General features: G+C 58.8%; 48 protein-coding genes and 1 pseudogene (1 of these 49 running past the window's edge). 28 read left to right on the plus strand and 21 right to left on the minus strand.

Translation table 11 applies throughout. From position 1 onward, the window contains the following. Window positions 1-224: 224 nt before the first annotated feature. The 3 genes from KO492_RS01265 to KO492_RS01275 form a co-directional block, all read right to left on the minus strand. Window positions 225-2795, minus strand: coding sequence for a tyrosine-type recombinase/integrase (locus KO492_RS01265; protein WP_216043312.1), 2571 nt, complete (start codon window positions 2793-2795; stop codon window positions 225-227). A 167-nt stretch (window positions 2796-2962) separates the two neighbouring features. Then, on the minus strand, window positions 2963-4696 hold the full coding sequence (locus tag KO492_RS01270; protein ID WP_216043313.1) for a hypothetical protein: 1734 nt from the start codon (window positions 4694-4696) through the stop codon (window positions 2963-2965). A 338-nt stretch (window positions 4697-5034) separates the two neighbouring features. Continuing rightward, the gene (locus KO492_RS01275; protein WP_216043314.1) at window positions 5035-5358 is read right to left on the minus strand and encodes a hypothetical protein; all 324 of its coding nucleotides are present in this window, start codon (window positions 5356-5358) and stop codon (window positions 5035-5037) included. 314 nt (window positions 5359-5672) lie between these two features. Here KO492_RS01275 and KO492_RS01280 point away from each other — a divergent pair, with 314 nt between their 5' ends. The 4 genes and pseudogenes from KO492_RS01280 to KO492_RS18840 all read left to right on the plus strand — a co-directional run bounded on the left by KO492_RS01280 (window position 5673) and on the right by KO492_RS18840 (window position 7499). Continuing rightward, window positions 5673-6104: a hypothetical protein gene (locus KO492_RS01280; protein ID WP_216043315.1), complete on the plus strand. Its 432-nt coding sequence runs from the start codon at window positions 5673-5675 to the stop codon at window positions 6102-6104. Between the two features lie 40 nt (window positions 6105-6144). Then, on the plus strand, window positions 6145-6771 hold the full coding sequence (locus KO492_RS01285; RefSeq protein WP_216043316.1) for an ABC transporter permease: 627 nt from the start codon (window positions 6145-6147) through the stop codon (window positions 6769-6771). A 15-nt stretch (window positions 6772-6786) separates the two neighbouring features. Continuing rightward, window positions 6787-7350: pseudogene (locus KO492_RS01290) on the plus strand (NnrS family protein); the annotation flags it as partial. Continuing rightward, a complete protein-coding gene (locus tag KO492_RS18840; RefSeq protein ID WP_216043318.1) occupies window positions 7284-7499 on the plus strand; it encodes a hypothetical protein in 216 nt (71 codons plus the stop codon). The pseudogene KO492_RS01290 and the gene KO492_RS18840, both read left to right, overlap by 67 nt. Before the next feature lie 420 nt (window positions 7500-7919). On the opposite strand, the gene KO492_RS01300 is transcribed toward KO492_RS18840, so the two are convergent. Together KO492_RS01300 and KO492_RS01305 are read right to left on the minus strand one after the other, a co-directional pair. Next, window positions 7920-8987, minus strand: a complete 1068-nt coding sequence (locus tag KO492_RS01300; RefSeq protein ID WP_216043319.1) for a ParB/RepB/Spo0J family partition protein — start codon at window positions 8985-8987, stop codon at window positions 7920-7922. Then, a complete protein-coding gene (locus tag KO492_RS01305) occupies window positions 8984-10288 on the minus strand; it encodes an AAA family ATPase (protein ID WP_216043320.1) in 1305 nt (434 codons plus the stop codon). Before KO492_RS01305 ends, KO492_RS01300 begins: the two co-directional genes overlap by 4 nt. A 533-nt stretch (window positions 10289-10821) precedes the next feature. On the opposite strand from KO492_RS01305, the gene KO492_RS01310 reads away from it, so the two are divergent. From KO492_RS01310 to KO492_RS01320, 3 genes are all read left to right on the plus strand, one after another. Beyond that, complete coding sequence (locus KO492_RS01310; RefSeq protein ID WP_216043321.1) at window positions 10822-11526, plus strand: hypothetical protein; 705 nt, start codon at window positions 10822-10824, stop codon at window positions 11524-11526. 240 nt (window positions 11527-11766) lie between these two features. After that, the gene (locus KO492_RS01315; RefSeq protein ID WP_216043322.1) at window positions 11767-12876 is read left to right on the plus strand and encodes an LLM class flavin-dependent oxidoreductase; all 1110 of its coding nucleotides are present in this window, start codon (window positions 11767-11769) and stop codon (window positions 12874-12876) included. A 61-nt stretch (window positions 12877-12937) separates the two neighbouring features. After that, window positions 12938-13888, plus strand: coding sequence for a p-hydroxyphenylacetate 3-hydroxylase reductase component (locus KO492_RS01320; protein WP_216043323.1), 951 nt, complete (start codon window positions 12938-12940; stop codon window positions 13886-13888). A 98-nt stretch (window positions 13889-13986) separates the two neighbouring features. On the opposite strand, the gene KO492_RS01325 is transcribed toward KO492_RS01320, so the two are convergent. Continuing rightward, a complete protein-coding gene (locus tag KO492_RS01325; RefSeq protein ID WP_216043324.1) occupies window positions 13987-14766 on the minus strand; it encodes a 3-keto-5-aminohexanoate cleavage protein in 780 nt (259 codons plus the stop codon). A 183-nt stretch (window positions 14767-14949) separates the two neighbouring features. On the opposite strand from KO492_RS01325, the gene KO492_RS01330 reads away from it, so the two are divergent. Together KO492_RS01330 and KO492_RS01335 are read left to right on the plus strand one after the other, a co-directional pair. Then, on the plus strand, window positions 14950-15900 hold the full coding sequence (locus KO492_RS01330; protein WP_066598754.1) for a LysR family transcriptional regulator: 951 nt from the start codon (window positions 14950-14952) through the stop codon (window positions 15898-15900). Between the two features lie 281 nt (window positions 15901-16181). After that, window positions 16182-16961: an alpha/beta fold hydrolase gene (locus KO492_RS01335; RefSeq protein WP_216043325.1), complete on the plus strand. Its 780-nt coding sequence runs from the start codon at window positions 16182-16184 to the stop codon at window positions 16959-16961. Between the two features lie 96 nt (window positions 16962-17057). Here the strand turns inward: KO492_RS01335 and KO492_RS01340 are convergent, their stop codons facing one another. Further along, window positions 17058-18077, minus strand: a complete 1020-nt coding sequence (locus KO492_RS01340) for a Gfo/Idh/MocA family protein (RefSeq protein WP_216043326.1) — start codon at window positions 18075-18077, stop codon at window positions 17058-17060. A gap of 502 nt (window positions 18078-18579) precedes the next feature. Here KO492_RS01340 and KO492_RS01345 point away from each other — a divergent pair. The 5 genes from KO492_RS01345 to KO492_RS01365 all read left to right on the plus strand — a co-directional run bounded on the left by KO492_RS01345 (window position 18580) and on the right by KO492_RS01365 (window position 24208). Next, window positions 18580-19536: an AEC family transporter gene (locus KO492_RS01345; RefSeq protein ID WP_216043327.1), complete on the plus strand. Its 957-nt coding sequence runs from the start codon at window positions 18580-18582 to the stop codon at window positions 19534-19536. A 259-nt stretch (window positions 19537-19795) separates the two neighbouring features. Beyond that, window positions 19796-20305: a tripartite tricarboxylate transporter TctB family protein gene (locus KO492_RS01350; protein WP_216043328.1), complete on the plus strand. Its 510-nt coding sequence runs from the start codon at window positions 19796-19798 to the stop codon at window positions 20303-20305. Between the two features lie 49 nt (window positions 20306-20354). Then, window positions 20355-21860, plus strand: a complete 1506-nt coding sequence (locus KO492_RS01355; protein WP_066598745.1) for a tripartite tricarboxylate transporter permease — start codon at window positions 20355-20357, stop codon at window positions 21858-21860. A 62-nt stretch (window positions 21861-21922) separates the two neighbouring features. Next, window positions 21923-22894: a Bug family tripartite tricarboxylate transporter substrate binding protein gene (locus tag KO492_RS01360; protein ID WP_216043329.1), complete on the plus strand. Its 972-nt coding sequence runs from the start codon at window positions 21923-21925 to the stop codon at window positions 22892-22894. A gap of 228 nt (window positions 22895-23122) precedes the next feature. Beyond that, complete coding sequence (locus tag KO492_RS01365; protein ID WP_216043330.1) at window positions 23123-24208, plus strand: Gfo/Idh/MocA family protein; 1086 nt, start codon at window positions 23123-23125, stop codon at window positions 24206-24208. Between the two features lie 209 nt (window positions 24209-24417). Here the strand turns inward: KO492_RS01365 and repC are convergent, their stop codons facing one another. The 6 genes from repC to KO492_RS01395 form a co-directional block, all read right to left on the minus strand. Continuing rightward, window positions 24418-25632, minus strand: a complete 1215-nt coding sequence (gene repC / locus KO492_RS01370; RefSeq protein ID WP_216043331.1) for a plasmid replication protein RepC — start codon at window positions 25630-25632, stop codon at window positions 24418-24420. 155 nt (window positions 25633-25787) lie between these two features. Continuing rightward, a complete protein-coding gene (gene repB, locus KO492_RS01375; protein WP_066598787.1) occupies window positions 25788-26819 on the minus strand; it encodes a plasmid partitioning protein RepB in 1032 nt (343 codons plus the stop codon). Next, window positions 26816-28003 carry a plasmid partitioning protein RepA gene (gene repA, locus KO492_RS01380; protein ID WP_066598739.1) on the minus strand — a complete coding sequence of 396 codons (1188 nt, stop codon included), beginning with the start codon at window positions 28001-28003 and terminating at the stop codon, window positions 26816-26818. Before repA ends, repB begins: the two co-directional genes overlap by 4 nt. A 407-nt stretch (window positions 28004-28410) precedes the next feature. Next, window positions 28411-29199: a MetQ/NlpA family ABC transporter substrate-binding protein gene (locus KO492_RS01385; protein WP_066598737.1), complete on the minus strand. Its 789-nt coding sequence runs from the start codon at window positions 29197-29199 to the stop codon at window positions 28411-28413. Window positions 29200-29235: 36 nt separating this feature from the next. Beyond that, complete coding sequence (locus tag KO492_RS01390; RefSeq protein WP_066598735.1) at window positions 29236-29910, minus strand: methionine ABC transporter permease; 675 nt, start codon at window positions 29908-29910, stop codon at window positions 29236-29238. Then, complete coding sequence (locus KO492_RS01395; protein WP_066598732.1) at window positions 29900-30961, minus strand: methionine ABC transporter ATP-binding protein; 1062 nt, start codon at window positions 30959-30961, stop codon at window positions 29900-29902. Before KO492_RS01395 ends, KO492_RS01390 begins: the two co-directional genes overlap by 11 nt. A 521-nt stretch (window positions 30962-31482) precedes the next feature. Here KO492_RS01395 and KO492_RS01400 point away from each other — a divergent pair. The 9 genes from KO492_RS01400 (at window position 31483) to KO492_RS01440 (ending at window position 41548) form a co-directional block, all read left to right on the plus strand. Continuing rightward, window positions 31483-32496 carry a TRAP transporter substrate-binding protein gene (locus KO492_RS01400; protein ID WP_216043332.1) on the plus strand — a complete coding sequence of 338 codons (1014 nt, stop codon included), beginning with the start codon at window positions 31483-31485 and terminating at the stop codon, window positions 32494-32496. After that, window positions 32493-33116, plus strand: a complete 624-nt coding sequence (locus tag KO492_RS01405; RefSeq protein WP_231730453.1) for a TRAP transporter small permease — start codon at window positions 32493-32495, stop codon at window positions 33114-33116. Before KO492_RS01400 ends, KO492_RS01405 begins: the two co-directional genes overlap by 4 nt. A gap of 3 nt (window positions 33117-33119) precedes the next feature. Further along, complete coding sequence (locus KO492_RS01410) at window positions 33120-34400, plus strand: TRAP transporter large permease (protein WP_216043333.1); 1281 nt, start codon at window positions 33120-33122, stop codon at window positions 34398-34400. 417 nt (window positions 34401-34817) lie between these two features. Then, window positions 34818-35543, plus strand: a complete 726-nt coding sequence (locus tag KO492_RS01415; protein ID WP_216043334.1) for a ribonuclease activity regulator RraA — start codon at window positions 34818-34820, stop codon at window positions 35541-35543. 3 nt (window positions 35544-35546) lie between these two features. Continuing rightward, window positions 35547-37067: an aldehyde dehydrogenase (NADP(+)) gene (locus KO492_RS01420; protein WP_216043335.1), complete on the plus strand. Its 1521-nt coding sequence runs from the start codon at window positions 35547-35549 to the stop codon at window positions 37065-37067. A 631-nt stretch (window positions 37068-37698) separates the two neighbouring features. After that, entirely contained in the window at window positions 37699-38664 is a 966-nt protein-coding gene (locus tag KO492_RS01425; protein WP_216043336.1) for a Bug family tripartite tricarboxylate transporter substrate binding protein, read from the plus strand. A gap of 139 nt (window positions 38665-38803) precedes the next feature. Further along, on the plus strand, window positions 38804-39253 hold the full coding sequence (locus tag KO492_RS01430; RefSeq protein ID WP_216043337.1) for a tripartite tricarboxylate transporter TctB family protein: 450 nt from the start codon (window positions 38804-38806) through the stop codon (window positions 39251-39253). Between the two features lie 3 nt (window positions 39254-39256). Beyond that, window positions 39257-40777: a tripartite tricarboxylate transporter permease gene (locus KO492_RS01435; protein ID WP_216043338.1), complete on the plus strand. Its 1521-nt coding sequence runs from the start codon at window positions 39257-39259 to the stop codon at window positions 40775-40777. A gap of 69 nt (window positions 40778-40846) precedes the next feature. Then, a complete protein-coding gene (locus tag KO492_RS01440) occupies window positions 40847-41548 on the plus strand; it encodes a FadR/GntR family transcriptional regulator (RefSeq protein WP_066598719.1) in 702 nt (233 codons plus the stop codon). Between the two features lie 36 nt (window positions 41549-41584). On the opposite strand, the gene KO492_RS01445 is transcribed toward KO492_RS01440, so the two are convergent. After that, the gene (locus tag KO492_RS01445; protein WP_216043339.1) at window positions 41585-42271 is read right to left on the minus strand and encodes a fumarylacetoacetate hydrolase family protein; all 687 of its coding nucleotides are present in this window, start codon (window positions 42269-42271) and stop codon (window positions 41585-41587) included. A 348-nt stretch (window positions 42272-42619) separates the two neighbouring features. Between KO492_RS01445 and KO492_RS01450 the strand changes: the two genes are divergently transcribed. The 5 genes from KO492_RS01450 (at window position 42620) to KO492_RS01470 (ending at window position 50060) form a co-directional block, all read left to right on the plus strand. Next, on the plus strand, window positions 42620-44410 hold the full coding sequence (locus tag KO492_RS01450; protein ID WP_216043340.1) for a sensor histidine kinase: 1791 nt from the start codon (window positions 42620-42622) through the stop codon (window positions 44408-44410). After that, complete coding sequence (locus KO492_RS01455; protein WP_216043341.1) at window positions 44400-45017, plus strand: response regulator transcription factor; 618 nt, start codon at window positions 44400-44402, stop codon at window positions 45015-45017. Before KO492_RS01450 ends, KO492_RS01455 begins: the two co-directional genes overlap by 11 nt. A gap of 93 nt (window positions 45018-45110) precedes the next feature. Then, the gene (gene dsrO, locus KO492_RS01460) at window positions 45111-45854 is read left to right on the plus strand and encodes a sulfate reduction electron transfer complex DsrMKJOP subunit DsrO (protein WP_066598708.1); all 744 of its coding nucleotides are present in this window, start codon (window positions 45111-45113) and stop codon (window positions 45852-45854) included. Beyond that, complete coding sequence (gene nrfD / locus KO492_RS01465; protein ID WP_216043342.1) at window positions 45854-46987, plus strand: NrfD/PsrC family molybdoenzyme membrane anchor subunit; 1134 nt, start codon at window positions 45854-45856, stop codon at window positions 46985-46987. Before dsrO ends, nrfD begins: the two co-directional genes overlap by 1 nt. A 1-nt stretch (window position 46988) precedes the next feature. Then, window positions 46989-50060: a molybdopterin dinucleotide binding domain-containing protein gene (locus KO492_RS01470; protein WP_216043343.1), complete on the plus strand. Its 3072-nt coding sequence runs from the start codon at window positions 46989-46991 to the stop codon at window positions 50058-50060. Window positions 50061-50085: 25 nt separating this feature from the next. On the opposite strand, the gene KO492_RS01475 is transcribed toward KO492_RS01470, so the two are convergent. From KO492_RS01475 to KO492_RS01505, 7 genes are all read right to left on the minus strand, one after another. Beyond that, a complete protein-coding gene (locus KO492_RS01475) occupies window positions 50086-51270 on the minus strand; it encodes an iron-containing alcohol dehydrogenase (protein ID WP_216043344.1) in 1185 nt (394 codons plus the stop codon). A 12-nt stretch (window positions 51271-51282) separates the two neighbouring features. Next, window positions 51283-52767 carry a glycerol kinase GlpK gene (gene glpK / locus KO492_RS01480; protein ID WP_216043345.1) on the minus strand — a complete coding sequence of 495 codons (1485 nt, stop codon included), beginning with the start codon at window positions 52765-52767 and terminating at the stop codon, window positions 51283-51285. Between the two features lie 117 nt (window positions 52768-52884). Further along, window positions 52885-54591: an ABC transporter substrate-binding protein gene (locus tag KO492_RS01485; RefSeq protein ID WP_216043346.1), complete on the minus strand. Its 1707-nt coding sequence runs from the start codon at window positions 54589-54591 to the stop codon at window positions 52885-52887. A gap of 73 nt (window positions 54592-54664) precedes the next feature. Continuing rightward, the gene (locus tag KO492_RS01490; RefSeq protein WP_216043347.1) at window positions 54665-54937 is read right to left on the minus strand and encodes a DUF2160 domain-containing protein; all 273 of its coding nucleotides are present in this window, start codon (window positions 54935-54937) and stop codon (window positions 54665-54667) included. Window positions 54938-54955: 18 nt separating this feature from the next. After that, window positions 54956-55807, minus strand: coding sequence for a carbohydrate ABC transporter permease (locus tag KO492_RS01495; RefSeq protein ID WP_066598698.1), 852 nt, complete (start codon window positions 55805-55807; stop codon window positions 54956-54958). 1 nt (window position 55808) lies between these two features. After that, the gene (locus KO492_RS01500) at window positions 55809-56681 is read right to left on the minus strand and encodes a carbohydrate ABC transporter permease (RefSeq protein WP_066598697.1); all 873 of its coding nucleotides are present in this window, start codon (window positions 56679-56681) and stop codon (window positions 55809-55811) included. Beyond that, on the minus strand, window positions 56681-57671 hold the 3' portion of the coding sequence (locus tag KO492_RS01505; RefSeq protein WP_216043348.1) for an ABC transporter ATP-binding protein. The gene runs 95 nt beyond the window's last position; the window shows 991 of its 1086 coding nt (coding positions 96-1086); its start codon lies off the right edge, out of view; the stop codon is at window positions 56681-56683. The genes KO492_RS01500 and KO492_RS01505 overlap by 1 nt, the downstream gene beginning before the upstream one ends.

Raw genomic sequence — 57671 nt, forward strand, 5'->3', positions numbered from 1 at the left:
CAAAATTTTCTCCGTCAGATTACTCGAACTTCCCTCGGTAACCTCAGCTACCCCGTTCCGTCCGCGCCCTCTGGCGTCCCGTCCGCGCTGTCTGCGCCGCCGGTGAAGGGGGTTCTAAGACTACTCATCAAATCCTGCAAGCGATTCTTTGAAGAAATTTCAAAAAAATCCACGGACATCGATTTCGGGCGCTCTCATTATGCATCCACGGTCAAAACACACGCTTATAGAATAGCGCGCAGGGCTCCTGAATTATTCAGGTTAAGTCTCCTCACGTCTCTCTCCACCTCTACCACAATCTCGCGCAGTTTCAGCGTACGCTCGACAATATCCGCCACAAGACGCAAAAACGGCATGGCATTGGTCCCTGCCGGTGTCATGGGGACCAACTCCAAACGTGTACGAGGACCGGATACACGCTCGGCCTTGATCCCCTTCCAAAGCTCTGGATTATCCTTTGAAGCGAGGTAGAGTGTCGCCTCTGTCCTGACACCGCGCCCCATTCCGGACAACCAGCGCTTGGCAGGCCAAGGCGCCGAATAGGTCAGTTTCCTGTGCGGCATGGCGCGTATCTCCGAGACAAAGCCCCTCGGGTCTTCAAGTCCCATAGCTTTGTCAGCCTGGCGGACCACCCAGTGCCTGTCCGTCTTGCGGCGTGGGATGGCCCCGAGAGGGGCACGCGCCTCACACTCCATCAGCCAGTTCACAGCCCGCAGAGGCACCGCATATTTCTCCGCGATCTCCAGTGAGTTCAGGCCGCTTTTCACGGCCAGAGACAGAATAACCACAAAATTCGGAGCTATGTTTGTGACTTTTGGGGTTTTGTCTTGAGGCTCAGGAGTTACAGGAACAGCCTGACTACCCGGCTTGATCTCTGTGACGGGCAGCTTCTTCAAAACCTTCAGGCGCAAATCCTCCAGAACAACCGATCTCTTTCTTCCCACACTGCGCCGGTTCAAACCCGTCATGCTGGCCGCCTCAGCGGCGGGCCTCTCGTCCCTGACAGCGGCAATATGTAAACCAAGCGCGAGATCCGTCAGGTGAATATAGGTGTCAAATGTCGTCTCCGCCTGCCGGTGCCCCGCAAGCCGCGCGATTTGATGGGTACCATTCAGTGGATCCCGTCCGGAATATTCCTCACGCATCCACCTGATACAGTCGGCATTCCAACCTGTGAGGTTACACACGACCTTGTCGGCTTCAGGCGCCAACAGCGCGAGGGCGATATTCGAGAGTGCCCCGTGACGCAGATCATGCGGACGTAATCCGAGCTGTTCCCCCAAAAGCCGGGCAAAGCCTATCCGGTCAAACCGGGGCGCCTCCAGAAGCGATCTGTCTTCCGAGAGAAACGCCACCCTGTGGTTTGAACTGGTCTGCCGACGATGCGCGACAAACCTTTCCCATGACGACAACTCTTGAGGTCTGAGGAACTGCGCCACCGGCACCTGCCGACGCCCCGCTCCGGTTTTGATATCTCCCTCTGTGGTCGGATGCAGCCGAACCACCCCTTTTCTGCTATAATCAACATCACATATCCGCAGCGCTTCCATATCCGAGAGCCGCAGCCCGCCCCGCGCGGCCAATAGAAACGCAACCCTGTGTGGCCCCTCATCTTTCAACCCCTTCAAAGCCTGCCTGATTTGCGGTCCGGTAATAACAGCACGGCGCGGCGGCCCCTTACGAGACATCTGAGGGAACCGCAGATCGGGCTCCGGCCAATAGAGCCTCGGGTCATAAAAGGTAAAACGAAAGAACTGGCAGAGACACGTCCCCGTCATCTTGTCCTGCAACGCGCCCGGGATTTCCAAGACGGCATAAAGACGGGCTTCGATCTCCTCAACGCTCATGCGTGCCGGATCGGCCTCTCCAAATGCCAGCGAGAGGGTCTTGCCGACTGCGGACTCGTAGCGCTGCAGTGTTGAGACTTTGCAACCCTTCTTCAGTAAGGACGAACACCAGAGCGCACGTGCACGAACAATAGGAGGCGGGGCTTGGGCGATCAGTTCCTCCAACCCCGCGCGCACCGGCGCACGCGTTATCTTATGGGCCCCTTTCCGCCTCGTTGTGAGGATCTGGCGGAGCTCCCTGTTGCTCTCTTCCAAAGAAAGCGCTGCCTCCGCGCTCTTTACCGGCTTTCGACGCCGAAGGGCCGCAGGGACATCCAACACCTCCCCGCACAGGCTTCCCTCCCAGTGTTCCGAAGGCACGGATCCCGCCCTGAATGACCCGCGGGCCGCTTCAAACAGCACAGAGGGTATACCCGCGGCATACTGGTCTTCGAGGGGCGCAAAAGCTGCCTCGGCAAACGCATCGGCCTTGGGAAACTCGGGAAGCACGAGTACCTCCTGTATCCTGCGCAAGAGACGGTCCGGACTTGGGAGCCGCGGCAAGGATACCGGAGACCAACGCGCCAAAAGGCCGAGAGTCACAACATCGGGATAAAACCGCACCTCGGTATGCTGATTGATCTTCAGGTCAATCCAGACATGTTTTCCTAGCAGCTTGTGACGTTTGATTTCCGGCTTGCCGTATGACAGCCCCGCCCACAAAGACATCCAGGCCTCAGATCGCAACAAGCCCCCGCGCATGATAGCGCTCAGAACAATCAGAGCCGCAAGCGCCTCCCCTTTATGCCTTCGACTGCGCAACCGGTCTTCCAATTGCCTGTAGATGGCGCAGGCCCGATGCGCAGCAACAGCCCAGTTTGAGCGGCGCAGAGGCGACTTTGGGGGTGGTGGAGTGTATTTGACAGCCAAGCCGAGACGCAAATCATAGGCCCGCTCAATGGCGCGCAACAGGCTGATAACCCTGTCCCGTGCCTTCTCGGTCTCCCTCACCGTGTCACCCGCCTCTGCGGCCAGCGCCAGTGCCTCGCGCACAAAGCGCTCAGCCACAGAAGGCGTGCGAAGCGCCTCAACACCAACCCGTTCAAGCCGGGCTTTCACATGATCTCTCACATGTTTCATCGGCCCAGCCCCGGCAATTCAACCTCCAGGTCACACCAGATCTGCTCAAGCGCGTGTCGCAACCTGTCCTGATCGGCGATGCTTGAAGCACTGGTCGGGGTTAACGGGTCGAACATATGCCCGCCATGACCCATAAAGCCGTCGATGAGCGGTCCGGGAACATCAAGCTCCACCAGTGCAGAACGGACGTAATGTCTGGCCCAATTGGTTGCCTTTGCGGGGCCCCGCTTCGCCGGAGTTCCCGCCCGCCGCCACAACTCCGGAGCGGATAGCGGGGTCGGCTCCTCCATGAGTGTGCTCCATTTCAAAAACGGGACACCCTGCCCTTCTGCGATGGCCGACAAACTGTCGCGCACATGCGGCAACATAAAGAGGCGATGGGACATATCTGCACAAATCTCGCGCCAATGCAGAATAACGGCATGTGCCGTGGGGCACAGCGGCACCCACCTGTCATCATTGACCAACCGCCCGCCTTTCCCGGTCAGGAGAATTCTCGGGCGATGGTCCCCGACGATACGCGCAAACGGCTCGAATGCCGCCCCGTTTGGCCGGCGCGCCGTCAGGAAGTTCAACACAGCACCAAAGAGGTTCGTCAACCCGGCAAAGGTCTGCACATCGTCCTGATCGGGACCTGCCGTCCTCGCGTCATCCACCAATCCCCGAAAATAGCGCCGTACCTGCTGTCGGGACGGGGATTTGAGCGTACCGACCACAGAAGCCGGACTCGTTACCTCCACCGCAATATCAGTCTCAAACCTGTCCTTCAGCGCCTCTCGCCACGCCGAGGCAAGCCTCTTTGTTTTGACCTTCGTGTAATGCATCTGCACCACATCCCCGACCTTGCGGCCGGTGAGCAGCCCTACAATCGCACGGTCCTTATTCGGCATAGCATCGCGCAACGCCCGGATCAGATGGCTCGGCCCGACAGGGCGCTCGAGATTCTGTTTCTTAAGCCAGGCCCGCACATCCTCATGAGCACTGTGCCGATCAGGAAGCTGTTCGAACAAAGCCGCAAGGTCCTTGGGTGGCTGTAGCGTAAAGACAGTGTCCGGAGCCGTCTTTTCCGTCTGATGCGCGACATCAGGTACAAAAGCGATCCCGCCATTGTTCCACCAGCTTTCCCCAATGCGAGGCCTCCGCCCCAAACCGCTGACCTCCCGTCCGAACAGAAGATAGGCCAGAGCCCATACAGCGCCGATATCCGTGTCCTTCTCCGCCCATGCCGCACGCCAGATCGCACAGGTTTCCAGGTTCGAGAGCGAGGCAAAATCGCCGGTCCATCCGAGTTCGGCCTGTTCCTCTTCAAACAGGTTCAATTGTTGTTCTGCGAGGTAAACATCTCTGCGCTCGGGTGCCACCAGATCGGGAAACCGGTAATACAGAAGCTCACGATCTTCGATCAATTCCTCCGATGGGGCCTCCGCATCTTCCCCGACATGTTCGAAAACAACTTCACGCGCTCCATCATCTTCGATCACAAGATCGGGCGTCCGGTCATCATAAGGCCCGCGTTGTGCATCTTTCCGATAAACCGGACCTTGCGGATAGACCGCATTTGTAATCAGACGGGAAAGCTCGACCACTCTCGCATATTCATCAGCGCCGCGCACATGTAGCGTTTTCTCCAGCCCCCTCAACGCAGCAATCAAGCTCTCAAGATCCGGTCCGAAAGGCGGCAACTCCAGCATAAGGTCGAATGAATAACTCTTACCCACAAGGTGACGCACAGCCCTGAGGCCTTGATCGACACGACTGTACGTATCCGTCTGTTTATACGTCTTACAAAATCGCAGCGCCCCAACCAGAGCCCACCCCCGCAGAATATCCAGATCGGTAACCCGAGGTCGTGACGTGTCGGGGCGCGTCATCAGCATCGCAGCAAGAGGATTTTTGCATATGTACAGGCGTTGCTTCTTAACCTCAGGCCCCCTCTCCGGCAGCAACTCTCTACGGGCGGCCTCCGCCTCTCTGACGCCTTTCGTCGTCGACACCAGATTTAACAACCGCACAGCCTCACCCACGACCTGCCTACGCTGTTCACGGGAAAGGCCTGCCAGAAGGTCCATCATCGAGCTTCCCGCAAGCCGTTATAAAGCGTTTGACGCGAGATCCCTGCAAAACGGGCCGCGCCGTATTTGGTGATGCCCCGAGGACCAATCAGCCGGATCGCCTGCTCTTCAGGCAGCAAGTCGGAGAGTGCTCTATACCAGGCCCGGAAGTCCTGAACCCCGTCAGCACAGGCCGCTTCGGACCAAGCTCTGTCGAGATAGTCATTGGGGAGCTGTCGAAAAACACGAACCTCGGCATGACCGCTCCGGAGCGCCCCAAGCCCTGAAAATCCCGCAAACCAAAGATACTGGCGTCCCGATTTGATTGCATGAACCGGCACGACAGGCCTGCGCCGCGGGACACGCAACCAAAGGCGCAAAGGATCATGAATATCAGGATGCGGAGCCAATAAATCCGCGGAAATCATACGCGTGTTCGAGGACATTGGGGTGGTTTAACTGTCTAAAATTTTGGCTATTAAACTATCAACTTTTGGAACCATCTTGTCACCAAATTTTCTCGCACCAAGTAATATCAATAGGTTAATGGAGAAATTAGCAAACTATTGGATGATTTTCTAATACATCGTCAATTCCGCCCCCCCCTATCGAGGCGGTGCAGCTTTTGCTGTCCGGGCGCGCAGAGACGGCAGTCTTGCCCGAGCCCGCTACCACCATGGCGGAGATGCGCGCGCTGCAAGCCGGTCAAAAGGTCTACCGCGCCATCAACATTCAGGACGAATGGGGCAAGATCACAGGTCTTGGCCCCGTTGTGCCGCAGGCCGGTCTGGCCGTGATGCGTGATTTCGACGAGGCCAATCCAGATTTGGTTGTGGCCATTCAAACCGCCATTGAAACGACACGGCCCAAGGTCATGGCCCAACCGATGGAGGCTGCCCAAGCCGCCCCTGACCCGCTTGGCATGCCCGCGCCGGTGCTGGCGAAATCCATCCCGCATTCCGCCCTGTCTGCAGATCGCGCTGCCAGCCTGCGCCCGCAGTTTCAAGCGATGTATATAGCCGTTGCCGATGTCGAGCCTCGCGCCATTGGCGGCAAGCTGCCCGATGAGGGCTTCTACCGCTTATGACCGATGTTCTTGACAGGCTCGGCGCCACGGGGCGGTTTATATGGGGCGGGTGGTCTGGTCTGGCAGCACTCACGCTTTTTGCCGCTCTTTGGCAAGCTGGCATGAGGCCTATGGCGATTTCATTCTTCCCGCGCCTCTGGTGACCATTTCGGGGGCAATCAACATCCTCAGCAGCCCCAAAAATTGGGCCATTTTTATCGCAACCATGCGACGCGCCCTCATCGGGTTTACGCTCTCGGCCTGTATCGGCGGATTTACCGGTTTGATAGCGGGCTATTCTCCGGCGACCATGCGGTTTGCGCGCGCCCTTCTGACCGTCATCCTTGGCGTGCCGCCGATTGCGTGGCTGGTGCTGGCACTGATCTGGTTCGGCGCAACAGATGGCATGGTGATCATCGCCATCCTTGTGGGCGCCGTACCGCTGGTGTTTGGCGCCTCGCGTCTGCGCCGGTTCTGGAGCGTCAGATTTCGTCAAATTCTTGCCCACCTATTTCCAGCCTTGCTCTTGGGGTTGCCCTCATTGAGCAAGGCCGCCGTAATGATCGAAGTCCTCTCCTTTGTGAGCGGGATTGGCAACGAATTGGCCAAAGCACGTCAATATATGGATGAAACACAGGCACTTGCCTGGATGGCAGGACTAGTCCTCTACGGGAGCGCAATCACTTAGCGCAAACGCACAGACCGGCTTTTGGTCTTTCTGCCCTGGCTTGCGGTTTTTTTCATGGCCGAGACCATGACACGCTATTTCATGATCATCGGCGACAGCTATCTGGCAGGCGAGGCGATGAAATACGGTGGCATCGTCTTTTTAGGTATTTTGGGGCTGGCCCACGCACGGATCACTGTGCCCGTGACCAACCTTGTGCTCGACCCCAGCAAGAAGACATCGCCCTACCGTCCAAATCCGTGGCGCAAGAACCTCGCCTCCGAACTTGTCGCGCTTGTGCTTTTGGGGAAACTCTTTGGTCTCAGCGACACGGTTGTGGCTTGGCTGATGATCGCGGCGGGGGCCGGATTCTTCGACCCTGCTGGCGAAGGGTTCCTCGGACGCGAAGCCCTTCGTGCGGAAATCATCATACTCACCCTACCCTGCCTCCTGTCTGGAGCCGGACTGATCTGGCTCGGCGCAGGGGCAAACGGGTCCCTGTATTGCCCGCAGACGGATGGCATCTGGCACTCATGGGCGGGATCGGGACGGCTGTTTTGGCAGTGCTCTCCATCGCGGGGCTGTTGCATGCCGGATTGACACTTCCGGTTGGGTACGAGGTCTATGTGGCAATCTTTTTTCGTCTGATTTCCGTCTTCTTGCGCATATTACCCGAGTTGGCAGAGATCTCAGCCATAGCGAGCCACGTAAGCGCGTCTATATTCTGGGCTGCGGGGTTCGGTCTTTGACTCTGGCGGTACTACCCCAATTTTGACCGACCCCGACACGCTTGATCAGCATGAAGCCTGCTGAGACGGGCATGGGATATCAAAAGCTTGAACCGGACAAGATGCGCAGGCATCTGATAGAAGATGGCGTAAACCAACGCCGCCCCCAATCACACGGTTACATTTTATAGTTCACGCAAATTCAACGAACTATCGCTCACAACGGAATGAAAAATGTTATTTTGTTCTATTGCTGATGGGTTTTGATTTTCCGCCCTGCCCTCTCCATCCTCGTAGCCAGACAGATCGCAAACAGGTGTGAGACAGATGTTAGAGGGCCAGACGGCAGCGGTCAATGAGGCAGGGGGAAACGAGGTCATAGCCCCCCCCCTACCCTTTCACAAAAAGGCGGCGAAGCCTCGGCCCGCCGCCCCGCCTCTCTCATTCCAGCTCTTTGAAAAAACTCTCCAGAGCGGCTTCCAGTTTGCGCTGGTCAATCGCACTGAAGTCCTGCTCCGAGCGGATTTCCAGCCGACCATTCTGCACCGCGCAGCGCACTGTCCCCGCGGGGACAGCCATGCGGAAAGTCGTTTTCACCTTCGCGGGGGTTGCGCTTTTGGATGTCGGCGCCGGCTTAGCCGCCAGCACCGCGCGCAGCACATCAAGCTCGGCCTCGGCGCTCGTCGGCATGGCGGCGGCCAGCCTTGCCTTGATCCGCGATGCAGCCCCCTCCTCTTTCGAGATCTGCTTTTCAAGCTCAAGCCCCAGCGCGCGCGGGATGGCTTCCGGAAACTTCAGCGCTGAACCGATACCTTCCAGAACCGTGGCAAAACGCCGGATATAGCTGCGCTTCTGGCGACCGGCCGAGGCATAAAGCATCGCCACCGCCTCCTCCACCGTGGCACATTCCGTCTTCGGATCGGCCGCATAGGCCCGCGCAAGTTCGGCCATTTCCGCAAAAGAAATGTCACGGCGGACAAGGTTTTCATCGACCATCCGGCGATACAGCCCCTCAAGCGTCTCACCCGCCGCCATCAACCCCGCCGGAATCCGCGCATATTTCTCGTCGCCCGTTTCAGCGTAAAGCTCACGGAACGCGGCCAGACGACGAAAGCCCTGCACCAACTCGTAAGTGTCACCGATCACCTCGACCTGAATCGAGTTCGACAGACCAATGTCACGGATCGACGCCTTGAGTTCATCCAGATCAGGGTCGCGCTGTGCACTGCGATCGCGGGAGAGTTTCTCCGTCTGCACAGCATCAATCGGGATCAGATCAACGATCAATCCCTCTTTCTTCATCCGCACAAACTCATGGGCGAGCCGGTCATTCTCCGCCCTGATCTGCGCTTCGGCCGCTTGCCGCTCCCGCAGCGCCGTGGCGTTTTCCTGAACTGCGCTAGCCATCGGCCCCCGACGCGCCTCCTCTGTCCCCGCGGGGACAGATGGCTCAGGGACGGCCTCAACCTCATCCGGAAAGTCGATATCAAAGACCCGACGCTTTTTCATGCCTCATCCTCCAGCTTCTCCCACGCCGTGAGCATATGCTCCCGAAACTCTTCATAAGCACGATCAAAAGACGACCGCGCCCGTCGCCACGTCTCGCGGGTCATGTCGCGGTAATCCGTCTCGTAGATTGACGACAGGAAACGTCCGGATTGCTCCACAGCGCGCGTCATCTCAATCGGGTTCTCGGTCATCCTGTCCCCGAAAACCTTATAAAAGGCTTCACGCATCGCACGGTGCAAATCATTGCCCGCCTCATAGCGCGTGATGAGGAAGCGGATGTCCTGAAACATCTTCGGCAAACCGCTTGTCCCCGCGGGGACAACCCCGTTGAAAGCAGAAAGATCTTCAAGCGCCTCAGCAAGCTGACCGATGAAAGACGTGGTGGAATCGTATTCCCAATAGCCCGGACCCGAGGGGATATAGAGCACATCCGCCGCAAACACCGCATTCATCGACTGATAGCCGATGGCAGGCGGACAGTCGAAGATGATCATGTCATAGGCATCCGCAGGCAGCGTATCGAGATAACGGCTCACCGCCGCAAAGAAAGACCATTCGGGATTGAGGTGCCGATACTGGGCCGAGGCAAATTCCACAAACGCCGCATTGGCGCAGGACGGCACAATATCAATCGTCGGCCAGTTCGTCGGCTTGATGAAATCCGTCACCCGCAGATTGTCCAAACCCATGTCGGTGATCTGGGACGGGATGCGGCGCTGGGGCAGGGCCGTGCCACTTTCCGCGCCACGCGAAACCGCATTCATCCGCTCCGTCTCATGGATCAGATCGCGGGCCATGATGCCCCAGACCGTGTATTCCTCCGCCACATCCGTGAGCCCCATAGAATGGGACAGCGTCGCCTGCGGATCGAAATCGACACAGAGCACGCGATACCCGTCAAGAGCCGCCGCATGGGCAAAATGCAGCGCCACGGTGGACTTGCCTGCGCCGCCTTTGAAGTTCGCCACAGCGGCGCGGATCGCCCGTTTGCCCTGAGGCCGTTTGGGCATAAGAGACTTGCGGCTCACCTTGAGGCGCCGCCGGATCTCGTTGATCTCTTCCAGAGAATACCAGCGTTGACGCCCGTCCGCCTCGACATGGCCTTGCGGCAGGCTTGGATCCGACGCCAGCCGCCCCCGCAGGGTCGACTGGTTGACTTTGAAGATCAGCTCGGCGACCTCCCAGCTTGAAAACCGCCGCAGAGACTTTTCCCGCTCGGGGGAATAGGTCTGTTTGCGGATGTAGCTCTGCATCTTGAGCGACTGGGCCTGCAATCGCGACAAGTCCTCGTGAGTGAACATTGTGCCTCCTGTCCCCGCGGGGACGTAAATTTTCTTATTCTTCTTATTTACGCGGAATCCGGAAAAATACAAAACGAAAAAACGTAAATGCGTGATTTTCCGCAAAAAGCGTTCTATACTCTGCCAGATCGGGAAACGCCTTGAAAACAAAGGGTGTTGAGAGGCTCGCCGATTCACCTCCGCAGGTCCGAAAGCGGCAATGATATCGACCAAATCACCCTATATTAGGGGACAGTTTTGGTAGGCCTACGACATATTGGGGGACAAAACCCCTCCGATTAGGGGACACGCAGGATGTCCCCCTATACCAGAAATACCTTTCTTTTCATTTTTTGATGTAATTTGAAAGATATACGGATCGTTCTCGCGCTTGACAGAATCGAAGAACTCATCGCTAATCAGGGAAAGATGAGGAAAAACGCCGAGAAAGCGCTGTTCGGAGAAAGCAGCCGCCTGGAACAAACCTCACCGAGCGAATTGAGGCAAACGCCGTAAAGGCGACAGAGCAGAACTCTCTGCAAGGAAAGCGATCTATGCTGTCCAGAAAACCGGTAGGCCAGCAGGCTTCCGTTATCAAATATGATGTGCTCACCGCAGTGGGGACATTTGCATTGAGCCAGCCGAAAGGGAAACAGGTTCTATGCCTGCGCTTGATGACGCTGATTACGGCGCGGTATAACTGGGCGCGCAACGAGCTTGCCGTCGGGCAACGGGAAATCGCGCGCATGTGGAATGTCGACGAGCGCACCGTCAAACGCGAGATGGCAAAGCTTCGAGCGATGTCATGGCTCATCGTCAAGCGACAGGGCGCGCGGGGCAGGGTAACGCAATATGCGCTGGCGCTGGAACAGATCCTCAAAGACACACAGCCGGTTTGGGCCGCAGTCGGACCAGACTTTGAGCAACGGCTGATAGGGCAGGGGGCCCAACCCGAAAACACCAGCGCCAAGGTTGTGCCGCTACATAACGCACAAAGGTCCAGCCTCGCACCGGAGGTGGATGGTTCGAGTGAATGGGGTCTTGCGCGCAGCCTGATCCACGCCGAAGATCCCGCCCGTTTTGCGACGTGGATCGCAACACTGACACGGCAGGAAAGGCGCGGACGGCGACTGTATCTCACCGCCCCGAGCCGGTTTCACGCGCATTACGTTGCCACCCACCTGAATGCGCTCTGCCTGTCTGCCGTGCGGCAGGTTGATCCCGACATTGACGCCGTGATCGTTACGGGGCCAACCTAACAACAGTGGCGACGACATCACCTCGCGCTGGAACCCCAAACGCAACGCACGCCGCAGTCGGAATGCGTTTACCTTTCCGGCCTAGAGTTCACAGCTGTGAACCATCACAGGACCATCGCGCGCCGGTCCGCAAAAAACGTAAAACAAGGCCATCAAAAAACAAGATAGACAGCATAAGAAACTATCGGTTTTTGAAGATTTGCCATTGCTCCACACTGATTAAAAATCAAGGAGCCGCCAATGAAGCTGTCATTTTTCACCATGCCGATCCACCCGCTCGGGAAACCCTATGCGCAGAGTTTCGCAGAGGACCGAGAAGCATTTCTACTCGCGGACAAGCTGGGATTTGCAGAGGCATATTGCGGCGAGCACACCACAGATAAAGCCGAGATCATCACCTCCTGCGTCGCCTTTCTGGCCAGCCTCGCCTATGAGACAAAGAACATCCGGCTAGGCACAGGGACGGTGAACCTGCCCAACTCGCATCCCGCCCGCGTTGCCGCCGAAGTTGCCATGCTTGATCACATGCTGGAGGGCCGCTTGAATTTCGGTATATCTCCGGGTGGCCTCATGTCGGACGCCGAGATTTTCGGATCCATGGATAAAGACCGCAACGCCATGTTCCTTGAGTGTATCAACATGGTGCTTGAAATCTGGGCTGGCGAAGCACCCTATAATCTCAAAGGCGAATTCTGGGGCATCTCTACCGAACGCACCATGATGCCGGAAATCGGGCAAGGTGAAATCATCAAGCCGTTTCAGGCTCCGCACCCTCCCATTGTCGGCACTGCCGTTGCGCCATTTTCAAAAGGTGTCACCGCAATGGCCGCGCGCGGGTGGCAGCCGATCTCCGCCAACTTCCTGATGCCGAAATGGGCCGCGACCCATTGGCCGAACTATGTCGAAGGCTGCAAACAGGGCGGCTACACACCGGACTACGCCGACTGGCGCGTGGCCAAGAACATCTGCGTTTCAGAAGACATGGACACCGCCCGCTCTTATGCCCGCGATCCGGGTAGTCCCTATGTGCTTTACTACTCCCAGCTACTAACCAAACTGCGGGAGGGCGGGCGCCTGAACCTGTTCAAGGATGACCAGAGCATGCCCGACGATGACGTGACGCTGGACTATGTGCTGGACCGTCTCGTGATCCACGGCGACCCGCAATCTGTGGCGGATCAGATTTTGGCGCTCCGTGAACAGACAGGGCGGTTCGATCACCTCGTTTATGCAGGACACGACTGGACCGATTACGATTTGGGCCGCAACTCGATGATCCTGATGGGAGAAAAGGTCATGCCTATTCTCGACGAGGCCACCAAATCCGAGACGCCTTATTCCGCAAGCTGACGACCCGATTGTGCGCGACCTCTTGAGGGTGGCGCACAGCACGTCGATGAAAGGACATCCCATGACCACCGCGACACAGCTTTCCACATCCCACACCGAGATTGACCCCAAAGCGTTCCGCCGCGCCCTCGGGAATTTCGCAACAGGGGTGACAATCATCACAGCCCGCGCGCCGGACGGCACCCATGTCGGCGTCACGGCCAGCAGCTTCAATTCCCTGTCGATGGACCCGCCGCTGATTTTGTGGAGCAGCATGAAAGACACGCCGAGTTGCAAACTGTTCGAAGCGTCGAGCCATTTTGCGGTGAACATTCTGGCCTCGGACCAGATGGAGATGTCCAACCATTTTGCCCGCCAGCAAAAGGACAAGTTTGACGGCACCGCATGGGAGCCGGGTCTTGGCGGCGCGCCTTTGTTCCCGAACACGGCCGGACGCTTCCAATGCGAGAGTTATGACAAACTCGACGGGGGAGATCACTGGATTTTCGTGGGCAAGGTCGTGGCCTTTGATGACTATGGTCGCCCGCCACTGTGCTTTCACCAAGGGTCATACTCAATGGTTTTCAGCCACCCCGAAAGCTTTGCGAACACAACGCAAGACAGCCAGCCCGTGCCGGAAGACAGCCGCTCGGGCAACCACATCTTTTTCCAGATGCTCAAGGCCGTGCGCAACTATCAAGACCGCTATCAGCCCAAGCTGGAAGGGCTGGGCCTGAGCGTGATCGAGGCGCGGACACTGTTGCTGCTCAATGACATTGCGGCGCTGGATGCCGAGGCGCTCGTGCTGGAATTGCATTGCCCGATCATCGAGGCACGCGCCGCGCTCACCAATCTCAAGGATCGCGGATTGCTGTCGGAAAATGAAGGTCAGTTTTCCCTTACCGAGCAAGGGCGCAACAAGGCCGAACAATGCTGGTCACTGGCGGACGCCCACGCAAAAGAAACTTTTAAGGGCTTCGATGATGCGGAGGTGAAGCAATTCTCCGCCATGCTGAAAGCCCTGTCTCAATGACCCAAACCTTAAGGTTATTGCGGAAAAACTGATAACAACATACTGAAAACAATAGAATACCCCCGCAAACCACAGGGTCTGCGGGGGTAATTCGGTCATCAGCCCTTCAGCGCGGCAATCGCGTGGCTGACTTCGCGCACGCGGGCGGCGTTATCGGTGGCAAGGCTGCCGTCGGCGTTCCATAGCGAATTTTCGAAACCAACACGGGCCTTGCCGCCAAGCTCTGCTGCGCGGGTAAGGCTGGCGGTCTCGTCAGCCCCGAAGGCACAGATCATCCAGTCGTAACTCAGCCCCTCCGCCTGCGTCAGCGGAGCGAGATAATCCTCAAGCGGGATCGCGCCCTCGGACCCTTTCGCGTAGCTGCCCTGCACGAACAGCACAAGCTGATGCGCGCCGGGAATACGCCCGTCTTCACAGGCCGCCACAAAGCTGCGGACCTCATCGGGGGAATAGAGAATGTGCTGGATCTCCACACCATGATCCGCCGCCCAATGATAGAAATCACGCGCCGCATCCCAATCCTCGGGCTTGCGCACCATTTCACGCATCCCGACAGACACATGCGCCGGTTTCAAAACCCGCACCATCTCCTGTTGTTCCTGCGCCTCATAAAACCCCGCAGTCTCCGAGGTGACTTGAAGATACATATCCGGCACAGTCTCAGCCAAAACATCAAGCACCGCCTGATACCGTCCGGCGTCGAGGATATGGCGCTGTGCCGCATCACGAATGTGAAAATGTATCCCGTCAGCACCGGCGTCGAAACAGGCCTTCGCGGTGGCGATCAACTCTGCGTCGGTGACAGGGATCATCGGATGGTCGGCTTTCACGCGCCGTGCGCCATTGGGGGCAACCATCAAACGGGGGAGGGGAGTCATTGGCGTTCTCCTGCAAATGCAATGCGGACCGTTGCGCGAACTGTCGGATCGGGTGCCGCAAACGGCAAGCACGCAATCCTATCCCTTCGCCACACGGCCTTTCAACGCGAAAATTAGCAGAGCTTTAGCCTTCACAAATAAGAATAAAAATGCCTAATTGCTATTAGGAAAACGGATGGCACAATGAAGCTTCAACAACTGAAATATTTCGCGGCAGTCTATGAGCAGGGCTCGTTCTCGGCGGCGGCGGAGCGGGTGAACGCCACGCAATCGGGTCTGTCGATGCATGTCAGCCAGATGGAAAAGCGCTATGATGTGCAACTGTTTCACCGCAGTTCATCCGGCGTCACCCCCACAGAAGCCGGTCGGGCCTTTTATCAGGAAGCGGTCAAGGTTCTCGCCGCTTCGGATCACGCACAAGAGCGGCTCAAAACCCTAGCGAAATCCGTGGTGGGCCATGTGCATGTCGGGCTGATGCCGACCTTCACGCGCGCGGTTTTGTCAGAGGCCTTGCTGCGGTTTTCCGATGAATATCCGGAGGTGCGGCTCTCTGTGTCCGAAGGCTACTCGGCCAGCCTCGCCAAAGAGGTGATTGAGGGGCGGCTGGATTTTGCTGTTGTACCTGCGTCCTTTGCGATCAATGAGGCGCTATCCTCGAAACCTCTGGGCGAAGACCGCGAATGTCTGGTCTGTGCGGCGGGCCGCGAGATCCCCATTCGCGGGGAGGGCGTCCTGCTACGCGAGATGGAACCTTTGCGACTGGTGCTTCCCGGACGCGGCAACGCGCGGCGCAACCTGATCGACAGTTATCTTGCGCTCAATGATGTGAAAGTGGCCCGAATCCTCGAACTCGACACGATGCATGGCACGTTGAACCTTGTGGCCAAATCGGACTGGGTCACGATCCTGCCGGGGATTTTGTGTCTGCCGGATCGGGATGGCGCCCGCCGCACGGTTGCGCCTCTGGTCGATCCGCCGCTGACGGTGGATTACATGCGGATCGAGACCCGAAAACGTGCGCTCAGTCCGGTGGCACAGCTCTTTGCCGATGTGTTGCAGGAGGAATTGAATTCCGCCTTGGAAATCAATCCCGCGTCGCATTTGCCGGATGATGAACGGTGGGTGAGGGGATAGCGCCCAATGCCCGCGCCATCAGCTTTCCTGATGCGAGGCTTGACCACATATTGTTTCTCCTCATAGCACCTGCCCTCGTAGATTTGAGGACAGGCGACACTGGTCGTTGAATTGTAAACAGGATCACCGCCGCAGCGCTTTGGCCCCGATCTACCGCTCGCAAGATATTCAGACCCGAATTGGGCTGGATTAGAGTCTTTTTGAGCAGGAAAAGAGGGCAGAGCCGTGGCATGTGACCAAAGCCCGTGCCTTGCGCGGCAAGTCTGGAAAGCTGACTACGCATGACATCTGCCCTCCTTCACTCCATCGTTTCCGGTCGTCAGGATGCCCCTGTTCTACTGCTGCTCAACAGCCTCGGTGCCACACAGGCGATGTGGGACCCGCAAATGCCGTTTCTGGAAAGCCATTACCGCGTGATCCGCTGCGACACCCGTGGTCACGGCCAAAGCCCGACACCGCCATTGCCCTATGGTTTCGATGATATTGTCGCGGATGTGCTGGCGGTTCTCGACGCGCATGAGGTCGAAACGGCGACGGTTATGGGCCTGTCTCTGGGCGGGATGACGGCGCTGGGGCTGGGATTGGCCGCACCGGAGCGGATCAGCCAAATCATCTGCTGCGCCGCCCGCGCCGATGCGCCGCCGCCCTTTGTCCAGAACTGGCACAACCGCATGGCGATTTTGGATGACAAAGGGATTGAAGGGGTCTGGGAAGCCACTGTGGGCATGTGGCTGAGCGACGAGACGCGCAGCACACGGCCCGAAGCGGAAGCAGCCCTACGCGAGGGCTTTTTGCAGACCACCGCCGAGGGGTATCGCGGCTGCGCCCATGCGTTGATGGGGCTAGATTACCTGCGCCATCTCGGTGAAATGCGCGTGCCGGTGCTGTTCGTAGCGGGCGAGAACGACATGGCCGCACCGCCGGACGCGATGCGCGCCATTGCCCAGACCTGTCCCGAGGCAAAATATGTCGAGGTCAAGGATGCCAAACACATCATCAACATCGACAATCCGGAGGGCTTTATGCTCGCGATCTTGAGTTTTCTCGATCTCGACGCATAGGCCGAACATCACCACAGGAAATCACCACAGAAAAAAGGGCGCGGTTTGACTGCGCCCTTTTGCTTTGTTCAGCTTGGTTGAAACCCGCTGTCGCAGTCAGACATCCGCCAGATCGACCGCCTGACCCGTTTCCGCAGAACGCGCGATGGCTTCAAGCACCTGAATGTTGTGAACCATCTCCTCATTGGTGAAAGGGTAGGGGGCCTCTCCTTTAGCGGCGCGTGCGAAAGCTTCGAGATTGGCGGTCACCGCATCTTCCCAGTTGTAGTCTTTTTGAGAAACCGGCGCGCCGCTGATGCCCGTGAGCACGCGCACGATGCCGTCCGGTGTGTCGGGATGGCTGTCGTTAAGAATTTCGACCCATTTCTCCGTGCCGAAAACATGCATCCGGATGAAATGCGGCGTGTGTAGCACAGCGCTAAAGGTTGCGGTCATGCCTGCTTCGAATTTCATCTGGACCGTCACCACATCACCGGTTTCCCAACCGAGCGAACGGTCCGCCGTAAAGGCGTGCAGCGTCTTGATCGGGCCGAAGAACGAGATCAACAGATCGCTGAGGTGGATCCCCATCGCCGTCATCCCCGCCGCAGGCGACACATCCTTGCGTGTGCGCCAGTCATTGGCGGGCACTCCGATGAGCTTGTCGTGGCTGAACGCGGCTTCGGCATGCATGATCGTGCCAAGTTCTTCGGCCTCAAGAGCTGCTTTCAGCGCCAGCATCGCCGGTTCAAAGCGGCGTTCATGACCGATGCCCAATTGCACCCCAGCGACTTCGCATGCTTTCACGGAACGGCGGGCGCTGTCGGCGGTCAGACCCAGAGGTTTCTCGCAAAACACATGCTTTCCGGCGGCTGTAACCTGCGCAATCTGCGCCTCATGCAGCGGGTTCGGCGTGGTCAGGATCACCGCATCCACATCGGTGCGGGCCAGAGGCGCGTCAAAATCCGACCATGCGCTCAGCCCCATCGCGGTGATGCCGTCATGATTGGCGGTGACAGGTTCGATCACCCCCGCGACTTTCAGCCAGGGATGGTCTTGCAAACGGGCCGCAATATGACGGCCCCACCATCCGAAACCCGCGATGGCGACAGTGAAGGGTTGAGTGGTTCCGGACATGCGTATCTCTCCCGTAAGTCATTGTTTTTATTTTATACTCAAAGGCTCTATCACACGCGGTTAACACGCGGGTGTGCACATTCGAGGACATATTCTCACACGATAACGGGGGAGTTCGGCACGGCTCAAACAATGTAATCTGATGTGCCCTGTCAAACTATCTTATACCTGTCTATAGAGATGGTGCATCTCGTGGAAACGCCTGAAACCACGGGCAAAAACCGTAAAAATACCGTCCTGCATTAAACAGAAATTTAAGATTTCTTAACTATCAGGATTTCTGAAGGCTGCTAGGCAAAAACACCATTTCCTGTCTTCGGGCATTGGCGGCATTCTGAACAGACACAGCCGAACACCTGGGGAGGAGAACGGCAATTATGCACCAAATTTCAGTTGAAACCACAAAACCGAATGGTGCGCCGCGCTTTTCCCCGTCCACAATGCAATCTGTCCGAAAGGCCGAGACACGCAATGATCGCAATATATTCCATAGGGGCAAAGGATGTTGATAGAGCTTTTCGACATTGTCGGGCCGATTATGGCGATCACGGCGATTGGCTATCTTCTGGGCCGATCTTCGGTGGAATTCCAAACCCGCACCCTGAGCAACGCCGTGTTGCTGGTCGCAACGCCCTGTCTGATCTTCAGCAGTTTGACGGCGCTGCATGTGACCTTCGACACGCTGCGCGAAATGGCGAGCGCGGCGCTACTTTGTATCGGGGTGGCTGGCGCTTTGGGCCTTTTGGCCCTCACCCTCACACAATCACCTGTGCGCAGCTATCTTCCGACACTCATGATGCCGAATTCAGGCAATATGGGCATTCCGCTGGTCGTTCTGACTTTCGGAGACAGCGCATTGGCGCTCGCGGTGGCCTATTTCTTCGTCGTCGCTATCGTTCAGAACACCTTGGGGCTTGCGATTTATTCGGGAAGTTTCTCGGCCAAATCCCTGCTCAAGCAACCGCTGATCTATTCCGTGCTTGCGGTGCTTTTCGTTACATGGACGGGGCTGCCCGTGCCCGCCGTTGTTTCCAGCACAACCGAAATTCTCGGGGGCATGATGGTGCCGTCGATGCTTTTGCTGCTCGGCGCCTCGCTGGCCACGCTTCAGGTGGCCGATCTGCGTCCGGCGTTGATCGTCGCGGTCGGGCGTTTGTCCATCGGGCTGATCACAGCGACCATTGTCATCAGCCTGCTCGGGCTGAGCGGGACCGTGGCGGGGATCGTCTTTCTTATGGCAACCATGCCCACCGCCGTATTAATGTTCGTTTTCGCGGATCGCTATCAGCGCAACGCAAAACAGGTCGCCGGTACGGTCGTCGTATCGACGGTTATGACGCTTGTCTGTCTGCCGCTTCTGGTCTGGGGAGGACTGAAAATCGCGGCAAACGGGGATGAGATCGCGCAACTTCGGCACATGCCGCAGGTTGTTGATACCCGCCCCGCCACAAAGGGATAGGCAAACACACACTCCCTGAACCGACGTGAGCCGGTCAGGTGAAGAATAAAACGCCACAGCAAAGTGGCAAAGGAGAGGTGCCGCGACGGAGGGGATGCAACATCCCCGGAAACTGTCGAGGCGCAAGGGAGGAAATATGAAGACCACGCACAACCGGAGTGTATCCGGAATTTCGTTCTGTATCAAACACATGCGGACCGCCGAAACACAGCGCAGCACGCATTCTGCCTGTGTCGCGGACCACTAGGGGAGGGCCGAGATGTTTCGCAAACTTTCCCCGACCCCCGAAGTTCTGACCCTTGGCGCGTTACTGACCTGTTCTGTCATGTCGCTGATCTTCATCAACAGTCTGGTGGCCAAACCCAAAGCACTCTTCGGTCAATCGCTTTCGGCCATCTCGCCATCCGCCTTTCCGATGATCGTGCTGACCCTGCTTGCGCTGATGTGCATCGCCGCCCTCTTTCTCTTGCGCACCGATCTGGCGGAAACGCCGACCAAAGGGCTTTATCGCGATGAATGGATCCGCGCGGGAATCTTTTTCGGAATCATGATCCTCTACAGCCTGACGATGCAGAGTTTTGGGTTTCTGATCTCGACTGCCATCAGCCTGATCCTGATTTCGCTCCAAATGGGGGCGCGTTCGCCGATCCAGATCGGACTTGTGTCTCTGGTCGGTCCTGTCTCCCTTTATCTCTCGGCGACACGATTGCTCGCTGTGTCCTTGCCGGAACTCAACGTGATCGAACTGTTTTTCGCAAAACTGTTCTGATCGCCACGCCTGAACCAGACCCTCAGAATGTCCAACTCAAGAGGCCAAAATGTTTGACCTATTCACCGAAGGCTTTGCTATGGCAATGCGCTTCGACACCATGGCCCTTATGTGTGTCGGCCTGTTTTCCGGCATGCTTGTAGGTTCCTTGCCGGGGTTTACCACCCTCATGGCCATGGCGATCCTTTTGCCGATCTCGTTTTTTCTCGAACCGATCGTGGGGATTCCCTTTCTGCTGGGCATATACAAGGGCGGTATCTTCGGCGGCTCCGTGCCGGCGATCCTGATTTCCATGCCCGGAACCGGTGCGGCGGTGGCAACATCGCGCGACGGCTACAAGCTGACACAGCAGGGGAAATCCAGAAAAGCCCTTGATATGGCGCTGTTTTCTTCGGTCACGGGGGACACGTTCAGCGATATTTTCACCATCTTCATGATGTTCCCCATCGCCTATATGGTGATGCAGTTCGGGCCGCCGGAACTCTTTGCCGTGCTGCTTTTGAGCCTGATTATCATTGCCGCCACCTCCGGTGCCAACCCGCTCAAGAGCCTGATCATGATGATGTTGGGTCTATGGCTGTCCTTTGTTGGCACCGATCCACTTGCCGGTGCGGAACGCTTTACCTTTGGTCTGTTTGATCTGCGTTCCGGAATTCCGCTTTTGCCCATGCTGATCGGTGTGTTCGCCCTGCCCGAGGTGGCAAATGTCATCATGCGTCAGGAAAAGGGTCGCAAACTGGCGGCTCTGGTCGGGGAACGTCTGACCCGCGCCGAGTTCCGGCGTTGTATGCCGACGATTGCCCGTTCCACGGTGATCGGCACGGGGATCGGCATTGTGCCGGGTCTTGGCCAGATCGTCGCCGCGATGATGGGGTATACGGCAGCAAAAAATGCCTCGAAACATCCCGAAACCTTCGGCGAGGGAGAAATCGAAGGGGTCGCCGCCGCCGAAGCCGCCAACAATGCGGTGAACGGGCCGACGATGGTGCCGCTTCTGACGCTGGGGATTCCGGGCGACAACGTGACCGCTATCCTTCTGGGCGCTTTCGTGGCCCAAGGTCTACGCCCCGGTCCGCAACTGTTTGAAGAACAGGGGGCAACCGTCTTTGCCATTCTGATCGCAATGGTCATTGCAAACCTGCTGTTCCTTTTGATCGGCTATCTGTCGATCCCGTTCTTCTCGAAAATCGTGACGATCAAGACCTCGATCCTGATCCCGCTAGTGATCATGTTCGCCTTTGCGGGCACTTATGTATACCGCTCCGATCCGACCGATCTTCTGATCCTCGTGGCCTTCGGGGCCTTCGGGATCGTCGCCAAAGCCGCACGGTTCGATGTCATGCCGATGGTGATGGGCTTTATCCTGGGGCCATCAATGGAATACGCCTTCGGACAGACCGCCGCGATGGCAAATGGCAATGCGCTTGTCTTCTTTGCCACCGAAAGACTGGGCGCGCTCTGTGTCCTGATTGCTGCACCCGTCCTTGGATATTTCCTCTGGAAACGGCTCTACGGAACTTCGGCACTGAGCAAAACAATACAACAAAAACAATAAAATATCACAGATGAGCTGCGAGGAGGCACCTCATCACCAAAAGATCAACAAGGGAGAGAGACATGTTGACGAAACTGACCAAGAAAACCATGGCCGCGATGGCGGTTGCCGCCGCCGCCCTCACGGGCACAGTGGCACCTGCCGCTGCGGACTATCCCGAAAAACCCATCACAATGGTGATCCCGTTTAGCGCGGGCGGATCGCATGATCTGAACGGGCGTGTCATCACCTCTATCCTGCCGTCCTATCTGAATCAGGCCGTGATTGTGCGTCTGACACCGGGGGCAGGGGCCCAAAAAGGGGCGCAGGAAGTCGCGAATGCACCGGCGGATGGTTATACGCTTCTTTTCACACACAACTATGCCGACCAGCTTCAGCAATATGTAGACAAGCTGCCCTATGATCCGCTTGAGGATTTCGTGACCGTTGCGCGTGTGAACTACGCCCCAGCGGCCGTCGCGGTGCAAGCCGACAGCACCTATCAAACCTTCGAGGATCTGGTCGAGGCGTCCAAGGCCAATCCGGGCAAAATTCGAATGGCTCATTCCGGTAACTGGGGCGCGTTCTTTGTTCCGGCGGCGCAGATGATGACCGCCTTGGATATGCAGTGGAATCTCGTGCCCTACCAAGGGGGCGGCCCCGCTTTGCAGGCTTTGCTCAGTGGGGATGCCGATGTGACGATGGGTTTCCCCTCATCGCTTGCAAGCCATGTCGAAGCCGGCACCGTGCGGATTCTGGCAACCGCGGGTGAAGAGCGGATGTTCGACGACGTCCCGACCTTTGCCGAAGTTGGCGTTGAAGGTGACATCGGCTTTATGCACCGCGTCGTTCTCGCACCGGCAGACACGCCCGAGAATGCGCTGGCCCTTTTGCGCGATGCCTTCTCCAAACTGGCGGAAGACCAGACCTTTGCCAATATGATGGGACGCCTTGGCGAGAACATCGAGGTTCTTGGCGCCGAAGAATATGACGCGATGCGGGCCGGACAAAGCAAGGCCTATAAAGAGCTCGTGGAGAAACTGACCTCGCAATAAGGTCACACCACAGATCAAAGCACATATTCCAAAGACCCGACGCCGCGAGCAATCGCGGCGTTTTTTTGTTTTCAAACAAGGCGGTTCAAGGATTTGCACGGGTTACAAATGTGCAGAAAAAAAGCGCGGCTTCAGCAGATCGCATAGCCTCTATCAGCAAAGCTTGTTTGCTGGCAATTCCGGTAATTCGTAAAAATGATCAACCCCTTATAAAGGATTGGAGCATTGATGAGACAAGTAGAAGTGGCCGTAATCGGAACGGGCTGGTGTGGCGGTATGCGTGCGGAATCCTTGGCCAAATCCGCACTCGTCGACAAGCTCCATATTTGCGAAATCCGGCCGGAGCGACTGGCCGAGATGAAGGCGCTGACCAATCCGGCGAGCGCGACCTCCGACTATCAGGACATCGTGTCCAATCCTGCCATCGAGGTGGTCTATATCTCCACCACGCCGGAGCCGACCCATTACCCGATTGCGCGAGATTGTCTGAAGGCGGGCAAGCATGTCTTGCTGGAAAAACCTATCGCGATGGAACTGGCCGAAGCCGATGATCTGATCAACATTGCCCGTGAGAAGGGCGTGAAATTTACCATCGGCTATTCCCAAAGGTTCAATCCGAAAATCGCCTGGGCCAAGAAAGCCATCAAGGAAGGCAAACTTGGCAAGGTCGTCAACGTGATGGTCAGCCGTCATCTGTCGCGCAGCCTCGGGTCGCGGATCGCAGGACGGGTAAAGCTGTCGCCTGCGGCAATGGAATCCACCCATGATCTCGACTTCGTCTTTTGGCTTCTCGATGCGAAACCGGTCAAAGTCTATTCGCAGGGTGCCTACGGCTACATGGAGAAACTCAACGGCTCCTATGACTGTATGTGGAACACGGTAAATATGGACAATGGCACTTTGGTCGTGATCGGGGGCGGTTGGAACCTTCCGCCGAGCTATCCCAATTATTGCGCTACATGGATCGAAATTACCGGCACCGAAGGCTCTCTGGTTCTGGATGACACCTCACGCGACAACTGGTTCAACTCGGTCGAAGGCGGCACGCAGTTTCCTATGTCCACCATGCCGGGCGAACATGTGGATCATATGTATGCGGGCCAGATGGGGCCGGAAACGATCCATTTCCTCGAAAGCGTGTTGCTCGACAATGATCCGGTCGTTTCGCCCGAACATGCCCGCATGGTGATGGAAAGCTATCTGGCCGCCGACATTTCGGCAGAGACCGGTGATCCCGTGGACCTTCCGCTTTCCAATCATTCTCTGTCGCTGCTGGCGGATATGATTGCCGCGAAGAATTCCGACGCGGCCTAGCGTTACGGTAAGGGCGCGCGCCGGACGGTTCACGCCCTTGGTCCAATCCGGACAACAGGTTTCAAAGACTTGCCCTGCCGAATGTATCGGCGGGGTCTTTTTTGTGTCGCAGCTTGAGAAATGCCCGTATCGGAACAAATCCCTCGTAGGCAACCTCGAACTCCACGTCCTCTGTGAGAGCATTCCCGCACGGAACGGAACCGCGCAAATCATGCCGCCTCACGACGCATTAGGGCCATAACCATCGGACCGGACGAGAACTCGCCCACCGCGGCCTTGGCAGACAGGCTGCGCAGATAACCACCGGGGGAGCGGATGTCGGAAATTTTCTCAAGCATCGCCGCCAGAACGACAGAAGCTTCCGCCGGTCCCATATTTTGTTTGGCCTCTTCCCACGCAGACGGGGAAATCCCCATCATTGGACGCACCCGTTCTGCCAGCCCTACAAATTCATGCCAGTGTCGCACGCTGCCATCGGCATAGGTCAGGATCTCCCGACAGGATCTGAGCACGAGACCAAGCGGCAGGTTTGGAAGGGAAGGGGTCTTGTCCTCACTTACAGGCACCTCTTCTGTTTCCGGTTCTGTCTGTTCCGGCTCAGCCGCTGCGCTTTTTCCCAATTCTTGGGGAAGTTCAGAATCATATGAGTCTTTAGTTGAATTATGATAGTGATGCTCACTTTGAGACTCTTTGGTGCTCATATTCTCTGTTTCAGAAGGTTCGAGAATGGATCTTGCACGGTCCAAAGCCCCACGCAGTATGTCATACATCTTGTCCAGATCATCACAGGTCAGCTTGCGACGAAGATCACGGGCTGTCAGAGCCGCCAGGTCGGAGAACTGGTCCCAGATAGACAGATCAGGCCGCATCTCGTAGCCATAGACGCTCAGAGCTGCCAGATCACGCCGCATCAGGCTCACAGCCTCGCGCAGACGCTTGAAACGCTCGGCTTCTGCCCTCACCTCTTCGGCGGCCTCGCAGAACTCTGTATAGCGCAAAGCTAGTGGCGAGAGATCGAAACCGTAGACGATCTTGTCCTCCCCAAAACGACGCGCATACCGTTTCCCGTTCGGGCTGTCGCGGCGGATGATCACACCGGCGTGGACCAGATGGCCGAGATGACGGCGCATGGTCGACGCAGGCATCCCGTTCAGGCGCTCGCAGATCGACTTGTTGGACGGATGAACGACCATATCGGTCTCGTTCCCGCCCAGAATGGTGTTCTGATAGAAGCTGACCAGGGCCTGAAGCACCGTCATATCACGATCGGTGAGGCCGAAATGTTCTCGCGCCGCAGAGAGTTCGCGCAGGGCTTCCCATTTGTTCACGCCGCTTGGCGGCAGCGCTGAGGGCTGACGTGATTGATGCTTCAACAAGACAGCATCAATGGTCCGCCGGAACGGCGAGACAGGTGTGTAGTCCATATATTTTTCACGAAGACAAAAATATCCCGTTCCGCGAATCACTTTTGACTTGCGGATGAGAGCTCTGGCCACTACCTTGAGAGTGCTAGAAACAAGTTAGGGTCTCGTAGAGCGTGTCTTTACGGGGCCTTATCTTTTGTCGTGCCGTGCCTCCTTTACTGCTCTGTTGGTTCTTCCCGACGCGTTTTCCAGCGCCGGTGAAGCTCTTGTATGAGGTCTTCGGCTTCCGCCTCGACCCAATCTGCGAATTCCCCGCTCTCAAGCGTGATCGCCACGCCTTTCGACGTGCGCTTCACCACACCGCCGCGCGCGCCATCAACGGTGAGGACACGCGGTTTCGGACGGGCGGGATCGGGGGCTTTGGTGACGGCCTGCGCCGCCTTCTGCTGTGTTGTGACCGCCTTTGACACGGCTTCAAACGCCGCAACAGACAGTTCGTTATTGTCGATGGTGACATCATCGACGACCACAGCCACATTCGCGGAGGTATAGACATCATCGGCAATGCCAATGAGCGCCTCACGATCCGCGCCGGTCTCTTCAATCCCGCGCCCGAGCGCATCCCAACGGGGCCGCCCGATGCCGTGGGCAGGTCCGATCGCACGGATGAGATCGGGGCCGACCATTTCGACAATGGTCAGTGCCATGGAGATCGAAGATTTCGTCACCGTCAGCACCTCGGCCACATGGGCCTGGGTGCCGAAGCCCTGTTCGACCAGTTCTTTGGCAAACAGGGCTTTTTCGATATAGGACAGATCGCGCCGCGCCATGTTCTCGGAGATTTGCGCGCGCACGGCGGCATCATCGTCGAGATTGGCCACAAGGGCACGGATCTTTTCGACCTTCTCGGAAGAGCGGATGGCCTCAAGCCGCCGCCGCCCGTAGACGAGAAGGTAGTGATCGGGAATTTCGGGGTGACGCCGCACAAGGATCGGCACGGTCTGGCCGTTGGCCTCGATGGCATCGCGCAGATCGGCCACGTCATCGGGATCAAGCCGGTCCGACACGCGCTCGTCAATGACCAGCGCCGGATCCAGTTCCCAGACGCGGTGGCTGTCAACCGCATCACGAGCCGAGCGCAGCGCACGGTTGCTCGACATCATCGAGGTCGCCGCAGTTGGCGCCGGCGTGCCCGCCGCCGCGAGACTGTCGAGCATGGACATCCGCTTTTTCTTGCTGCTGGTCATGAGCGCCCCCATGTTTTCTGAATCAAGGCTGCGATCTCGTCATTGACCGCATTGAGGCTTTCAATCGCGCGGTCATAGGTCGAGCGGGTGAAGGCGGAGCGTTCCACCTCGTAAAGTGTCTGTTTGGTCAGACCTGCATCCGAAATCGCGGTGGATTTGAGCATCGGCGCGTTGAGCACCGTCTCGCCATACATGGTGCGCAGAAAGGCCACGATCCGGTTTTGCGGCGCGTCCGAAGGCTCGTAACGGGTGAGCACATAGCGCATCCAGTCATGGGACATATCCGCGCCACTTTCGGCAATCACATCCATCAGATCGGCGGTCATGCGCAGGAATTGCGACATGGACATGACATCCAGCATCTCGGGGTGGATCGTCACCAGAACACCGGTCGAGGCCGACAGCGCCGACATGGTCAGAAAGCCCAGTTGCGGCGGACAGTCGATGACCACCACATCATAATCCCCGTCCACCTGCGCCAGCGCCTCTTTCACGCGGAAGAAGAACAGACCCGCATTGCCCTGCGCCAGCGCGCGCGGGGTTTCGTGTTCGAATTCCATCAATTCGAGGTTGCCGGGGATCAGATCGAGATTGGGAATATAGGTCGGGCGGATGACGTTGCGGATCGGTTCCGGATCGTCATAGCGGATCGCATCGTAAAGCGTTCCGCCGTCAACGAGATCGAACTCCGGCTGCACGCCATGCAGGGCTGTCAGCGAGGCCTGCGGATCGAGATCGATCGCAAGGACGCGGTAGCCCAGAAGTGCGAGCCGTTGGGCCAGATGCGCGGCGGTGGTGGTCTTGCCGGAGCCGCCTTTGAAATTCATCACGCCGATGATCTGCATATGATCGCCGTCACGACGACCGGGCAGGTAATCCCCCGGTTTGCGCGCGGTTTTCTCCAGCAGAACCCGCAGGTCCTGAATGTCCTGCGCGGAATAGAGCCGCCGGTTGCCCGGTGTCAGTTCGGGGGAGGGGCCTTTGCCGTCGAGATGCAGCTTGCGCAGATAGGAGTCATTTACTCCCAAAAGCGCGGCCGCCTCGCCGGACATGAATTTGCGCATGGTTTTAGAGGCATCCGGCGGAAACAGGCTTTCGCGCTGCGAATGCAGCTGGTTGGCCAACCACTCGGAGTGTTGACGGATCACCGCATTCAGATCTTCATGCGTAGAATTGCTCGTCATCTGCTCTCTCTATCTCCGCAGATCGTGGCACATGTCTCTCGGTGTGCCTTGTCTGTCCCTGCGTCTTTGCCTGCTTTTGCGCCTTACAGTCGAACCGTGTTCACGGAAGATGGCGTTTATCGCTTCTTTTCCGTGACTATTGCCAAAAGAGGGGGAGTCGCGCAAGAAGATTCTACATGTAGTGACCACAGAACTGCGGGCTACAACGAAAAACCTGCCCTGAAAGTCCTGTTCGGCTGGATTAGAGACGAATCCGACGCACAGGCGCCAGTTGATGCGAGTCACGGCACAGGACCGGAAGGGCGACGATTCTTGGCCGGAACAGGGTCAAAGCGCATAAACCAAAGCGCATAAAAAACGCCCCGCCAAATCCGGCGGAGCGTAAAATCTTCACAAAACGCCGGAGATTACCAGGAGGTGATCACAGCACCGTGGTAGCTGTCGTCGATAAAAGCTTTGACCTCATCGGAGTGATAGGCCTCGACCAGCGTCTTGACCCACGGTTGATCCTCGTCGCCTTTGCGCACAACGATGACGTTCACATAGGGGCTGTCGGCTTTTTCCATCGCGATGGAATCGTCTTTCGGGCTGAGGCCCGAGGCGATGGCGTAATTGGTGTTGATGATCGCGATCTCTGCATCCGCAAGCGTGCGCGGCAGTTGCGCGGCATCAAGTTCGAGGAATTTCAGCCCCTTGGGGTTGTCCTCGATGTCGAGCGGGCTGGGCACGAGACCCGTGCCTTCGGCCAGCGTGATGAGACCCAAATCCTGCAAAAGCAACAAGGCGCGACCACCGTTGGTCGGGTCGTTCGGGATGGCGACTTTGGCACCGTCTTCGAGATTGGCCAGATCGTCAATCTTGTCGGAGTAAATCCCCATCGGCGTGGTGATGGTGTTGCCGACAACAACCAGTTCAAACCCGCGGTCCTTCATCTGGTTTTCCAGATAGGGAACATGCTGGAAGGAGTTGGCCTCGATGTCCCCATCCGCCAGCGCGGTGTTCGGGATCACATAGTCGGAGAATTCCACTACATCGATGTCGAGCCCCATGGGTGCTGCGACTTTGGCGACTTCTTCCATGATTTCGGCATGTTCGCCGGGGGAAACACCGACCTTGATTTCTTCGGCCATGGCAGCAGAGGCCATCAGCGCCAGAGCGGAGGCCAGAGAGGCGGAAAGGGTTGCAACGCGCAGCATGTGTAATCTCCTTACGATGCGGTTATGAATGGGGAATTATTGGCCACGCCCTTTGGGGGCGCGTTTGTCCACGCGGGTGGCGATCCATTCACCGATGGATTGCACAAGCTGGACGAGAACAATGAGGATCACGACCACAACGGCCATGACATCCGGCATAAACCGTTGATAACCGTAGCGGATCCCGAGATCACCGAGACCTTCGCCGCCCACGGCGCCGACCATTGCCGAGTAACCGATGAGGCTCACCACGGCGAGGGTCAGGCCGAGGGTGATCGCGGGCAGGGCCTCCGGGATCAGGACTTTGCGGATGATCTGGAACGGGGTAGCCCCCATCGCGCGGGCCGCTTCGATCAACCCGCCATCAACTTCGCGAATGGCGTTTTCCACCAGACGCGCGATGAAGGGCACGGCAGCGATGGTCAGGGGCACGATGGCCGCTGTTGTCCCGATCGAGGTGCCCGCAATGGCGCGGGTGAACGGGATGATCGCCACGACCAGAATGATAAAGGGCACGGAGCGGGTGGCATTGACAACGAGGCCCAGAACCTTGTTCACCCAAGGCGCGGAGAGCAACTCGCCGCGTTGGGAAATGGCAAGGAACACACCCAGAGGCAGGCCAAAAAGCGTGCCGAGAAAGGTGGAGATCGCGACCATGTAGAGCGTCTGCCCTGTGGCCTGAATCAAAAGGTTGATGAGATTAGCCGACATAGCCAAGCACCTCCGTCAAAAGCCCGTGGCGTTCGAGATAGGCCCGCGCCTCTTTGCCTCTTTGGGCATCAAGCGACACAAGCAGATTGCCAAACGGCCGCGTTCCGATCTCTTCAACGGCACCAGCGAGAATATTGACCTCGATCCCAAGATCGCGGGTCAACAGTGCGAGCATCGGGTCGGTGGCATGTTTGCCCGCAAAGGTCACACGGATCACTTCCTCGCCACCGGTTTCGGGGCGCTGCTGTGTGATCTTGTCCTTGATAAAGGCCGGAAGCGTCACGCCTGTGACACCGGAGAGGAACGAACGCGTCGTCGGATGTTGCGGGGCGGTGAACACATCATAGGTTGTGCCTGCCTCGACAATATTGCCGCCTTCGATCACCGCCACATGGCTTGCGATGTCACGGACCACGGCCATTTCATGGGTGATCAACAGGATGGTTAGCCCCAGCTCGCGGTTGATGTCTTTCAAAAGCGACAGAACCGTTTGCGTCGTCTCAGGGTCCAGCGCCGATGTGGCCTCGTCCGAGAGCAGGATTTTCGGCTCTGTGGCCAAGGCCCGCGCAATGCCGACACGCTGTTTCTGGCCGCCGGATAGTTCGGACGGATAGCGGTCCGCCTGTGCGGAAAGCCCCACGCGCTCGACCAGATCGGCCACCCGTGCCTTGATGTCGGATGCGGCCATGCCCGCGATTTCCAAGGGCAGGGCAATGTTCTCCGACACGGTGCGCGAGGATAACAGGTTGAAATGCTGGAAGATCATGCCAACGTCACGGCGAATAGTGCGCAGTTTCACGCCTTGGGCCGCGCCCACGTCCTGATCACCCACGAGAACCTTGCCCGACGTCGGACGTTCCAGCCCGTTGACCATCCGCAGCAGCGTGGACTTGCCCGCGCCGGAGCGCCCGATAATGCCGGTGATCGTGCCGGCCTCGACCGTCAGGGACACATCGCTGATCGCGGAAACCGTCCCTCCGCCCGGCTTGGCAAAGGACTTCCCGACACGGTCGAAAATGATGGAGGCGGCTTGGCCGTCATGTGACGTCATGGTTCTGATCCCAAAGGCCCAATTCACAGGTTCTGTTCAAAGCTGCGATAGACATGAATGATCCGGAAGGTTCAAGGTGCCTTTGCCACTTTAACGCCCCTGTGCGCGCCGCGCCTGTCCCAAAAGACGGGAAAAATGCGAAACACCTGTTCCGATGCGCCCGAAACGGTCGCGCCAAAGGCGGGAAGATTCGCGGGGACAGGGGAGAACATTCTTCTTTCTGCGCGCAACTTTGCGGTGCTTTCCCTCGGGCTCCCACCGCAAGACAAAACTCAAGACACGTTGCATCTTTCATTTATGCGCTGCTAAGAAGTCTCAAGAGGTCGTTTTCCCGTCACCCAAGGCGCGATTAACGAAACGGTCTCTTGAGACACCCATTGGCAGAATGCCTAAACTTTGCCCTTTGCGAGGCCGGTCATGCAAAAATGCTTTTGTCTTCCGTCGGAATGCTGGAATTCCACCGGCATTTCAGGGCAAGACCTCTGCACCCCCCTTGCGGCCACAACAGGAAAGCCAAGTCTATGAAATATTTCCTCCACAGCGCAGCTCTGACGCTCGCCCTCAGCACTTCTGCTCTGGCTGAAACGACTCTGACCGTGGCCAACTGGCTTCCGCCGTCACATCCGCTGGTCTCCGAGTTGATCGTGCCGATGACCGAACAGATCAAAGAAGCAACCGGTGGGGACGTGGTGGCCAACATCCTGCCCGCCCCCTTGGGACCGCCCGCGGCGCATTTCGATTTTGCCGTGAACGGTGTGGCCGACATCACCTTTGGCGTGCAGGGCTACAATCCGGGGCGGTTCAAGACCACCAGCCTCGTCGAATTGCCCTTCCTCTCCGACAGTGCCGAGGCGCTTTCTGTCGCCTACTGGCGCATCTTTGACGAGACCCTGCGCGAGGCGGGCGAATATGATGATGTGAAGGTTCTGGCGGTTTTCAGCCACGGGCCGGGCGAAGTCTTTTTCAAAGACGCCGACCCGACCTCGCCGGACCTGATGCAGGGCACCAAATTGCGCGTGGGCGGCGGGATCGTTCATGAGATCGTCTCCGCTTTAGGGGCCGTGCCAGTCGAAGGGCCATCGTCGAAATCCTACGAGCTTTTGAGCCAAGGCGTCGCGGACGGTATCCTTTTCCCCTATGAATCCGTGAGCTTTTTCAAACTCATCCCCGAACTGCCCATTGGCGTCTCTGTGCCGGGCGGGCTGTATAACACCTCTTTCTATATCGTCATGAACAAGGCGAAATGGGAAAGCCTGAGCCCCGAAAACCAAGCGGCGATTGACAGTGTGACCGGCGAAGCGCTTGCGCGGATGGCCGGTGAAATGTGGGACCGTGCCGATGCTGCGGGTCTTGCCGCGATGGAAGGTCAGACGACCATAACGCCTGCGACCGAGGAACAAATGGCCGCGTGGACCGAGGCGCTCCAGCCCGTGTTTGACGCGAAACTTGCCGAAGTCTCGGAAACCGGTCTCGACGGCCCCGCCATTTTCCAAGCTCTCAAGGCAGAAGCCGCGAAGGTGGACATCTCCAAATGAGCCACCCCGCAGACCTGCGGCCCGAGACCACACAGGAGGCGGCAGGCATGTCACCTCCTGTCACCTCTTCTGTCGAACCGGTGGCCTCTCTCAAGGCGCTCGGACGCGGTGGGATGGTGCTGGCCGCGCTCGGCGGGCTGCTTTTGACGGCGATGATGGGACTGACCGTCGCGGATGTGATCGGCCGCTACCTGTTCAACGCCCCGATCAAGGGGGCCGCCGAAATGACCGAAGTGCTGCTCTGCGCGACGATCTTTCTCGGACTGGGGGCTGTGTCCCTGTCCGACGATCATGTGGTCGTTGATCTCGTCACCGACAGACTGCCCGATGCGATCCAGCCCTATCGCAAATTCGCGATTGGTCTGTTCTCTGCCGTGGTGCTGTTCGTGGTGGCATGGCGGGTCTGGATCTATGCGGGCCAGATCGGCGGCTATGGCGGGACCACCACCAATCTGGGCATTCCGATTGCTCCGCTGGGTTATTTCTGCGCGATTTGTGCCTTTGCGGGCGGGATCATCACCGCGATTGTCTCCGGCATTATGCCTGTGCTTGCCCTGTTCGGACGGCGGCGCACAGATCGCGCGCAGAGCACACACGACAAAAGCACACCCGAAGGATAGACGATGGAAAACTGGCCGTTTGGCATGGCGGTGCTTGCCCTTATGTTGTTTCTCGGTGTGCCGATCTCCTTTGCCCTGACGGGTGTGGGGCTTGTCGGCGTCGCAGCAATTATCGGCTGGACGCCTGCGCTATCGCTTCTGGGGTCCGTGTTTTTTGACAACGGGCGCGATTATTCCCTCTCGGTTCTGCCACTGTTCCTTCTGATGGGGAATTTCGTTGTGCAATCGGGCATCGCCTCCGAACTATACACCTCCGCCTATGCGTGGTTGCGGCACCGCAAGGGAGGATTGGCCACGGCAACCGTGGTGGCCTGCGGCGCGTTTTCCTCGGTCTGCGGCTCGTCTATGGCCACGGCGGCAACAATGACGCGGATCGCTTTGCCCTCGATGCGCAAGTTCGGCTATCCGGACCAGCTTTCCACCGCTTCGATTGCAGCGGGCGGCACACTCGGCATTCTCATCCCGCCCTCGGTCATTCTCGTGTTTTACGGCATCATGGCGCAGCAGGACATCGGCAAACTCTTTCTGGCCGGTCTCATCCCCGGGCTGATCGGCATCATCGGCTATGCCATGGCCGTGCGTCTCTCGCTGCATTTGCGCAAGATCGACCTGCCGACAGAACCAAAACTGCCGCTGCTCGACCGCATCCGCGCACTCAAGGGCACAGCGGGGGCGATTGTCCTGTTCGCCTTTGTCATGGGCGGGATCTATTTCGGCGTCTTCACCCCGACCGAAAGCGCCGGCATGGGGGCAGGGGGCGCCTTCCTGCTTGTCGTCCTCTCCGGCAAGTTCACATGGGCCAGCTTTCTCAGCGTGCTCTATGACACGATGAAAACCACAGCGATGATGTTCTTCATCCTCTTTGGCGCACTGACCTTTTCCAATTACGTTAATATGTCGGGCATGACGGGGGATATTCAGAATTTCCTCTCCGTCTTCGGAGAAAGCCGGCTCGCCTTCATCCTGATTATCCTGTGCATCTATCTGGTGCTAGGCTGCGTACTGGAGAGCCTGTCGATGATCATGCTGACCGTGCCGGTGTTTTTCCCGATTGCGGCGGCCCACGGGATTGATCTGATCTGGTTCGGCATCTTTGTCGTCATGGTGACGGAAATCTCTTACATCACACCGCCCATAGGGATGAACGCCTTCGTGCTGCGCTCTGTCGTTCCCGACGTGAAACTGGGCACGATCTTTAGCGGTCTCCTGCCTTTTGTTGTCATGGACATCCTGCGCATCGCGCTGGTGACAGCGATCCCCGGTCTGGTCTTGTTTCTAACCTGACCACCGCCCTGTCGTCAGAGCAAGACACAGCCACCCTCCCAGATTGATTCTGATGTGAAAAGCACGGCTTTCGAGCCTGTGCTTTGCGCATGTTTTCACAACGGATTTTTACAGCATATTTGTAATTTCTGTATCAGAATTACGGGAGAATTCCCCGATAAATTGCGAATTATAGCACTCATAAGTTAACAACTATGGACAAATATAACAAATCGGGCTACTCATAGCCTCAACACCAGCGATGGAGTTTGGGAGGAGCTGATGTGTTGAACCGTGCGACGGGCGCTTTGCGCCCTTTTGCGGATCATCAACGGACCCTCTGACATAGACCGGCATTGAATTGCTTTGATGCGAGCCCCTGCGGGCTCGAAAAAGGACACATCCGGCCGAGCAGGGCCGCACCTGAGGGAAGAAATCATGAGTGATTACATTTTATCTGACGAGACGCGCGAGAAGCTGATGAAAGTCTCCACCGCCTCCGTCGCCACGGCGCTCTATAAACGCGGGCTGCGCAACCAGTTTGTGCAAGGCGTGGTGCCCATCGGGGACAAGCCGGTGACGATGGTCGGTCAGGCCTTCACCCTGCGCTACATTCCGGCACGCGAGGATCGCAACCCGATCACCGTCTTCCGCGAGCGCGACCACAAACAGCGCGTCGCTGTCGAAACCTGCCCTGAAGGTCATGTGCTGGTGATGGATGCGCGCAAGGACAGCCGCGCGGCCACCGCCGGTTCGATCCTTGTCACACGTCTGCAGATCCGCGGCGCGGCCGGTGTGGTCTCCGACGGTGGGGTGCGTGACGCCGCAGGCATCGCCGCACTCGACATGCCCGCCTATTTCGCCCGCCCCTCCGCGCCGACCAACCTGACGCTGCATGAGGCGATCGACATCAACGTGCCGATCTCCTGCGGTGACGCGGCTGTGTTTCCGGGAGATGTGATGCTCGGCGATGGTGACGGTGTGATGGTGATCCCCGCGCATCTGGCCGACGAGATCGCAGAAGAGTGCACCGGCATGGAGTCCTATGAGGATTTCGTTCTGGAACAAGTCAATCAAGGCGCCGGTATCATCGGGCTTTATCCGGGCACGGATGAAGAAAATCTCGAAAAATACAACGCATGGCGCGAACGTGAAGGACGCTGAACAATGAGCTATACACCGCATGGATGTCACCTGATCGCAGGTGAGAAAATCGCAACCGACACACAGTTTTCCTCCGCTCCGGCCACAGGTCAGGCCTTTGATTTTTCGGCCGGAACGCCGGAGCTTGTGGCGCAAGCCTGTGTGGCCGCCCATAAGGCATTCGCCGGATTTGCCGCCACGACACGCGAAGCGCGCGCTGTGCTTCTGGAGACCATTGCCGACGAGATCGACGCCCGTGGTGACGCGATCACCGAAATCGGCAGCGCGGAAACCGGCCTGCCGGAAGGCCGCCTTGTCGGCGAGCGCGGTCGCACGACCGGCCAGTTGCGCCTTTTTGCAACGCATATCCGCAATGGTGACTATCTCGACCGTCGCCATGACGAAGCCCTGCCGGAGCGCCAGCCGCTCCCGCGTCCCGATCTGCGCATGATGCAGCGTCCTATCGGGCCTGTGGCCGTGTTTGGCGCGTCCAACTTCCCCTTGGCCTTCTCTGTGGCCGGTGGCGATACGGCGGCGGCTCTGGCTGCGGGTTGTCCGGTTGTGGTCAAAGGCCACGGTGCGCACCCTGGCACGGGTGAAATCGTAGCCGACGCCATCACCGCTGCGGTCAAATCCTGCGGAATGGACGCCGGTATTTTCAGCCTTGTGCAGGGCGGAAGCCGTGCCGTGGGCGAGGCGCTTGTCACCGATCCACGGATCAAGGGTGTGGGCTTCACCGGCAGCCTCGGCGGCGGGCGTGCGCTCTTCAACCTGTGCGCAGCGCGGCCCGAGCCGATCCCGTTCTTCGGCGAGCTTGGCAGCGTTAACCCGATGTTTGTCCTGCCGGAAGCGGCAGCCAACCGTGGTGAAAAACTCGGTGCGGACTGGGCCGGAAGCCTCACGATGGGCGTTGGTCAGTTCTGCACCAACCCCGGAATTGCGCTTGTGGTGGAAGGCTCCGACGCGGATCAGTTTGTGACCGCTGCGAAAGCAGGTCTCGAAGCTGTGAGCGCACAGACCATGCTAACTGATGGCATGGCGGAGGCTTATCGCAACGGCGCTCGCCGCGTGGCCGAAGGGGCAGGGGTCAAATCCCTGTTGACCACCTCTTGCGAAGGCCGCGATGCTGCGCCCTATCTCTTTGAAGTCTCCGCCGCCGACTGGCTCGCGGACGAGGTTCTGGCCGAGGAGGTCTTTGGCCCGCTCGGTCTGGTGATCCGCGTGAAAGACGCCGCACAGATGCTGGAAATTGCCGAAAGCTTCAAAGGGCAGCTCACCGCGACGCTGCAAATGGATGACGGCGACATCGACTTCGCCCGTGACCTTTTGCCGATCCTTGAGCGCATGGCCGGACGGGTGCTGGCCAACGGCTTCCCGACAGGTGTCGAAGTCTGCGACACGATGGTTCACGGCGGCCCCTATCCGGCCAGCACGAATTTTGGCGCAACATCGGTCGGCACATTGTCGATCCGCCGCTTCCTGCGCCCCGTTTGCTACCAGAACCTCCCCGAGGCGCTCCTCCCCAAGGATCTTCTGTCGGTCTAACCTTCAGATCATCCCGCCTCCGGTCCGCCGTTACACTCTATCGTGATGGCGGACCTCTTTATTGCGCCAAGGCTTCCTTACAGGCCGCTGACCGCGCATAAGAGGGAAACTCGCGAGCGCAGCAAGATCGCGAGAATCGCATCAAAGCCCATTTACATATTTTTGCAACTAAACCGCGCAGATCGCCTAATTCACCAAATTTAAGGGATTTTCGTAAATAAATACGCTTCGAATGTGGCAAATTCGTAAAAATAGGTAAACTTTTTCGTTGATTTGTAAAATCAGTCTTGTAGAGTAAATCAAGGTTCACAGGCACCTTCGGGCGCATGTGTTAAGAGGGAGAGCTTCGGCTCGAAAAGAGGGAGGATTTGAGTGCTCGCGCCTGCGCGGGCATGAGGTGCACCACGGTTGCATGCATCTGACAGGAAGCCGGCGCAGTTCACCGCCACATCCCGTCCAATTTCTAAAGCTCATGTGAGGTCGAAACGGTTTCAGACCTTGCATCTGCGCAACATGACCACCCTGATCCATAAGCAAATGACTGGTACGATACGCCACTCTGCCGCCGCCGGATCAGGTCACCCGCCAGACGCATCGCGTCGGCATCATCTGTGATAGGAGGAACAGATATATGTTTTCCAAAGGCCTGAAAAACACACTCAAGCTGGCGCTCGGCGCCTGTATTGTCGGAACATCCGTTGCTGCGGCCGATTTCCCGACCCGCGACATTCGCCTGATCGTGCCGTGGCCCGCTGGCGGCGGCGCTGATGCGATTTCGCGCAAGATCAGCAACATTGCCGAACAGGATCTGCCCAAATCGATCTATGTCGAAAACATCGCAGGCGCGGTTACGGCAACAGGTCTGGTCCAGATGACAAGCGCGCGCCCCGACGGTCACACAGTCGGCGTTCTGACCTATGACAGCGTCATCACCTTGCCGCGCGGCCAGATGGTTCCGGGCTATGGTCTGGAAAACATGAAGCTGATCGCCCGCATCACCAGCGAAGCCGATGCCATCGTCGTCTCGAAACATTCCGGCATCAACACCTTTGAAGAGCTGGTTGAAAAGGCCAAAGCCAACCCCGGCAAAGTGCGCGTCGGCGTGGCTCCGAAAGGCTCCGGTCCCTATCTTTCGGCTTACCAGCTTGAAAGCCTGCTGGATGTCGACTTCAACGTGATCACCTATGCCGGTTCGTCCAGCGCAGAAGCCGAAGCGCTTCTCTCCGGTGAACTGGATGCGGCGATTTCCAGCCTTGGCGATTTCAGCGGCATCATCGAGTCCGGCGACGCCAAAGGCGTGATCGAACTGACTTCCGTGCAGAACATGACCTACACCGATGTGCCGACAATCAGCTCCAAGGGCTATGATCTGCAAACCGGTAGCTTCATTGTTCTGGCCGCACCGAAGGGCACGCCCGACGAAGCCGTTGAAGTGATCGAAAGCGCCTTCAAAACCGCCTATGACAGCGAAGAGTTCCAAAGCTGGCTCGCTCAGGTTGGCGTGACCCCGGACTGGCTCGGCTCTGACGAGGTGAACGGCTGGGTGGATGCGCTTCAGGAGAAAACCTTCTCCCTGATGGACGACCTGAACCTGTAATCTGTCAGGCTACACATGTCTCCGACCGGTGTTCCATGCCGCGTCGGGGGCATCACCTCTCAAAGGCTCTGCAAAAGCCGCAGTTGACTCGCAGACGCCGCGCGTTTGCTCAAGACCCACCCCACATCGGGAGAAAACGATGTTCTTAAACAGGCAAAACTCCTTTCTCTTTCTCATTCTTGCCGTGTCTGTCGGATATCTTGTCTCGGCCATGAGCCTCGGCGCACCCGTCGCAGAAAGCGGTTTGACCCCCTCGTTCTTTCCCATTCTCGTAGGGGCGGCGGCGATCCTTTTTTCCACCATTCTCATCGTGCAGAACCGGCGGGAAACATCCGGAAAAACCGTATCTGACGCACCACGGGTCTACACCCATCTCTGGGTCATTGCGGCCATTTTCGTCTATATTATGGCCTTCCGGACGGTGGGATATTTCATCTCCTCCGGCCTGTTCGTCTTTGCCTTGATCGTGATTTTCTCCTCTGTGGAGAAGCTCGTTTTGAAGGCAGTGATTTCGGCAGCGATTGTCGCAATCTGCTATGTCATGTTCCAGAAACTGTTCGGGGTCCGTCTCCCGACCCTGTGGGGGTGAACCATGGATTTTATTTTTCAAGTCTTCGGCAGCTTTTCCCTACTGCTTGATCCGTTCAACATGACCTATGTCGTGTTGGGCTTTGTGATCGGCACGATCTTTGCCGCCATTCCGGGCCTGACCGCGACGCTGGCGATGGCCCTGCTTTTGCCGCTGACCTACTCGCTCAATGTCGAAACCGCGCTGATGGCCTGTGCCAGTATCTATATGGCCGGTATGTGTGGCGGTAGCATCACGGCCACCACGATCAATATTCCCGGTGCGCCATCTTCGATGATGACCGCTCTGGACGGTTACCCGATGCAACAGGAAGGCAAGGGTGCGCTGGCGCTCGGCCATGCGGCTTTGGGCTCTATGTTCGGCGGAGCTGTAGGGGCTTTGCTCCTGATCGCGGTCGCGCCATTTGTTGCGGAACTGTCTCTACTGGTGAAAACCACGGGTAAGTTCTCCCTGCTTGCCTTTGCGCTTATCGTTGTGGTGATTGCACAGCGCGGACAGGTTGCGAAAGCCGGTCTGGCAGCCTGTATCGGGTTGATGCTGGCCACGGTTGGTCTGGATGCAATGGAGCCGATCACGCGCTTCACCTATGGCAACAGCAACCTCACCGCCGGTATCGCGCTGATGCCTGTCATCATCGGGACATTCGCCATTGCCGAAGTCCTGATGCAGGCCTTTGCCCCCGGAGACGAGAAAGCCACGAAAGCCGCCGCCGACAAGGTGAAAATCCGGCGTCGGGACTTTATCCCGCCGTGGTCGGACATTCGCAAAATCGGCTTTGTCTGCTACTTCAAATCCTGTCTGATCGGCTATTTTGTCGGCACATTGCCGGGGGCCGGCGGGTCGATGGGCTCTTTTCTGGCCTATACAGAAACCGTGCGCACCTCTGACGAACCGGAGACTTTCGGCAAAGGCAATCCGAAGGGCATTGTCGCCTCGGAAAGTGCCAACAATGCGGTCTGTGGCGGGGCGATGGTGCCGATGCTGACCTTCGGTATTCCGGGCGATCCGATCACCGCGATCATGCTGGGCGTGCTTGTCATCAACGGCATCCAGCCGGGTCCGCAGCTTATGGCCGATCAAGCTGGTCTGATTGCGCCGATGCTGGCCGCGCTGCTGTTCAGTGCTGTTTTCCTCATCCCGCTGACGCTCTATCTGATCGGGCCGTATTTCATCAAGATCGTGTCCATCCGCAAAGATGTTCTCTACGCGGTGATCGCGCTTCTGGCGATTGTCGGCAGCTATGTGGCGACCTACTCGACCTTCCAGATGTTCATGGCTCTGGCGATGGGGGTGCTGGCCTTCTATCTGCGGCGCAACGGCTTCCCTGTCATCACCATGTTGCTGGGATATATCCTCGGGCCGAACCTCGAAGAATTCCTGCGGCGGTCGCTGGCGCTTTCCAATGGTGACCCGACGACTTTTGTGACAAATATGGACAGCCTGTTCTTTGTGCTGCTAACTCTTGTGTTCGTCTATTTTCTGGTCATTCGCAAACCGGCCCGAAATCCGAGCGTCGAAGCATAGAGGACCACTGACACGCCGGACCTATGGTGCAAACGGGTCCGGCGACGATATTGAACGAAGGAGATTAAAGTGTCCGAGACACGGCGTCCCTCACTGGCCGATCAGGTCTATGACCAATTGTTGGTCAAAATTCTCGAAGAGGAATATCCGGTGCATAGCCGGCTTCCGGCAGAAGATGTGCTGGCCCAGAGCTTTGGCGTATCCCGCCCGATCGTACGCGCGGCGCTGTCGCGGCTCCGTGATGACGGGATCGTTCAATCCCGTCGCGGCTCCGGCAGCTATGTCTTGCGGCGTCCTGACCGCCAGTTGATCAGCTTTGTGCCTCTGGAATCGATCTCCGATGTGCAGCGTTGTTACGAGTTCCGGATTGACGTGGAAGGGGCCGCCGCCGCATGGGCCGCCGAGCGCCGCGACGATGACGACCTCGCCGCGATGGAAGAGGCCTACCGCGTCATGGAACGCGCCTATCAGGAAAACGAACTGGCCGTGGATGCGGACCAGAGGCTCCACCTCGCAGTGGCGCGGGCCTCGAAAAACCCGTTCTTTTCCTCCGTACTGGAATCCCTTGGCGAACAGATCGCCTTTGGCGTCAAACTGTCACGCTCCCTGACGCTTCTGGACACGCCCACGCGGCAGGAACTTGTTCTGGCCGAGCACCGCGATGTGCTCGATGCCATCCGCAAGCGCCAGCCAGAGGTCGCTTCCGCCACCATGCGCTATCACATCACCGCCGCAAAAGACCGGATGTTCGTAGGGACGCAGGACAACTGAGCATTTTGAGACAGTTTTGATATTTAGATAAATGACTTAGGACACTGTGACCCGCAGCTCCCCGACGCCTTCGACTGCGGCCTCCATGACATCGCCGCGTTCGACCGGACCAACGCCTGACGGTGTGCCAGTCATAATAAGATCTCCAGCGGACAAGGTGAAATAGTCCGACAGGTAGGAGATCATTTCCGGCACTTTCCAGATCAGCTGGTCCAGATTCCCCTCCTGCCGCAACACCCCGTTTACCAAGAGCGACACGCGCCCTTTTGACGGGTGGCCGATTTCACTGGCCGGACAAATCGACCCCATAGGCGCAGAATGTTCGAATGCCTTGCCGATCTCCCAAGGACGCCCCATCTTCTTGGCCTGCCCCTGCAAATCGCGCCGCGTCATATCCAGCCCCACAGCATAGCCCCAGACATGATCCAGAGCCGCCTCCACAGGAATGTTCTTTCCGCCACGTCCGAGGGCGACGACCATTTCGATTTCGTGATGCACGTCGGTGGTCATGGGGGGGTAGGGAAACTCGCCGGAAAAGTCGAGATTGTCGGGATTTTTCTGGAAAAAGAACGGCGGTTCACGGTCGGGGTCATGGCCCATTTCAATGGCATGGGCGGCGTAGTTCCGGCCGATGCAATAGACCCGCCGGACGGGGAAACGCGCCGTCGTGCCCGTGATCGGGGCGAGAACGGGGGCGGGGGGCGTGATGACCAGGTCCGGCATGGATTTTCCTTTTTCTCTCATAACTTACGCGCATGACCCTCTCGCAAATTTGCGGGGACAAACGGTTTTGACTCTGGCTTTAGACTTGTCGCAAGACGGGGGGCGAGGTCAACGGCTTTTGCTTTTACCGCACTGAAAGCCGCGTGAAAATCACGCCTCTCTCGACCTTCTCACAGGAAACGCATAGCCTGCGGCAGAGACGCATGACGGGGGCTTGCCCGCGTGTCGGAGTTGTGTCGGATATCTGTCGGCCCCCTGTCGGGCACATTCCCTGACAGATATAACCGGTCCGATAGGCCCGCCCTCTACGTCCGCAAACAAGAGAGAACCGTAAGGATCGCAAGAAAGATGAAAACCCGCCTGCTCCGGCTCCTCGGCCCTCTTGTCGCGCTCGGTCTTGCCACCTCTGCGGCTCAAGCGCGCGACATCGTCCGGATCGGGGTTCTGGACTATTGGCACACAGAACATTCGCTCGACCAATGGCAACCGACCCAAGACGCCCTGAACCGCGCCTTGCCGGACTATGACTTCCGTATCGAAGGGCTGGACCTCTACGCGCTCGACACGGGTTTGGCGGAGCACCGGCTGGATTTCGTCATCACCAATCCGGGCAATTACGCCGTGCTCGAACACGACCACGGGATCAGCCGGATTGCCACTGCTCAAAATGACCTGCCCGTGGCCTCAACCGTCATCACCCGTGACGGGATGGAGCGGCTGACGGAGCTTGCGGGAAAGCGCCTCGCCATTGTCGCGCCAGAAGCTTTCGGCGGGTTTCAGGTCATCTGGTCGGAGATGCAAAAGGTGGACACGCGTCTGCCCGCGCAGGTCGAGCTTGTGACCACAGGCTACCCGATGCAACAGGTCGCAGAGGCCGTGCTGGCGGGCCGCGCGGATGCGGGCGTGTTGCGCAGCTGTATGCTGGAAGACTTACAGACAAGCTATCCAGACCGCTTCGGCGCCTTGACCGCCTTTGCCCTCAATCCGGAGGCCAGCGCGACCACGCAATGCGCCACATCCAGCGCGATCTATCCCGGCTGGCCCTTCGCCAAAGCGCCACAGACCACACCGGAACTGGCCAAACAGGTCGCCGTCGCGCTGTTGCAGATGCAGGCGGGCAACCTCTGGACCGTGCCTCTGGACTACCAGCCGGTGCATGAGCTGATGCGCGAGCTTCAGATCGGCCCCTATGCGCGCACCGGTCCGGTGTCGGTGCAGGAATTCATCGACGACTATCGCGAATGGTTGATCGTGTTTGCCGCCGCCCTGATGTTCTGGGCGCTTTATTCGGTGCGGATCGAGACCTTGGTGCGCCGCCGCACGCGGGCGCTGGACGAGGCCAATGCCCACCTCAAGGACGAAATGATCGAACGCCAACGCGCAGAGGCCGCCGACCGCCAGCACCTGCGCGAGCTTGAACATGTGGCGCGGCTTTCCATTCTGGGCGAAATGGCCAGCTCCATCGCCCATGAGCTTAACCAGCCACTCAGCGCGATTTCCAATTATGCGCAGGGCTGTCTGTTGCGGATCAAGGCGGGGCGGTTCTCCGAAGAGGACATGAAACGCGCCTCAGAGGAAATGTCGGGACAGGCGGAGCGCGCCGCTCTGGTGGTCAAACGCATCCGCGCCTTCGTGCGCAAACGCGAGAGCCAGAGGGCACCTGTGGACATGGCGGCTCTGCTCGAAGACAGCGCCGCGATCTATGCCGCCTCCACCAACCGGGCGGGGGTGTCGGTCGATCTCTCGCTGGCTGACGGCTTGCCGCCGGTCATGGCGGATCGGGTGCAGTTACAGCAGGTCATTCTCAACCTCGTGCAAAATGCCATCGACGCGATGGGGGAGACCCCGCCGCAGGAGCGCGACCTCATCATCCGCGCCGCCCGCCATGACGATCCTTCGCGCGGGGCGGGGCTTTGCCTCTCCGTGCGCGATCACGGGCATGGTATGACGCCGCAAGCGATGGAACATTTTGCCGAAGCCTTTTATACAACAAAGCCGGAGGGGGTCGGTCTTGGCCTTGCTCTGTCGCGTTCGATTGTCGAAGCCCACGAAGGCTGGATGCGCGCCGAACAGCCCGAAGACGGGCAGGGGCTTCGGGTCGTGATCTGGCTGCCCGCAGGAGATCAGGATGAGTTGTGAAGGCATCATTCATATTGTTGATGACGACCGCGCCGCGCGGGAGGGGCTGGGGTTTCTGCTCTCCTCGCTCGGGCTGGAGATCAGGGAACATGCCTCCGCTGCCGCGCTTCTGGACATGATCGGAGATCAGGCCGAGGGCTGTATCCTCGCTGATGTGCGGATGCCGGAGATGACGGGGCTGGAGCTTCTCGACGAATTGAAACGGCGCAACTGTCCGCTGCCGGTCATCATGATCACGGGACATGGCGATGTGCCGATGGCGGTGCGGGCGATGCGGGCAGGGGCCATCGACTTTTTCGAAAAACCGGTGGACGGCATGGCCTTGGTGGACCGGATCAAGGATGCGCTCGCCGCCAGTCGGGAACGCGCCAGAGAGGCGCGCAAGACGGCCAGCCTGCGCGAGAAGACCAACAGTCTGACCGCGCGTGAGGCAGAGGTCGCCCGCGCCGTCGCCCGCGGCCTTCAGAACAAACAGATTGCCACCGAGTTGGGCATCAGCCCGAAAACCGTGGAAATCCACCGTCACAATGTGATGGAAAAGATGGGGGCCGGTTCCACCGCCGACCTTGTGCGGCAGCTTGTCGCGGCGGGATGGGCGGAGATTTAGGGGTTTTCCCCTAACACCTTCGGGTTTCCGCCAATACCGCGCCGGAGCGCGGGGGCATATCCTGTGGCTGATCAGAATGAAAGGATCAGCCAAATGGACACGACACGTCGCGGATTTCTCGGAGCGATCGGACAGGTGACCATCGGTGCCGCGGCTTCTGTCGCGGGCGCAAGCCAATCCGCCGAGGCTGCCGAAGAGAGCCACGTCCCGCATTGGGGTATGGTGGTGGACCTCAGAAAATGTATCGGCTGTCAGGCCTGCACCGTTGCCTGCATCATGGAAAACGCCGTGCCGGAAGACGCTTTCCGCACCCATGTTTCGGTTTATGAACTTGTGAAAGACGGGCAGGACCCCGCGATGGTCATGCTGCCGCGGCTTTGCAACCATTGTGACGATCCGCCCTGTCTGCCGGTCTGTCCGGTGGAGGCCACGTTTAAGGCCGAGAATGGCGAGGTTCTTGTGGATGCCTCGAAATGCGTCGGCTGTGCCTATTGTGTGCAGGCCTGCCCTTATGACGCGCGGTTCATCAACCACGAAACGCAGGTGGCGGACAAATGCACCTTCTGTTTCCACCGCACGCAGCACGGGCTGTTGCCCGCCTGTGTCGAGACCTGTGTCGGGGGTGCGCGGAACTTTGGTGATCTCAACGATCCCGACAGCGAAGTGTCGATCATGCTGCGCGAGAACGAAGTCTCGGTGCTGCGGCCCGAGATGCACACCAATCCCAACGTCTACTATATCGGCCTCGACGATGTGCTCGATGGTCGGGTGGCCGGTGACTCCGCCTATCATCCGGAGATGACCGGTCAAGCTCATGCGCACGGGGAGGGCCTGTGATGGAAACCCAAGTTCAAGAACTCGTCGGGGCGGTCCATGATGCGGCGTGGCAGCCGTGGGCGGTCCAGTATTTCTTTCTCATCGCGATTTCAGTGACCGCACTTCTGATGGCGCTGCCGGCCTTTGTGTTCGGGCGTCACACAGATCTGCGTGCGGCGCGGCTGGCGCTTATGGTCGCCGTGACCACGGGGATCACCGCCCCGATTGCGCTTCTGGCGGATTTGCACCAGCCTTTCCGTTTCTGGGAATTCTTTGTCTACACCCATAAAAGCTCGTGGATGGCATGGGGCGCGTGGATCGTGCCGTCTTATGTCGTGCTGATGCTGTTGTTCGCGTGGTCGCTGCACCGTCCCGAATTCTACCGGATGGGGCAGGACGACTGGCGCTTTGCATGGTTGTTCCGGCTGTTCTCGCTGGGCGGCGCGGCCAATGGTTTTGCCCGTCCGCTCGGCATGCTGGCCGGTGTCGCGGCCTTGGGTATCCTGACCTATACAGGCATGGAAGTGATGGTCGTGCGCGCCCGTCCGCTGTGGAACACACCTTTCCTGCCGCTGCAATTCGCCGCCACCGGTGTGGTCGGAGCCTTGGGCGTGATGGTGGTGCTGGAACGCCTGCTCAACCGTGACGCAGGGCTTGAAGCCACGATAAACCGCAGGCTGGCAATTGCGCTGGCCACTGTCGGCGCGTTCGGCGTCGCATGGTTCGCAGTCGCGCTCTCCGGCATCTCGCCGGTGCATAGCGAGGCGCTGGCCTCTGTCGCAGGCTTTTCCGTCTGGAAACAGATCGCCCTGTGGGGTGCTGCCTCCATCGCCATTCCCTTTGTCCTCGCACTCACCCTGCCGCAAAGCACGGGATGGATCACTGGCCTGATCGCCATTCACGCCGCATGGATGTTCCGCTGGACCGTGTTCATGGGCGGCCAAGCCGTACCGAAAGTCGGCTCCGGCCTCTATGACGCGCTCATGCCCACCGGTCTGGGCGGGCTGATGGGGGTGATCGGAACCTTCGGCCTCTGGGTTTTCCTCATGATCGTCTACACGACCTTCCTGCCGTGGACCGACGCCACACCGCCAGCCCCCGGTCAATCCTTTGGCCAAACACAGTCCAAACCTGCCCGCACTCAGGAGATATAACATGACCAACCGTCGCAACATTCTCAAAGGTGTCGCCGCCGCAGGTGCTCTGGGCACATTCGGCGCAGGCTACGCAGAAACCGTCCAGAAACTTGCCAAAGGCAAATGGTCTGGCAAGAAACCCCGCGACGAGCATGTCGTGGGCAATTCGATCCCCGCCGAATTCACGATTGATCCGGAAACCGGCGATGTGACGCTCAACCCCGATCAGGCGATGAGCTACACCATGTGCATCGGCTGCACGACCATGTGCGGCGTGCGGGTGCGGGTCGATAAAAAGGCCAACAAGGTGCTGCGCGTGGCGGGCAATCCCTATTCCCCGATGAGCACGGACCCGTTCATCCCCTATGAATCCTCCGTGGCCGAAAGCTTTGCCGCAATGGCACAGGCCGGACCGGGGCAGGGGCTGACACGACGCTCCACCGCCTGCGGGCGCGGCAATGCCGTGCTGGAACAGGTGGACAACCCGCGCCGCGTGCTCAAACCGCTCAAACGTGTCGGCCCGCGCGGGTCGGGCAAATGGGAAACCATCAGCTTTGAACAACTCGTCGAGGAAGTGGTCGAAGGCGGGGATCTCTTTGGCGAAGGCCCTGTTGCCGGTCTGCGCGAGATTCGCGACCTTGAAACCCCCGCCGTGGAGGGCGCGCCCGAATTCGGTCCGCGTGCCAATCGTCTGGTGTGGATGAACTGCGTCGATGACGGTCGGGACAATTTCGTTCTGCGCTGGCTGAAACAGAGCTTCGGCTCCAACAACTTCACCCGCCACGGCAGCTATTGCGGCGGGGCCTATCGCTCCGGCTCGGGCGCGATGTTCGGTGATTTCAAAGCCATGCCCCATGCCAAGCCGGATTTCTCCAACGCGGAGTTCATCATCTTTGCGGGCACGGCGCCGGGCAACGCGGGCAACCCGTTCAAACGCATCGGCAATCTTGTTGCCAAGGCGCGTTCGGATGGCAATCTGAACTATGTCGTGGTCGATCCCGTCCTCAACAACGCCCAGAACGGCCCCTCCGGCGAACGCGCACGCTGGGTGCCGATCAAACCGGGCACGGATGGCGCGATGGCTATGGCGATGATCCGCTGGATGTTTGAAAACGAGCGGTTCAACGCAACCTATCTGGCCAACCCCTCCAAAGCGGCCGCCGATGCGACCGGTGAGACAAGCTGGTCCAATGCGACCCATCTGGTCATCACCGATCAGGACCACCCCCGCTACGGGCATTGCCTGCGTGGCTCCGACATGGGGCTGACAATCGAGGGCGAAGCCTATTCCGACGCCGATCCCTATATGGTGATTTCCGAGACCGGCCCCGTTGCCGCCGGAGCCAGCCCCGCGCCGCTGTTCCATGCGGGTGTGGTCGAGACACCGAACGGTGCGATCAAAGTCAAAACCGCGCTGACACTTCTGCGCGAGGAAGCCATGTCGCGGGAAATGTCCGACTATGCCGAAGACTGCGGCATTCCTATCGAGAAGCTCGTTGAGCTGGCCCGCGAATTCACCAGTCACGGCCGCAAAGCCGCCGTCAGCAGCCACGGCGGCATGATGAACGGGTCGGGCTTTTACAATGCCTATGCCTTGATGATGCTCAACACGCTGATCGGCAACCTGAACTGGAAGGGCGGCACGATGATTGCAGGCGGCGGTTTCTCCGAGACCAAAGGACCGGCCTATGATCTGGTGAACTTCCCCGGCAAGGTGAAGGCCAAGGGCCTGCCTTTCGGGCGCAACGTACCCTATGAGAAAACGACCGAGTTCAAGACCAAGAAAGCGGCAGGTGCACCCTATCCTGCGGATGCGCCGTGGTATCCCAACGCACCGGGTCTTGCGACGGAATGGATGTCTTCGCTGGTCAACGGCTATCCCTACGGGGCCGAGGCGCTCATCTTCCGCAACACCAACCCGATTTACGGCATCCCCGGTGTGGCGCATCTGCTCGACAAGCTGAAAGACCCTGCGGTTGTGCCGCTCATCATCTCGATTGATCCGTTCATCAATGAAAGCACGGCGATTTCGGATTACATCGTGCCGGATTCGGTGATGTATGAGACTTGGGGCTTCACCAAGCCTTGGGGCGGTGTGGCGACGAAAGCGACCTGTGCTCGCTGGCCGGTGATCGAGCCGAAGATGGCGCAAAACGCCGAAGGCCAGCGCGTCGGTCTGGAGACCTTCCTGATCGGTGTGGCCAAGCGCATGGGCCTGCCGGGCTTTGGTGACGAGGCCATTCCCGATGCGCAGGGCAAACTGCATCCGCTCAACCGCGCCGAGGACTGGTATCTGCGCGGGGCGGTGAATGTGGCCATGACCGGCGAACCGGTGTCTGATGCCACGGACGAGGACATTGAACTGTCCAATGTGGCGCGGATACTGGACGATATGAAAGCCACGCTGAAGCCGGAGGAATGGCGCAAGGCGGCGACGATCTTTGCCAAGGGCGGGCGCTACGAGAATATCGAGCGCAGCTATCAGGGCGACAAGGCGACCTATGCGTTCAACCCGCCGATGCTGGTCTGGAACGAGGGTCTCGGCAGTTTCCGCCGCGCCACCACGGGCACGCATTTGCCGGGCACACCGGCATGGCGCGCACCGGAGTTTTCGGACGGCTCGAAGGTCCATGATCATTACCCGCGCGAGGACTGGCCGGTGCAAGTGGTCAGCTTCAAGTCGCCGTTGCAGAACTCCTACTCCGTGGGCGCGAAGTCGCTTTTGCGCATTGTGGCCTCCAATCCGGTGAATGTCGGGCGGGATCTGGCGCAGGCGCACGGGATCAAGACCGGCGACATGGTGCGGCTGACGACTCCGGGCGGGACGCTGGAAAGCGTGGCGGTGGTGCGCGACGGGGTTGCGCCCGACACGGTTGCCATCGAGCACGGCTTCGGCCATCGCGGTTTCGGGGCGCAGGACATCACCATTGACGGGACCACCATGCCCGCAGACCCGCGTCTGGCGGCGGGTGTGCTTCTGAACGATCTGGGGATGTTGGACCCGACACGCGGCAAGGCGGGGGTCTGGGTCGATCCGGTCTCCGGCACCGCCGTGCGTCACGGTCTGCCTGCGCGGATCGAACGGATCTGACGCCTCTGGCGACGGCAGTCCGGCTTTACCTGTTGCGCGATGTGCTGCGGGGGGAGGCGGACTGCGCCAGAATGTCAGTGATCTGCATGTCGCTCAGGGCAACCGGATTGGCCTTCGTCGAGGAGGCGGTCAGGGCACTCTGCGCGATCTCCGGCCAGAGTTCCGCGCCACAGTGCAAGTCCTCTAGCGAGGCCAGCCCGTGATGGTCAATAAAGCCTCGCAGCGCCTCTGCGCCTTGTCCGGCGTGACTGGGCGCATCATCCGTCCCGAACACGGCCCAAAGCCACGCATCCACCTGATCAATCCGGTCGGCGGGCTGGCCGGTGGCAATCAGGGCGGCGCGGTTGACCGTCAGGGCCGCGGGCAAAAGCCGCCCGCAGATCGCCCCATGCGCCCCGCCGCGACTGCCGATCACAGCGGCCAGACCATGCACGACACCAAGGCCGGAATTGGCGAGGGCGACACCGCTGATGTAGCTGGCGCGTGCCATCGCCTCCCGCGCTGCGGGGGCGGGGTCTTCCATAAGCTGTCGCAAAGCAGTCATGGCCGCAGGGATCGTGTCGCGGCACAGGGCATCGGTCAGAGGATTGGCACGGTTGCACAGATGGCTCTCGACCAACTGCGTCAGCGCATCCAGCCCCGTGGCGAGTGTCAGGCCTTTGGGCAGATCATCGGTCAGGGCCGGATCGACAAGCGCCAGATCAGGGAGCAGACGCGGATCGCGCAGGCTGATCTTAAGCTGGCGGTCGGGGAGCGAGATCACCGCATTGCGGGTGGCCTCCGCGCCCGTGCCCGATGTGGTGGGAATGGCGACGAAAGGCAGGGGATCTTGTAGCACAGGGGCCGGAGAGGCACCGAAGCCGAGATAATCGAGCACATCGCCCTCAGACACACAAAGGCCGGACACCGCCTTGCCCAGATCAATCGTCGCCCCGCCGCCCACGGCGACAATGCAATCGGCCTGCATCTCGCGCGCCTTGGCCACGCTGCGGCGGACATCTTCCACCGTGGGCTCGCCCGCGCTTTGCAGAACCTCAACTTCCAGCCCCCGCGCAACCAAATCCGCCGTCAGCACATCGGCCCAAGCCACCGACCCGCTACGCAGCAAAAGAATGCGCTGTCCCATGCCCGCGATCTCATCGGCGGCCCGAAGGCGGCTGTCGCGGCCAAAGATCGTGCGTGCGGGTGTGAGAAGGGTAAAGCCCTGCATATCCGCCCTCCCTCAGAACCGCATCGTGGCATCGACCGCGCGTTTCCAACTGTCGTATTTCGTCTTGCGCACCTCCTCGGCCATATGCGGATGGAACTGACGCTCCAATGCCCATGTGGCGGCGAATTCTTCCTGATTTGGATAGAAGCCCGCCTTCTGACCCGCCAGCCACGCCGCCCCCATCGCGGTGGTCTCCACGACTTTCGGGCGATCCACGGGAGCCGCGATGATGTCGGAGAGGAATTGCATGGCGTAATCCGACGCACTCATCCCGCCATCGACCCGCAGCGCGGTTGTGGACGCGCCTTGCCAATCCGCATGCATCGCCTCCAGAAGGTCTCGGGTCTGATAGCCCACGCTTTCAAGTGCGGCGCGGGCGAATTCCTCGGGGCCGGAATTGCGGGTCAGCCCGAAAACCGCGCCGCGACATTCAGCATTCCAATAGGGCGCGCCCAACCCTGTAAAGGCGGGGACCAGCACCACTTCCTGCGTCGGGTCGGCGCGTTCGGCCAAGGGCTGTGTCTCCTTCGCCTCACGGATGATCTTCAACCCGTCGCGCAACCATTGCACCACGGCGCCCGCGATAAAGATCGAGCCTTCCAACGCATAGGTCGGCTTGCCATCCAGTTGATAGGCGATGGTGGTCAGAAGCCGGTTTTGCGAGCGCACCGGCGTGTCGCCCGTGTTCAACAACGCAAAGCAACCGGTGCCATAGGTTGACTTGAGCATACCGGGCTGGAAACAGGCCTGACCCACGGTGGCGGCCTGTTGATCGCCCGCGATGCCAAGGATCGGGATCGGACGCCCAAAGAGATCGGCACGGGTTTCTCCGAAGTCCGACGCGCAATCCTGCACTTCGGGTAGCATGTTCATGGGAATGTTCAGCCGTTCACAGATGGTCTGCGACCAGCGGCCCTTGCGAATGTCATAGAGCATCGTGCGGGCTGCATTGGTGGCATCGGTCACATGGCGCTTGCCGCCGGTCAGGTTCCACACCAGCCAGCTGTCCACCGTGCCAAACGCCAGTTCTCCGGCCTCGGCACGGGCGCGCACGCCCTCCACATTGTCGAGTATCCACGCCAGTTTGGTGCCGGAGAAATAGGGATCAAGCAAAAGCCCCGTCTTCTCCGTTACCACATCTTCGAAACCTTCCGCCTTGAGCGTTTTGCAAAACTCGGAGGTGCGGCGGTCCTGCCAGACGATGGCGTTGTGGACGGGTTTGCCGGTCGCGCGGTCCCAGACCAAGGTGGTCTCGCGCTGGTTGGTGATGCCAAGGGCCACAATCTCCTGCGCGCCAATCCCCGCCTTTTCGATCACCGAGCGACAGGTGGCCGCCGTGGTGGACCAGAGATCGGAGGCCTCATGTTCAACCCAGCCGCTTTGCGGGAAATGCTGTGTGAATTCCTCTTGCGCGGTGGCTGTCACAGACAGGCTCTGGTCAAACAGGATCGCCCGCGTCGAGGTTGTTCCTTGATCAATGGCTAGAATATAGGTCACGCACATCCTCCCGAGGGTTTGCCAGTGTCAGTTGTCTTGTCTCTTCAAGGCAATAGCCCCGAAGGGCCATAGCGTAAAAGAGAAATGGGCGGAGCCGAAGCCCCACCCGAAGTTTGTTTACTGCCAGGACGCCACGAGATCGTCATAGGCAACGGTTTGCGGTTCCTCGCGCTCCATCTCGATGGCCGGTTTCGGCGCACCTTCCATGGCGAGCCATTCCGCCGCGTCTTTTTCCTCGTTCATCACAGGACCAAGATCGCCCTGAATGCCCGCACGTTCGAGACGTTCCATCACGCGCTCCATGTCGGAACACAGGCTGTCGAGGGCCTCTTGTGCGGTTTTGGCACCGGACATGGCGTCACCGATATTCTGCCACCACAGTTGGGCGAGTTTCGGATAGTCCGGCACGTTGGTGCCAGTCGGCGACCAGCGCACACGATCCGGCGAGCGGTAGAATTCGACCAGACCGCCGAGTTTCGGCGCACGTTCCGTAAAGCTTTCGTGCTGGATCGAGCTTTCGCGGATGAAGGTCAGGCCGACATGGGATTTCTTCACATCCACCGTTTTGGAGGTGACGAATTGCGCATAGAGCCATGCGGCCTTGGCGCGGTCTTCCGGTGTGGATTTCATCAGCGTCCACGAGCCCACGTCCTGATAGCCGACTTTCATACCCTCTTCCCAATAGACACCATGCGGCGAGGGGGCGAGGCGCCATTTCGGCGTGCCGTCCTCATTCATCACGGCAGGGCTGTCGACCAGCGGTGCGACAAAGGTGGTATACATGAACATCTGCTGCGCGATGTTGCCCTGACCCGGAACCGGACCGGCCTCGGAGAAGGTCATTCCCATCGCCGAGGGCGGGGAGTATTTGTTGAGCCATTCCACGGCTTTTTCCACCGCATAGACGGCAGCAGGGCTGTTGGCCGCGCCACCGCGGGCCATACAGGCACCGACCGGCTGGGAGTTTTCATTGACGCGAATGCCCCATTCATCGACCGGAAGGCCGTTGGGTTCGCCTTTGTCGCCCATGCCCGCCATGGACATCCACGCATCGGTGTAGCGCCAGCCGAGGGACGGGTCTTTCTTGCCGTAGTCCATCGAGCCGTAGACCTCGACCCCGTCAATCTCGCGACCGGTGAAGAACTCCGCGATGTCCTCATAGGCCGACCAGTTGACCGGAACGCCTAGGTCATAGCCGTATTTCTCTTTGAATTCGGCCATGATTTCGGGATCGGTGAACCAGTCATTGCGGAACCAGTAGAGGTTGGCGAATTGCTGGTCGGGAAGCTGGTAGAGCTTGCCATCGGGAGCGGTGGTGAACTGCAAGCCGATGAAGTCGTCGAGATCAAGGCCGGGGTTGGTGACATCCGCGCCTTCGTTTGCCATGAAGTCGGTGAGGTTGCGCACCTGTTGATAGCGCCAGTGGGTGCCGATCAGGTCGCTGTCATTGACGTAGGCGTCGTAGATATTCTCGCCCGACTGCATCTGGGTCTGGAGTTTCTCGACCACATCGCCTTCGCCGATCAGGTCATGGGTGACCTTGATGCCGGTGATGGCCTCGAACGCCGGTGCAAGCACCTGACTTTCGTATTCATGGGTGGTGATGGTCTCGGAGACGACCTTGATCGCCATGCCTTTGAACGGTTCGGCGGCGTCGATGAACCATTGCATTTCGGCTTCCTGCTCTGCCCGCGTCAGCGCGGACATATCTCCGATTTCAGCGTCGAGGAATTCCTTCGCCGCCTCCATATCGGCCCATGCCGGACCGCATAGGATGCCGAGCGCAAGCGCCACGGCGGTGGTTGATTTGATCGTCTGGTTCATAGTTTCCTCCCTAATTGAACCCAATCCATTCGACGTTCCAAAACCGGCGCTCCCCGCGCCGGTTCGCACTCCTTCACACCCAGCGGAACACCGCTGCGGCATAGAGGAGACACACAATCAGCGCGGCGGGCTGTGCCGTGCCGACAAGGCCCAGCCACGCGAGATTGATGAAAGCCGACCCCAAAAGGGTGATGAACAGTCGATCCCCCCTTGTGGTCTCGATCCGCAAAACGCCAACACGCGGCGTTTCGGGAAATTTGATCGCCAAGACGGTGAAGATCACCAACAGCGTCGCAATCGTTGCGAAAAATGCGGCGGTCGGCCAAGTCCATGCCATCCAATCCATTGTTCGATCCTCCTGCGATCAGACCCGCCCGAGGGCAAAGCCCTTGGCGATGTAGTTACGGACAAACCAGATGACGAGCGCACCCGGCACGATGGTCAGCACCCCTGCGGCGGCCAGAACGCCCCAGTCGACACCGGCGGCCCCGACCGTGCGCGTCATGGTGGCGGCAATGGGCTTGGCATCCACCGAGGTGAGCGTGCGCGAGAGCAAAAGCTCGACCCAGCTGAACATGAAGCAAAAGAACGCCGCAACCCCGATGCCTGACGCGATGAGCGGCATGAAGATCTTCACGAAGAACCGCCCGAAGCTGTAGCCGTCGATATAGGCGGTCTCGTCGATTTCCTTGGGCACGCCGCGCATGAACCCTTCGAGGATCCAGACCGCCAGCGGCACGTTGAACAGGCAATGCGCCAGCGCCACCGCGATATGCGTGTCGAACAGCCCGATCGAGGAATAAAGCTGGAAGAACGGCAGGGCGAACACGGCAGGCGGTGCCATACGGTTGGTCAGCAGCCAGAAGAACAGGTGCTTGTCACCAAGGAAATTGTAGCGCGAAAAGGCATAGGCGGCGGGCAAAGCCACGGCCAGAGAGATGGCCGTGTTCATCACCACATAGATCATCGAATTGACATAGCCCATATACCACGCCTCGTCAGTGAGGATGGTGACGTAATTGGCAAATGTCAGATCACGCGGCCAGAGCGAGAAACTGCCCAGAATCTCGGCATTGGTTTTCAGGCTCATGTTGATCAGCCAGTAGATCGGCAGCATCAGGAACACGAGATAGACCGTCATCACCACAGCGCGGCTGTTGACCTTGGGAAGACTCCGCCGCTTGGTCGCGGCAACAGGTGCGGTTGCGTCTGTCATCTTAGAGGCCCTTTTTGTCGAGATTGACCATCACGGTGTAGAACACCCATGAGATCAAAAGGATCACGAGGAAATACATCAGGGAAAAGGCGGCGGCGGGTCCGAGGTCGAACTGCCCCAGTGCCATTTTCACAAGGTCGATGGACAGAAGCGTTGTCGCATTGCCCGGACCTCCGCCCGTGACGACGAACGGCTCCGTATAGATCATGAAACTGTCCATAAAGCGCAGCAGGATCGCAATCATCAGCACGCCCATCATCTTGGGCAATTCGATAAAGCGGAACACCTTCCAGCGGCTCGCCTGATCAATCCGCGCCGCCTGATAATAAGCGTCGGGGATGGACTTCAGACCGGCAAAAGCCAGAAGCGCGACAAGCGAGGTCCAGTGCCAGACATCCATGACGATGATGGTGATCCATGCGGAGACTGTGTTCTGCGTGTAGTTGTAATTGATCCCGAGAGCCTCAAGCGTATGGCCCAAAAGCCCGATGTCCACGCGCCCGAAAATCTGCCAGATCGTGCCGACCACGTTCCACGGGATGAGCAGCGGCAAGGACATGACCACAAGGCAGAAGGACGACCAGAAGCCGGATTTCGGCATGTTGAGCGCCACGAAAATGCCCAGCGGAATTTCAATGGCCAGAATGATGCCGGAGAACATAAGCTGGCGTTGCAGGGCATTCCACATGCGCTCGTCGCTCAGCATCTCCTCGAACCATTCGAGACCGGCCCAGAAGAACTGGTTGTTGCCGAAAGTGTCCTGCACCGAATAGTTGACCACGGTCATAAGCGGGATCACGGCGGAAAAGGCCACAAGGATCAGTACGGGCAGCACGAGGAACCATGCTTTCTGATTGGTGGTTTTCTGTTGCATCAGGCGGCCTCCCCCTCTGTCGGCGCCACGCGCCAGTCATTCGCATAGACATTCACTTTCGCGGCGTCGAAGGTGACGCGGGTCATGTCCGCGCGCACCGGATCGTCCTCGCCGGAAATGATGTTGATGTCCTGACCGAAACATTCGGCGCGGATGATCTTGTGCCGTCCTGCATCCTCGATGCGGCGGATTTTCACGGGTAGGCCTTCGCTCTCGCTCAGGCGTACAAATTCAGGCCGCACGCCGATCTCGACCTTGCCGCTCAAAGGCGCATAACCCGAAGACAAGGCGACCTCCGCCCCGTTGACATAGGCCATCCGCCCCTCGACTTTCGCGGGGATGACATTCATCCCCGGCGAGCCGATGAAATAGCCGACGAATGTATGTTCCGGACGTTCGAAAAGCTCTTCGGGTGTGCCGATCTGGACCACCCGCCCGTCATACATCACCACCACCTTGTCGGCGAAGGTCAGAGCCTCCGTCTGGTCATGGGTGACATAAATCATCGTGTGACCGAAATCGTGGTGCAGCTTCTTGAGTTGCGTGCGCAATTCCCACTTCATATGCGGGTCGATCACCGTCAGCGGCTCATCGAACAACAGCGCATTCACATCCTTGCGAACCATGCCTCGGCCAAGCGAGATCTTCTGTTTCGCATCCGCCCCCAGTCCGCGCGCCTTCTTGCGCAGCATGTCTTCCATGCCGATCATCCGCGCGATCTCCTGAACGCGCTCGGCCACATAGGCTTCGTCGCGGCCACGGTTGCGCAGCGGGAAGGCCAGATTGTCCTGCACCGTCATCGTGTCGTAGACCACGGGGAACTGGAACACCTGCGCGATGTTGCGTTCTGCGGTCGGCGCATGGGTCACATCCTTGCCATCGAACAGGATACGGCCCTGCGACGGCATCAAAAGCCCCGAGATGATGTTGAGCAGCGTGGACTTGCCACAGCCCGACGCACCCAAAAGCGCATAGGCCTCGCCATCCTCC

Origin of the sequence: Celeribacter halophilus (assembly GCF_018860305.1) — a bacterium.
GTDB classification, from domain to species: domain Bacteria; phylum Pseudomonadota; class Alphaproteobacteria; order Rhodobacterales; family Rhodobacteraceae; genus Celeribacter; species Celeribacter halophilus_A.

Coding starts and splice junctions, on each gene's coding strand:
- repC (WP_216043331.1), bottom strand. CDS start 25,632: ATGGACTACACACCTGTCTCGCCGTTCCGGCGGACCATTGATGCTGTC.
- KO492_RS01490 (WP_216043347.1), bottom strand. CDS start 54,937: ATGGATTGGATGGCATGGACTTGGCCGACCGCCGCATTTTTCGCAACG.
- repB (WP_066598787.1), bottom strand. CDS start 26,819: ATGACCAGCAGCAAGAAAAAGCGGATGTCCATGCTCGACAGTCTCGCG.
- KO492_RS01365 (WP_216043330.1), top strand. CDS start 23,123: ATGAGACAAGTAGAAGTGGCCGTAATCGGAACGGGCTGGTGTGGCGGT.
- KO492_RS01330 (WP_066598754.1), top strand. CDS start 14,950: ATGAAGCTTCAACAACTGAAATATTTCGCGGCAGTCTATGAGCAGGGC.
- KO492_RS01385 (WP_066598737.1), bottom strand. CDS start 29,199: ATGCTGCGCGTTGCAACCCTTTCCGCCTCTCTGGCCTCCGCTCTGGCG.
- KO492_RS01410 (WP_216043333.1), top strand. CDS start 33,120: ATGGAAAACTGGCCGTTTGGCATGGCGGTGCTTGCCCTTATGTTGTTT.
- KO492_RS01315 (WP_216043322.1), top strand. CDS start 11,767: ATGAAGCTGTCATTTTTCACCATGCCGATCCACCCGCTCGGGAAACCC.
- KO492_RS01455 (WP_216043341.1), top strand. CDS start 44,400: ATGAGTTGTGAAGGCATCATTCATATTGTTGATGACGACCGCGCCGCG.
- KO492_RS01435 (WP_216043338.1), top strand. CDS start 39,257: ATGGATTTTATTTTTCAAGTCTTCGGCAGCTTTTCCCTACTGCTTGAT.
- KO492_RS01420 (WP_216043335.1), top strand. CDS start 35,547: ATGAGCTATACACCGCATGGATGTCACCTGATCGCAGGTGAGAAAATC.
- KO492_RS01390 (WP_066598735.1), bottom strand. CDS start 29,910: ATGTCGGCTAATCTCATCAACCTTTTGATTCAGGCCACAGGGCAGACG.
- KO492_RS01450 (WP_216043340.1), top strand. CDS start 42,620: ATGAAAACCCGCCTGCTCCGGCTCCTCGGCCCTCTTGTCGCGCTCGGT.
- KO492_RS01285 (WP_216043316.1), top strand. CDS start 6,145: ATGGGGCGGGTGGTCTGGTCTGGCAGCACTCACGCTTTTTGCCGCTCT.
- KO492_RS01345 (WP_216043327.1), top strand. CDS start 18,580: ATGTTGATAGAGCTTTTCGACATTGTCGGGCCGATTATGGCGATCACG.
- KO492_RS01470 (WP_216043343.1), top strand. CDS start 46,989: ATGACCAACCGTCGCAACATTCTCAAAGGTGTCGCCGCCGCAGGTGCT.
- KO492_RS01310 (WP_216043321.1), top strand. CDS start 10,822: ATGCTGTCCAGAAAACCGGTAGGCCAGCAGGCTTCCGTTATCAAATAT.
- KO492_RS01495 (WP_066598698.1), bottom strand. CDS start 55,807: ATGACAGACGCAACCGCACCTGTTGCCGCGACCAAGCGGCGGAGTCTT.
- KO492_RS01500 (WP_066598697.1), bottom strand. CDS start 56,681: ATGCAACAGAAAACCACCAATCAGAAAGCATGGTTCCTCGTGCTGCCC.
- KO492_RS01395 (WP_066598732.1), bottom strand. CDS start 30,961: ATGACGTCACATGACGGCCAAGCCGCCTCCATCATTTTCGACCGTGTC.
- KO492_RS01485 (WP_216043346.1), bottom strand. CDS start 54,591: ATGAACCAGACGATCAAATCAACCACCGCCGTGGCGCTTGCGCTCGGC.
- dsrO (WP_066598708.1), top strand. CDS start 45,111: ATGGACACGACACGTCGCGGATTTCTCGGAGCGATCGGACAGGTGACC.
- KO492_RS01325 (WP_216043324.1), bottom strand. CDS start 14,766: ATGACTCCCCTCCCCCGTTTGATGGTTGCCCCCAATGGCGCACGGCGC.
- KO492_RS01300 (WP_216043319.1), bottom strand. CDS start 8,987: ATGAAAAAGCGTCGGGTCTTTGATATCGACTTTCCGGATGAGGTTGAG.
- KO492_RS01425 (WP_216043336.1), top strand. CDS start 37,699: ATGTTTTCCAAAGGCCTGAAAAACACACTCAAGCTGGCGCTCGGCGCC.
- KO492_RS01350 (WP_216043328.1), top strand. CDS start 19,796: ATGTTTCGCAAACTTTCCCCGACCCCCGAAGTTCTGACCCTTGGCGCG.
- KO492_RS01475 (WP_216043344.1), bottom strand. CDS start 51,270: ATGCAGGGCTTTACCCTTCTCACACCCGCACGCACGATCTTTGGCCGC.
- KO492_RS01405 (WP_231730453.1), top strand. CDS start 32,493: ATGAGCCACCCCGCAGACCTGCGGCCCGAGACCACACAGGAGGCGGCA.
- KO492_RS01430 (WP_216043337.1), top strand. CDS start 38,804: ATGTTCTTAAACAGGCAAAACTCCTTTCTCTTTCTCATTCTTGCCGTG.
- KO492_RS01355 (WP_066598745.1), top strand. CDS start 20,355: ATGTTTGACCTATTCACCGAAGGCTTTGCTATGGCAATGCGCTTCGAC.
- KO492_RS01360 (WP_216043329.1), top strand. CDS start 21,923: ATGTTGACGAAACTGACCAAGAAAACCATGGCCGCGATGGCGGTTGCC.
- repA (WP_066598739.1), bottom strand. CDS start 28,003: ATGACGAGCAATTCTACGCATGAAGATCTGAATGCGGTGATCCGTCAA.
- KO492_RS01445 (WP_216043339.1), bottom strand. CDS start 42,271: ATGCCGGACCTGGTCATCACGCCCCCCGCCCCCGTTCTCGCCCCGATC.
- KO492_RS01320 (WP_216043323.1), top strand. CDS start 12,938: ATGACCACCGCGACACAGCTTTCCACATCCCACACCGAGATTGACCCC.
- KO492_RS01415 (WP_216043334.1), top strand. CDS start 34,818: ATGAGTGATTACATTTTATCTGACGAGACGCGCGAGAAGCTGATGAAA.
- KO492_RS01305 (WP_216043320.1), bottom strand. CDS start 10,288: ATGTTCACTCACGAGGACTTGTCGCGATTGCAGGCCCAGTCGCTCAAG.
- nrfD (WP_216043342.1), top strand. CDS start 45,854: ATGGAAACCCAAGTTCAAGAACTCGTCGGGGCGGTCCATGATGCGGCG.
- KO492_RS01340 (WP_216043326.1), bottom strand. CDS start 18,077: ATGTCCGGAACCACTCAACCCTTCACTGTCGCCATCGCGGGTTTCGGA.
- KO492_RS01335 (WP_216043325.1), top strand. CDS start 16,182: ATGACATCTGCCCTCCTTCACTCCATCGTTTCCGGTCGTCAGGATGCC.
- KO492_RS01400 (WP_216043332.1), top strand. CDS start 31,483: ATGAAATATTTCCTCCACAGCGCAGCTCTGACGCTCGCCCTCAGCACT.
- KO492_RS18840 (WP_216043318.1), top strand. CDS start 7,284: ATGGGCGGGATCGGGACGGCTGTTTTGGCAGTGCTCTCCATCGCGGGG.